Genomic DNA, 43,213 nt, shown 5'->3' with positions numbered 1-43,213 from the left:
CGGTAGTTCAGTTGGTTAGAATACCTGCCTGTCACGCAGGGGGTCGCGGGTTCGAGTCCCGTCCGTTCCGCCACTTATTAAGAGCCCTGAGCATTAGCTCAGGGCTTTTTCTTTTCCTGCAATTTAATTATTGCTACATCTGCAAAAATCCTCAGCATTTATCACTCTTTTTCTATAAAGAGCTGAAGGCCATAATCTTTTTAATTAACGAACATAGTGATTATAAAGAGGAATTCTATGGCTATCCCTGCATTCGGTTTGGGCACTTTCCGCCTGAAAGATGACGTGGTTATCGCTTCTGTTAAAACGGCGCTTGAGCTGGGCTACCGTGCTGTCGACACTGCGCAAATCTATGATAATGAAGCGGCTGTGGGGTAGGTAATTGCAGAAAGCGGCGTACCGCGTAACGAGTTGTACCTCACCACCAAGATCTGGATTGAAAATCTTAGCAAAGACAAACTAATCCCAAGCCTGAAAGAAAGCCTGAAGAAACTGCGTACAGATTATGTTGATCTGACGCTGATCCACTGGCCATCTCCGGGCGATGCGGTATCCGTTAAGGAGTTCATGCTGGCGCTGGGTCTGCATCTGGATGGCGAAGATAAAAAAGCGATCGTAGCACTGGACTGCAACGATCGTCTTGTCAGCCCGGAAGGACTGGCTCCTGCCTGGGATTAATTGCTCGATCCTTTGTACTCTTTAACCCTCTTTCACAGCTCCTTCGGGAGCTGTTTTTATATATTCACTTAAAAAGTCTATAAATGCCCGAATGCGTGTACTGACCGCACGATCGCTGTAATAAACGGCGCTGAAAGGCATTTTTACCGGCAGACGTTTATCGGCCAGCAGTTCCACCAGTTCTCCCCGCGCAATCTCTTTATCAATCATATAATCTGAAAGACATGCGATGCCGTTACCGCTCAGACAAAGCTGTTTTAACGTTTCCCCGCTGTTGGAAGAAATCCCGCACTCAACCTCATGGAGCTGTCCATCGCTACAGGCAATCGGCCAGGTATTGAGTGAAACGGGTTCGGAAAACCCCAGACACAGGTGCTGCTTTAGCTGTTCGATGGTCTCGGGCTTGCCAAAACGGGCAATATAGTCAGGGGACGCGATAATCTTGCGATAGCTGCTAAATAACGGGCGCGCACGCAGGCTCGAGTCAGTCAGGGTACCTGCTCGTATCGCGACATCCACTTTTCTTTCAATAAGATTGATGAACGTTTCTGAGGAGACAAGAGACAACGTCATCTCAGGATATCGCTCACGGAACGGTTTGATTAGCGGCATCAGGAAATGCAGCATCACCGGCGTTGCCGCATCGATACGCAGCAGACCGCGCGGAGTATTACGCGACTCCATGATTTCCGTTTCTGCGGCTGCCATCTCTTGCAGTATCTGCTGCACACGTCTGAAGTAACGCTCTCCTTCTTCAGTGAGACTTAGCTGCCGGGTCGTGCGATTAAGCAAACTTACGCCCAGTTTCATCTCCAGTTTTTTTACTGCCCGACTGATCGCAGAATTAGCCTGTCCGAGCTGTTCTGCTGCCCGGCTGAAACTGCCGCTTTCCACAACGGCCACAAAAATCGCAAGTTCATCGGATGTCGCTTTCATTTTTGCACCTGAAGCAAAATTATATTGAGATTTTGAATGTTTTTGTCATTAAAACATCCCGGCATACTGCGTGTCATCTGATTAATGATGTTATGGAGTTATTTATGCCTCTCGCTTTATTTGCACTCACAATTAGTGCCTTCGCTATTGGGACGACTGAGTTTGTGATTGTTGGCCTGGTACCGACTATCGCGCAACAGCTGGGGATCTCGTTACCTTCCGCCGGACTGCTGGTTTCAATTTACGCGCTGGGTGTGGCGATTGGCGCACCGGTGCTAACCGCTCTCACCGGACGTCTGCCGCGTAAACAGTTACTTGTAGCGCTGATGGTCCTGTTTACGGCAGGGAATTTGCTGGCATGGCAAGCTCCCGGGTATATGACACTCATTGTCGCCCGTTTGCTGACGGGACTAGCTCACGGTGTATTTTTCTCGATTGGCTCTACTATCGCGACCAGTTTGGTGCCAAAAGAGAAAGCGGCTTCCTCCATTGCCATTATGTTTGGCGGCTTAACGGTGGCGCTGGTAACGGGTGTGCCGCTGGGTACGTTTATCGGTCAGCACTTTGGCTGGCGTGAGACTTTCCTTGCAGTATCAATGTTAGGCGTGATTGCGCTGATCAGCAGTCAACTGCTGATCCCCGCCAACATTCCCGGTCGTGCAGCCGCCAGCATTCGCGACCAGGTGAAAGTGCTGACTCATCCCCGTCTGTTGCTGATTTACGCTGTTACGGCACTGGGCTACGGCGGCGTGTTGACAGCATTTACCTTCATGGCACCGATGATGCAGGATCTGGCGGGATTCTCTCCGGCAGCAGTAAGCTGGATCTTACTGGGTTACGGCGTATCAGTGGCTATCGGCAATATCTGGGGCGGTAAGCTGGCGGATAAGCATGGTGCGGTTCCTGCGTTGAAATTCATTTTCGCCGCGCTGTTTGTTCTGCTGATGGTTTTCCAACTGACGGCTTCCACGCAATACGCCGCGCTGGTTACCATTCTGGTGATGGGGATCTTTGCCTTTGGCAACGTACCAGGGTTGCAGGTCTACGTGGTACAGAAAGCGGAACAATTTACGCCTAATGCTGTTGATGTGGCGTCAGGGTTGAATATTGCGGCGTTTAACATTGGCATTGCACTGGGTTCAGTGATTGGTGGACAAACGGTCGAGCATTATGGTTTGGCGCAGACGCCGTGGATTGGCGCACTTATTGTCCTGGTTGCTTTCCTGCTAATGGGGTTCAGCGGTCGTCTTGATAAGCCCGCGCGTGTTGTTTTGGGGTAAATCATTGATGTAAGCGCCCACTTACAAAACAAACTGCAATTGTTCGTTGAAAGTGACTGCTAAAATCCCTATAACAGAAGAACCAGTCCGGCTGCGGACTGGTTGACGTTACAGAGGTTTGAAAGTCTAAAGTGCGAAAAAACACCTATGCCATGCGTTATGTTGCCGGACAACCCGCCGAGCGGATTTTACCGCCAGGGTCGTTTGCGCATATTGGCCAGGCATTACCCGCAGGCGTACCGTTGAGCAGTGAAGATCGCATTCGCGTGCTGGTATGGAATATTTTTAAACAGCAGCGAGCTGAATGGCAGTCGGTGTTGAAGAATTTTGGCAAAGACGCGCATCTGGTGTTATTGCAGGAAGCGCAAACCACGCCAGAACTGGTGCAGTTTGCGACCGCTAATTATCTTGCGGCCGATCAGGTTCCGGCCTTTGTGCTGCCTCAGCATCCCTCTGGCGTTATGACGCTTTCCTCCGCTCACCCAGTATACTGTTGCCCATTGCGCGAGCGTGAGCCTATTTTACGGCTGGCGAAATCGGCGCTGGTGACGGTGTACCCGTTGCCTGACACTCGGTTGTTAATGGTGGTGAATATCCACGCGGTTAACTTTAGCCTTGGCGTTGATGTCTATAGTAAGCAATTACTTCCCATTGGCGATCAGATTGCTCATCACAGCGGCCCGGTGATCATGGCTGGCGATTTTAATGCCTGGAGCCGTCGACGGATGAATGCGCTGTACCGCTTTGCGCGTGAAATGTCGCTGCGCCAGGTGCGCTTTACCGACGATCAGCGTCGCCGCGCGTTTGGTCGTCCTCTCGATTTTGTGTTCTATCGCGGTCTGAACGTGAGTGAAGCCTCAGTGCTGGTTACCCGCGCATCCGACCATAACCCGCTACTCGTTGAATTCAGTCCCGGCAAACCTGAACAATAATGGTGTGTCAGGTCTGCCGTAGGGCAGGCCTGTGATGGTTGCCCTTCATTTTTCACAACAACCGAAGGACAACACAATGACAACACGCTCTCATCATGACAACGTCGAAAAGCAGTTTGGCTCTCAGGCAAATGCCTATTTAACCAGTGCGGTGCATGCCTCTGGTCGTGACTTGCAACGTCTGGCAGAAAGGCTGTCGGCATTTCCGCTGGCCCGCGTACTGGATATGGGATGCGGAGCGGGGCACGCCAGCTTTGTGGCTGCGCAACACGTAAAGCAGGTCGTGGCTTATGATTTATCGTCACAGATGCTTGAAGTGGTCTCTGAAGCGGCAAAAGACAGAGGTCTGGAAAATATCCTCACACGGCAGGGGTATGCTGAAAGCCTGCCATTTGAAGATGACGTATTTGATGTAGTGATTAGCCGCTATTCCGCGCATCACTGGCATGATGTCGGGAGTGCGCTGCGGGAAGTGAATCGCGTTCTGAAGTCCGGCGGTGTGCTGATTGTGATGGATGTGATGTCGCCAGGCCATCCTGTACGTGATATCTGGTTGCAAACCGTGGAGGCGTTACGTGATACCTCGCACGTCCGCAACTATTCCAGCGGAGAGTGGCTGTCATTAATCAATAACGCCAATCTGATTGCCGATACCTTGTTAACCGATCGTCTGCCGCTGGAGTTCAGTTCGTGGGTGGCGCGGATGCGCACGCCTGCAGCGTTGAGTGACGCGATTCGTGTTTACCAACAGAGTGCTTCTGCCGAAGTGAAAACCTACTTTGCGTTGCAGGAAGATGGCTCGTTTACCAGCGACACGATCATGGTTGAGGCGCATAAAGCGGGATAAATAAAAAAGGCACTGGGGGGAAGCCAGTGCCTTTATTTCTACAATACTATCAGGAGTCCGGCATGCCGTTGTTTTTCACAAACAACGTTAGCTGATCGCCAGGCTGCAGATTGTCCGTATCGTTGTTCCAGCGCATCACATCCTTGATGTTAACCCCGTGACGCTTGGCAATGCTCGACAGTGAGTCGCCTTTACGCACACGATAGGTGATGCTATCGCTGTTATTAGCTAACCGTTGTGCGCTGGTACCCGCACCTACCGTCAGACTTTGGCCCACTTTCAGCGACGACCCACGCAGATTATTCCACTGCTGCAGATCCTTCGTGCTCACGCCAAGACGTGCAGCGACGCCGGAAAGCGTATCGCCAGAGCGAACTTTGTAGCTACGGCTGTTCAGCGGCGTGTTATCCGCAACCAGCGTTGACTGTACGGCCGCAATCTCGCCTGAAGCCAGAGACTCACGCAGCTTCTCTGCATGCTTCTTTGGCACCATCACATATTGCGGGCCGCTTGCACCCAACGTGGAGCCTTTCACGCCAGCATTGAAGGTCTTCAACTTGCTGACGGAGATACCCGCCATATCGGCAACCTGAGCCATTTCAACCGGGCTACTCAAGCGAACACGTGCCAACGCGCGGCTTTCGTCTGTTGTTGGCAGACGCACGCCATAGCGTTTGCTGTTTTTGAGTATATCGCTCAATGCCAGCATTTTAGGCACATACAGCTTTGTTTCCTGAGGCAATGGCAACGACCAAAAGTCAGTGGGTTTACCACGGGCTTTGTTCGTTTTAATCGCCTTCATGACACGTCCTTCACCGCTATTATAAGCAGCTACGGTCAGCAGCCAGTCGCCATCAAACATCTTGTTCAGACGCTGCATCATGTCCAGTGCGGCGGTGGTGGAAGCCACAACGTCGCGACGTGCATCATAATTGCGGGTCTGTTTTAAACCATAATTGCGCCCCGTGCTCGGAATGATCTGCCAAATACCTGCGGCATTGGCGCCAGACGTTGCGTGAGGATCAAAAGCGCTCTCCACTATGGGTAGTAGTACCAGTTCCATTGGCATGTTACGTTTCTTAACCTGCCCGGCTATCCAGTACATATACGGCTCTGCCCGTAAAGTTACATCGTGGAGATAGCTCTTATTGCGTAAATACTTCTGTTTCTGTTCGCGAATCCGGCTGTTTTCCGGAATTCCCATCTTTAGCTCGTCACCAATGAAAGCCCACAAATCTTGATCAGCAGCGATAGACGTTCCGTCGTCCATCCATCGCGCCTGACTTGTAAACTTTCCTGCTTCCCCTTGACCAGCTGCAGAAAGGCTCTGTGCGTGTTGTTGGACGTTACCAGTATTCTGGCACCCAACAAGCAGGACAGAGGCGAGTAATATCGCTTTTGCCTTCATGTGTGTGTCAATAGTTGCTTAAAAGACGACCGATCATAACGGCGAAGTTTTCAAAAGGCAACCCGGAATTGTCAGAACGTATCTTTCTTTGACCTTAACCAGGCAAAACGCTCTTCAGGTTGTTGCAATATTGTTTCTTTGTTTATTTCATTAATTAAATCAATATCTTCCGTTCTTAAGAAAAGATTATTTCGTCGCTCATTTTTCAGAATTACGGGTAGTGTCATTTGTTTTTTTACCCGTAACTCATTAACTTTACGATAATATTCATTAATAAACGAATCGTGAGGCAGAATGCTTAAGGAAAACTTCATGTTTGCTAATGTGTATTCATGTGCGCAACAAATTAACGTATCGTCAGGAAGTGAGTTTATTTTTTTAAGTGATTGATACATTTGAGATGCCGTTCCTTCGAACAGACGTCCGCAGCCGCCGGAAAAGAGCGTGTCGCCGCAAAATAAATAAGGGTGACTAAAGTAACAGATATGTCCTAAAGTGTGACCCGGCGTAGCAATTACCGTAAATTCATGCCCCAAAACCAGTGCAATATCGCCATCTTCAACTACGTGCGTCGTTCCCTTATCTTGCGTTTCAGCCGGTCCATACACCACTATTTGTGGGAAGTGTTGTAAAAGTTCTTTCACGCCGCCCACGTGATCCTGATGATGGTGGGTCAGCAGAATGGCATCAGGAACCCAGTTATGTTCTGCAATAGCTTTCAAAACGGGAGCTGCTTCGCCCGGGTCCACAATCAGACAATGCTTGTCATTATTCGACAGGACCCAGATGTAATTGTCCTGAAATGCAGGAATACTGTTAAGATTCATAGATTACCTCTCAATGCGTAACGGAAGGTTGTGATGAAACCGGCAAGGATCCCTCAAACTGTCGTAGCGCCCGTTAGCTGGAATGATTTGCCATGGGGCGAATACTATCGTGAGGCGCTGGAGTATCAGCTTAACCCGTGGTTCGCAAAAATGTACGGTTTTCATCTGCTTAAGATTGGTAATTTAAGCGCAGAAATCGATTCCGAAGCGTGCGCGGTTTCTCATCAGGTTAATGTTTCTTTGCAAGGGTCTCCCATGCAGGTGACGGCCGATCCTTTGCATCTACCTTTTGCCGATAAGTCTGTGGATGTCTGTTTATTGGCCCATACGCTACCGTGGTGTTCCGATCCCCATCGCTTATTGCGTGAGGCCGATCGCGTGCTTATTGATGACGGCTGGTTGATTCTGAGCGGTTTTAACCCGGTAAGCCTGATGGGATTGCGTAAACTGGTGCCCGTATTGCGTAAAACATCACCCTACAACAGCCGGATGTTTACGCTCATGCGGCAATTGGACTGGCTTTCATTGCTGAATTTTGAAGTGCTGCACTACAGCCGTTTTCACGTCCTGCCCTGGAATAAGAAGGGCGGAAAAATGTTAAGCGCCCATATTCCCGCGCTGGGATGTTTGCAACTGGTGGTTGCGCGTAAGCGAACCATTCCGCTCACGCTCAACCCGATGAAACAAAATAAAAGCAAAACACCTATCCGCCAGGCCGTCGGCGCGACCCGGCAATACCGCAAACCCGACGCTTAAGCCTCAGCCTGATACCCAATATCATCCTGAGTTGGACGCATGGCTGCGGCGCGCGCAAGCTCATCGCAGCGTTCGTTTTCCGGATGACCCGCATGGCCTTTCACCCACTCCCATTTGATTTGATGCGGCCCCAGCGCGGTATCCAGACGTTTCCATAGATCGACGTTCTTCACCTGCTTTTTATCTGCGGTTTTCCAGCCGCGCTTCTTCCAGTTGTGGATCCACTGCGTAATGCCCTGACGCACATACTGGCTGTCTGTGCTGAGTATCACTTCACACTGTTCTTTCAGGGCTTCCAGCGCAACGATTGCCGCCATTAGCTCCATGCGATTATTGGTGGTGAGGTTGTAGCCTTCGCTAAAGGTTTTTTCGCGCCCGCGATAGCGTAAAATCGCTCCGTAACCACCTGGCCCCGGATTTCCCAGGCAAGAACCGTCGGTGAAAATTTCTACCTGTTTAAGCATCTCTGGTAGACTTCCTGTTTTAGCAAATCGAAATCAAACGATAAGTCTGACATAAATGACCGTTATGAGCACTGGAATTACACGACAGGTAGTCCTCGATACCGAAACTACCGGTATGAACCAGATTGGTGCCCACTACGAAGGCCACAAGATCATTGAGATCGGTGCGGTTGAAGTGGTGAACCGCCGCCTGACCGGGAATAACTTCCACGTTTACCTGAAGCCGGATCGGCTGGTGGACCCGGAAGCATTTGGCGTGCATGGCATCGCTGACGAGTTCCTGCTCGATAAACCTACGTTTGCCGATGTAGCCGATGAGTTTCTCGACTACATTCGCGGCGCGGAGCTGGTCATCCATAACGCATCGTTTGATATTGGCTTTATGGATTACGAATTCGCTAAGCTCAAGCGGGATATTCCGAAGACCAACGAATTCTGCAAAATAACCGATAGCCTGGCGCTGGCGAGGAAAATGTTTCCTGGCAAGCGCAACAGCCTTGATGCATTGTGCTCACGCTATGAAATAGACAACAGTAAACGTACCTTGCACGGCGCATTGCTCGATGCTCAGATTCTGGCCGACGTTTATCTGATGATGACCGGTGGGCAGACAACGATGGCGTTCTCAATGGAAGGTGACAGCCAGCAGCAGAATGACACGGGGATCCAGCGCATTGTGCGACAGTCCAGCAAACTACGCGTTGTTTTCGCCACTGATGAAGAGTTAGCGGCCCATGAGTCGCGCCTTGACCTGGTGCAGAAGAAAGGCGGAAGTTGCCTCTGGCGGGCATAGTTTGTACGTTTTTCGTATGGAAATGACCATTCGGGTGATTTTTGCAGCAAACGATTAAAAATCGTGAGAAAAAGCGTTGACGAGGCGCGAGGCAATCCGTAATATTCGCTTCGTTCCCAAGCGGAACACAACGCGGAGTGGTAGTTCAGTTGGTTAGAATACCTGCCTGTCACGCAGGGGGTCGCGGGTTCGAGTCCCGTCCATTCCGCCAATATTCAGAAAGCCTGAGTCAGAAATGATTCAGGCTTTCGTCGTTTTAACCCAGAAAAATAAAAGCCTGCAACCATGTGTTATTGCAGGCTTCGCTGTTACTCGCTCAGCGTCTGCGCGATATCTTTTTGTACCTGTTGGCGCTGTGCTGGAGTCAGCACTTTGTTCAGATCAAAATAGTATTTCACGCGGTAATAACGCGCTTGCTGTTCGATATTGCTGAACGCGGAAAGCTGTTTTTTGACGGCAGCTTCATCCCATTTCCCGGACTTGATGACGTCAATCAACGCGCCGTCTTTCACATCCTTCACCGAAATCTGCCCGACATTGGTTTCAAGCTGCTGGTGCAGTTTTTTAATCTGCGCAACCTGGTCAGTGCTCAGCTTAAGATGCTGTACTATCGGATCCTGGGCAGGAGCCGGAACATTAGATGTGGTTGCTGCAAACGTGCTAAAAGACGCGCCAGCCACGGTAACTGCCAGCAAAGTCATGCGTACGGAGTTCTTCATTATTGCAATCCTGAGAAGGGAATTATCGACAATATTTGCCACTTGTCGGTTACGAGTAATTATCTCTGGCAGGATACGTTGCCAGAAGCGTGTCGCCACGCGAATTTGTTTTGCGGTTGGTTACGGAGTGAAACAATCCCGCCACGGAAAATGTTCCGCAGCGGGAGGGTTGGCGATATTTATAGTGTGAACGGGTCGGCATCCTGCCAGGCTGGAAACTTTTCGCGATACTCACGCAGCGCCGAGAGAGACAGTTCAGCGTCAATACGCGTGGCCTGATGCGGCTCGGCGGTGGCAATAATCTCACCCTGCGGATTAATCACCCGGCTGTCGCCGCGATAATGATGTCCGTTACCGTCAGTGCCCACGCGGTTACATCCTGCTACATAAGCCTGGTTCTCAATCGCTCGGGCGGTGAGCAAAACCTGCCAGTGCAGCGAACGCGGCGCCGGCCAGTTGGCAACATACAATGCCAGGTCGTAGTCGCCGCGGTTGCGCGACCACACCGGAAAACGCAGGTCATAACAGACCAACGGCAGAATACGCCAGCCGCGCCATTCAATAATCACCCGCGCGTCACCGGCCTGATAATACTGATGCTCATCCGCCATACGGAACAGATGGCGTTTGTCATAAAAATGGACATCACCTTCGGGGGCGACCAATAAAAAGCGGTTAACTGGGCCGCGTTCAGACTGGAGAGCCGCGCTACCCGCTATCAGGGCATTCGTCTGTTGCGCCTTAGCGCGCATCCAGCTTACGACCTCTTCCTGTGCCAGCGATTTGCCTGCCGCTTCCATGGCAAATCCGCTGGTAAACATCTCGGGCAACACAATGACATCACGTCCGTTGACGGTTTCCAGTTGGCGGTCGAAATGTCGCAGGTTGGCTGGGCCATCCATCCAGCTCAGTGGTTGTTGCAGCAGCGTAATTTTCAAACCAGGCACGATCGAGGCTCCTCGTTGAACAACATTTTGACACTGTAGCATGAGCTCTTACGAAAATGTGGCAATAAAAAGCCCCGCATTAAGCGGGGCTAAACGTTGTGCGTGTGTCGTTATGCGGCTTCGACTTTACGAACCTTCTCTGGCAGCTTTACCGGCTGAGTCGCCAGCTCCTCGGGTTCAAAGTCATCCACATTGATGCTGCGCAGACGACTCGCCTCGGCTTTCACCAGAATTGCAGCTTCGTCTTTATCAATCAGTCCTTTAGCCAACGCATTGTGCGCCAGTTCATCCAGACGGGTAAACGGCAGGTTTTTACCCAATTCTTTGCAGATCCGCTGGTGGATAGGGTCGGCTGCAATCACATCCAGCAGAGCCTCTTCCAGCAAACCAACCGGGTTATGCTCGCTCGGCGTCAGGTATTGACCGCGACCAAGGCGAGAACGGGTGGCGCTCGGAACCTGCAAAATCTTCGCAACCTTATGATCCAGCTTGTCAGACGGTGCATGGTAGTGGCGACCGGTAGGGAAGATAACCACACTCAGCAGGCCTGCGACCAGACGGTTCGGGAAGTTCTTCAGCAGATCGTCCATCGCCTGTTCCGCTTTGTACAACGCATCCTGAACGCCCCAGTGAACCAACGGCAGGTCCGCTTCATGACGGCCTTCGTCGTCATAACGCTTCAGCACCGCGGAGGCCAGATACAGCTGACTTAACACATCGCCCAGACGTGCGGAGATACGTTCACGACGCTTCAGACTACCGCCCAGTACAGCCATCGACACATCTGAAAGTAGGGCCAGGTTGGCGCTCAGACGGTTCAGGTGCTGGTAGTAACGTTTGGTCGCATCGCCAGTTGGCGTGCTGCTGGTTAAACCACGCGTCAGGCCAAGCCAGAAGCTACGCACTTTGTTACTGCCGACGTGACCGATGTGTTTGAACAGCAGCTTGTCGAACGCATTCACATCGTTACTCTGTGCCGCCGCCATTTCTTCCAAAACGTACGGATGGCAGCGAATCGCACCCTGACCGAAGATCATCATGCTACGGGTCAGAATGTTGGCACCTTCAACGGTAATAGCGATTGGCGCACCTTGATAAGCACGGGCGAGGAAGTTGCTTTCGCCAAGCATAATGCCTTTACCGCCAGTGATATCCATCGCATCGATGATTGACTGCTGTCCGCGGTGGGTGCAGTGATATTTCACGATGGCCGACAACACCGCCGGTTTTTCACCCAGCATAATGCCGTAGGTAATCAGTGATGCTGCAGCGTCCATCACGTAGGCGTTACCGGCAATACGTGCCAACGGCTCTTCAATACCTTCCATCTTGCCGATAGAGATTTTGAACTGGCGACGAATGTGCGCATACGCGCCGGTGGCCATCGCGACCGATTTCACGCCGCCCGTCGAGTTAGATGGCAGGGTAATACCACGTCCCACAGACAGGCATTCCACCAGCATGCGCCAGCCCTGACCGGCCATTTTCGGACCACCGATGATGTAATCAATTGGTACAAACACATCTTTGCCCAGTGTTGGACCGTTCTGGAACGGCACGTTCAGCGGGAAGTGACGACGCCCAATTTGTACACCTGGCGTTGAGGTTGGGATCAGCGCACAGGTAATGCCAAGATCTTCTTCGCCACCCAGCAGTTTTTCCGGGTCGGAGAGTTTAAATGCCAGACCCAGCACGGTAGCGATAGGCGCCAGCGTGATATAGCGTTTGTTCCAGGTCAGGCGCATACCCAGCACCTGCTGGCCCTGCCAGTCGCCCATACAAACCACGCCGGTATCAGGGATCGCGCCTGCGTCGGAGCCGGCTTCCGGGCTGGTCAGAGCAAAGCATGGGATCTCCTGACCGCGAGCCAGACGTGGCAGATAATGATTTTTCTGCTCTTCGGTGCCGTAATGTTGCAGCAGTTCGCCTGGGCCTAATGAGTTAGGCACGCCAACGGTGATCGCCAGGATCCCGGAAACGCCGGAGAGTTTCTGTAGAACGCGAGCCTGAGCATATGCTGAGAATTCCAGCCCGCCGTACTCTTTCTTAATGATCATCGCGAAGAAGCGGTGTTCTTTCAGATATGCCCACAGTTCCGGAGGCAGATCCGCGAGTTCGTGAGTGATCTGAAAGTCGTTCGCCATGCGGCACGCTTCTTCCACCGGGCCATCAATAAACGCTTGCTCTTCAGCAGTCAGATGCGGCTGAGGATAGTTATGCAGTTTTTTCCAGTCAGGCTTGCCCTGGAACAGGTCACCTTCCCACCAGGTCGTACCGGCATCAATCGCTTCTTTCTCAGTACGCGACATCGGCGGCATGACTTTACGGAAACCGCGGAACACCGGTGCAGAGATCATAGATTTGCGCATCGGCGTAAAGTTAAACGGTACGAGAATAATGGCCAGAGGAACCAGCAGCCAGACTGACCACAGGCCAGCCACGCCAAGCGCGGCCGTCCAGGCGAGCAAAATTAAGCTGCTGAGGAATAAGCTCACGCGGTGATAAAACAGAACGCTGAGCAGAACAACCGTAGCGATAATACTCAAAATCATCATAACGAAAAGCTCCCTTGCTTGTAGGAGGTCTGACCACTTGTGATGATATGGTTGTAGTGGATGTAAATTCTTTTAGCAATGTGTTTACAAAATAATTACAACAAAGCTCACATTGTTGCTGTTTTAACCGGCACAAAAAATCAAAAGCCGTAGCCATTCCTGTGGCTTGTACTTCTCGCTGGTAGCGCTATCCGGTACACTGCACCTTGTCATTTACATTCATGCTGAAGGATATCCTCATGTACCAGGATCTTATTCGTAACGAACTGAGCGAAGCGGCGGAAACGCTGGCTAATTTTCTTAAAGATGACGCCAATATTCACGCCATTCAGCGCGCGGCGGTCCTGTTGGCAGACAGCTTTAAAGCCGGCGGTAAGGTACTTTCTTGCGGTAACGGCGGTTCCCATTGCGACGCGATGCACTTTGCCGAAGAGCTGACCGGACGCTATCGTGAAAACCGTCCTGGTTACCCTGCTATCGCTATCTCTGACGTCAGCCATATCTCCTGCGTCAGCAACGATTTCGGTTACGATTATGTGTTCTCTCGCTACGTAGAAGCCGTGGGTCGTGAGGGAGATGTCCTGTTAGGCATCTCGACTTCAGGTAATTCCGGTAACGTAATTAAAGCGATTGCCGCAGCGCGTGAGAAAGGGATGAAAGTTATCACCCTGACCGGTAAAGATGGCGGCAAAATGGCGGGCAGCGCGGATATCGAAATTCGCGTGCCGCACTTTGGCTACGCTGATCGTATTCAGGAAATTCATATCAAAGTGATTCATATCCTGATCCAGTTGATCGAAAAAGAGATGGTTAAATAAGACTTCGCTGGGGGCTCGTCGCCCCCGCTGTTGTGGAGGTGATATATGTGCGAACTGCTCGGGATGAGCGCCAATGTGCCAACCGATATCTGCTTTAGCTTCACCGGGTTGGTTCAGCGCGGCGGAGGTACCGGTCCGCACAAAGACGGCTGGGGGATTACTTTTTATGAAGGTAAGGGCTGCCGTACGTTTAAAGATCCGCAACCCAGCTTTAATTCGCCTATCGCCAAACAGGTACAAGACTATCCCATCAAATCCTGTTCTGTGATTGCCCATATTCGTCAGGCGAACCGTGGCGAAGTGGCACTGGAAAATACCCATCCATTTACGCGAGAGCTGTGGGGACGTAACTGGACGTACGCTCATAACGGCCAGCTCAGCGGCTATAAATCGTTGGAAACCGGTAATTTCCGTCCGGTCGGGGAAACCGACAGCGAAAAAGCATTTTGCTGGCTACTGCATAAGCTGACTGAGCGCTATCCACGCACGCCTGGCAATATGACGGCAGTATTTAAGTATATCGCGGTGCTGGCAGGAGAACTGCGAGAGAAGGGGGTCTTCAACATGCTGCTGTCTGACGGGCGTTATGTGATGGCCTTCTGTTCGACCAACCTGTTTTGGATCACCCGGCGTGCGCCATTTGGTGTAGCGACGTTGCTGGATCAGGATGTGGAAATCGATTTTAGCTCAGAGACCACACCCAATGATGTGGTCACCGTGATTGCCACGCAGCCGTTAACCGGCAATGAAACCTGGCAAAAGATTATGCCAGGCGAGTGGGCATTATTTTGTCTCGGGGAGCGCGTAGTTTGATGCCAGCTGCGGCTGGACCACTTCGTGACTCAACGGCTTGCTGATAACGTAACGGCCATCTACGACGGAAACTGTCGGTGGCTTACGCGTTTGTTCGAAGTAATCGTATCCCGGTTTTAGCTGTGACCAGAACTCTTTGTAATACGAGAATTTATGGCGCTGCATGTTGGCGTCGGTCATACGGAACGGATAAATGCTGACCTGCACGCTGGACTGCCCAAACACCAGCGCACCGGTGACAAACTGGAAAATCTCATCAATGCCGTTATCGGTCATCGCGTAGCAGCCGACGGAAACGCAGGCACCGTGAATCATCAGGTATTTACCTTCATAACCGTGTGCGCGGTCGTAGGCGTTAGGGAAACCAATGTTAATCGCTTTGTAAAAGCGGCTATCCGGTTTCAGCTGTCCGCGCTGTACGCTGTAAAATCCTTCCGGACTTTTGAAATCACCCTGACGCTGTTTCGGCCCTAAGCCGCCGGAATAATTGCAGATCTTATAACTGTCGAGCAATTGATACTGTTCGCCCATCTTGACGTACAGATCCAACGTTCGCTCTTCTTTGAAGATCTGGATATAGACAGGGGAGCCCATTAATTGTTGCTTATATTCTTTGCTGACAGGCGTAGTCGGGCTGCTGCTGCTCAGCAAACCGGCAAACGAAACGCACGGCAATAAAAGCATCGCAAGAAAAAATGCGATTTTACGCATACTACTTATTCCTTGATAAAACGATTACACACGCCAGGACGGCAAAAAGAGTCCCCAAATCGGATAAATCTGGATCTGGAGCGCTCACATTATCACCCAGAGAGTTTTTCGCAAGTCTCTCGTGCTGCGTTTACACTTTAGATTTTCTTTATACGGAAAATTGTGCTTAAAGTCTGTCAGGCGTGGCGTATTTTGTGGGTTAGCGAACTTTATGGTACACCGAACCTCATGAGTTAAATGAGACGCTGCGCGAGCGTGTGTACGCGACGGACAATTTGTGCGTTATCTGTGTGATGCGCGCTTTGTGATGAATGGACACGCACTGACGTTGCAGAGGAGCTGACTTCTCATGTCGCAAAAATACTGTATACTTAAACAGTGTTGTGAGAGGTGAGTCATGCGCAAAATCATACATGTCGATATGGACTGCTTTTTCGCGGCGGTGGAAATGCGTGATAATCCCGCCCTGCGTGACATTCCCATTGCCATTGGCGGCAGTCGTGAACGCCGCGGGGTTATCAGCACAGCCAATTATCCGGCGCGTAAATTTGGCGTGCGCAGCGCAATGCCAACCGGAATGGCGTTAAAGCTGTGCCCGCATCTTACCCTGTTACCCGGTCGTTATGAGGCATACAAAGAAGCGTCATGCCAGATTCAGGCGATCTTCTCCCGCTATACCTCGTTGATTGAACCGCTTTCGCTGGATGAAGCCTATCTGGATGTCACCGACAGCGTTTACTGCCACGGCTCCGCGACGCTGATCGCCCAGGAGATCCGCCAGACGATCTTCAATGAACTACAGCTAACCGCCTCTGCGGGGATTGCGCCGGTTAAATTTCTGGCAAAAATCGCCTCCGATCTTAATAAACCCAACGGGCAATATGTGATAACCCCTGCTGATGTCCCTGAATTTCTCAAAACGTTACCGCTGGGGAAAATTCCTGGCGTCGGTAAAGTCTCCGCCGCTAAGCTGGAGTCGATGGGATTGCGTACCTGCGAAGATATTCAAAAATACGATCTGGCTACGCTGCTCAAACGTTTTGGTAAGTTTGGCCGCGTGTTGTGGGAGCGCAGTCAGGGAATTGACGAGCGGGACGTCAACAGCGACAGGCTGCGCAAATCCGTCGGCGTCGAGCGGACACTGGCGGAAGATATTCATCAGTGGTCAGAGTGTGAAGCGATTATTGAGCGGCTCTATCCCGAACTGGAACGGCGTCTGGCAAAGGTTAAGCCGGATCTCCTGATCGCCCGCCAGGGAATAAAACTCAAGTTTAATGATTTTCAGCAGACCACTCAGGAGCATGTCTGGCCGCGCTTAAATAAAGACGACTTAATTGCGACGGCACACAAAACCTGGGAAGCACGTCGGGGAGGGCGAGGTGTGAGGCTGGTGGGGTTACACGTCACGCTGCTGGATCCACAAATAGAAAGGCAGCTGTTATTGGGGTTGTGACATACATGTATTGCCGGATAAGCACAGCGCCATCCGGCATTTAACGCAGACTTACTTCGCCGGAATAGACTTCAGCAGTTCAGTCAGCAGCGTCCAGTAGTGGCCGACGCTTTCGATATGAACCTGCTCATCCGGGGAGTGCGGACCGGTGATGGTTGGCCCGATGGAAACCATGTCCATTTCCGGATACGGTTTTTTGAACAGGCCACATTCCAGACCAGCATGGATGATCTGAATGTTCGGCGTTTTATTGAACAGACGCTGATAGGTTTCACGAACCAGGTGCATAACCGGAGAGTTTGCATCCGGCTGCCAGCCTGGATACGCGCCTTTGGCTTCAGTTTTGGCGCCAGCCAGTTTACCCAGTGAATCCAGCATGCTCACCACGTAGTCTTTACCGCTGTCGATCAGCGAACGTACCAGGCAGTGGATCTGGACATTATCGTCAGTCATGGTTACCACACCGACGTTCAGGGAGGTTTCTACCACGCCTTTGGCGACGTCGGAGTTGCGGATCACACCGTTAGGGGTGGCGTTCAGCAGACGTACAAAGCTGTCGCGAGACTGCGCGGTTAGCGCGGCTTTGTCGTTAGTAACGGCATCCAGCAGCAGAGCCAGGTTTTTCTCTTTAGCTTCCAGCTCGTTTTTCAGGATTTCCTGGTAGGTGCTGACCAGCGCTTTTAACGCATCAACTTTATCTGCAGCCACGGCGAGGGTAGCGAAGGCTTCACGCGGAATCGCATTGCGCAGCGTACCGCCGTTGAAATCAACCAGACGCAGATCCAACTCTTCAGCGTGACCCGCCAGGAAGCGTACCAGCAGCTTGTTCGCGTTGCCGAGACCCACGTGGATTTCACCGCCGGAGTGGCCACCTTTCAGACCTTTTAACGTCAGCTTAAAGCTCTGGAAGCCAGCCGGGATTGCTTCACGGAACAGCGGCAGGTTAGAGGTAAAGTCGATCCCACCTGCGCAACCCATATAGATCTCACCTTCTTCTTCTGAGTCGGTGTTGATCAGGATATCCGCCTGCAGCCAGTTAGCCTGCAGACCAAATGCGCCATCCATACCTGCTTCTTCGGTCATGGTCAGCAGGACTTCCAGCGGACCGTGTACCACATTGTCATCAGCCAGAACGGCCAGCGCGGACGCCATACCGATACCGTTATCCGCACCCAGCGTGGTGCCACGGGCTTTTACCCATTCGCCATCAATATAAGGCTGGATAGGATCTTTGGTGAAGTCGTGCACGGTGTCGTTGTTTTTCTGCGGGACCATATCCAGGTGCGCCTGCAGAACGACCGGCTTGCGGTTTTCCATTCCTGCGGTAGCGGGTTTGCGAATCAGGATATTACCGACTTGATCGCGCTCGACGTGGAAACCTTTCTCTTGGGTCCAGCTCAGAATGTGTTCAGCGAGCTGCTCTTCATGGTAGGACGGATGAGGAATAGAACAGATTTTGGCAAAAATATCCCACAGCGGTTGCGGGAATAACTGAGACAGTTCAGACACGTTGAGTCTCCTTGGCGATGTCCTGCAAAACTTGCTTGCAGGCCACAGGGTTAGCAGAATTAAAAACACCACAAGTCAGGCTTGCGCGATGCGATTGAGAATACCACTTTCTCCGCCGACGGCTAGCATAAAGCATGCAAAAAGAGGCGCGGATTCCGCGAAACACTGGTTTTTAGTGCGTCAGATCTCTATAATCTCGCGCAACCTATTTCCCCCTCGAACACTTTTTAAGCCGTAGATAAACAGGCTGGGACACTTCACATGAGCGAAAAATACGTCGTCACCTGGGACATGTTGCAGATCCATGCACGTAAACTGGCAAGCCGCCTGATGCCTTCTGAACAATGGAAAGGCATTATTGCCGTTAGCCGTGGTGGTCTGGTGCCGGGCGCATTGCTGGCGCGTGAATTGGGTATTCGTCATGTCGATACCGTATGCATCTCCAGCTACGATCACGACAACCAGCGCGAACTGAAAGTGCTGAAGCGTGCCGAAGGCGACGGTGAAGGTTTTATCGTAATTGATGACCTGGTTGATACCGGTGGTACCGCCGTTGCGATCCGCGAAATGTATCCTAAAGCGCATTTCGTCACGATCTTCGCTAAGCCGGCCGGTCGTCCGCTGGTGAATGATTATGTTGTTGATATCCCTCAGGATACCTGGATTGAGCAGCCGTGGGATATGGGCGTTGTGTTTGTCCCGCCGATCTCTGGTCGCTAATCAATAACGTTTTCGACGCCTGGCAATGCCGGGCGTTGTTCTTTTTTTGCGGTGTCAGGTTACACTATGCCTTAGTGAGTATTCATGGAGGCTGCAATCATGTCACAGGCTAACCTCAGCGAAGTCCTGTTTAAACCCCGCTTCAAACACCCTGAAACGTCAACGCTGGTTCGTCGTTTTAATCGCGGCGCGCAGCCGTCCGTACAATCGGCTCTTGATGGCAAAACAGTTCCGCACTGGTATCGCATGGTGAATCGCCTGATGTGGATCTGGCGTGGCGTCGATCCGCGTGAAATTCTCGAAGTGCAGGCCCGCATCGTCATGAGTGAAGCCGAACGTACGGATAAAGAACTCTACGACACGGTCATCGGGTATCGCGGCGGGAACTGGATCTACGAGTGGGCGAAGCAGGCGATGGACTGGCAACAGAAAGCGTCTATGGAAGCGGATCCGCAGGTGAGCGGACGCCACTGGCTACATGCCTCCACGTTGTACAACATTGCCGCTTATCCCCACTTAAAAGGCGATGAGCTGGCAGAGCAGGCGCAGGCTCTGGCCAACCGTGCCTATGAAGAGGCCGCACAGCGTCTGCCGGGTACGCTGCGTGAGATGGAATTTGCCGTTACCGGCGGCGCGCCAATCACTGGCTTCCTGCATATGCCAAAAGGCGACGGTCCGTTCCCGACGGTGCTGATGTGCGGTGGCCTCGACTCTATGCAAACGGATTACTACAGTCTGTATGAGCGCTACTTTGCCCCGCGCGGTATCGCCATGCTGACGCTGGATATGCCGTCGGTCGGGTTCTCGTCAAAATGGAAACTGACCCAGGATTCCAGCCTGCTGCACCAGCACGTATTAAAAGCGTTGCCAAACGTTCCCTGGGTGGATCACACCCGCGTGGCGGCCTTCGGTTTTCGCTTTGGCGCTAACGTGGCGGTACGCCTGGCGTATCTGGAATCATCGCGTCTGAAAGTGGTGGCCTGTTTGGGGCCAGTGGTTCACGCGCTGCTTAGCGACCCGCAGCGCCAGGCAAGCGTTCCGGAAATGTATCTTGACGTTCTGGCAAGTCGTCTGGGGATGCATGACGCCTCCGATGAAGCGCTGCGTGTAGAGCTTAATCGCTATTCATTAAAAGTGCAGGGTCTGCTGGGCAGACGTTGTCCGACGCCAATGTTGTCGGGGTTCTGGAAAAACGATCCATTTAGCCCGGAAGAGGAGTCGCGTTTAATCACATCTTCATCTTCTGACGGTAAGTTGCTGGAGATTCCATTCAACCCGGTGTATCGCAATTTTGACAAAGGGCTGCAGGAAATAACCGGTTGGATCAATCAGAGATTGTGTTAAAAGTTTGCTAAATTTTATCGATTTGGTAAAACAGGTGCTTCACCTAAGGAGATCGTAATGACGTTACCGAGTGGGCATCCGAAAAGTAGATTGATCAAGAAATTCACCGCGCTGGGTCCGTATATCCGCGAAGGACAGTGCGAAGATAATCGATTTTTCTTCGATTGTCTGGCTGTTTGCGTCAACGTGAAACCCGCCCCCGAGAAACGCGAGTTCTGGGGCTGGTGGATGGAACTGGAAGCGCAGGAAAAACGCTTTACCTACAGCTATCATTTTGGTTTGTTTGATAAAGATGGTAACTGGACTGCGGTGCCAGTGAAAGAGACCGAAGTGGTCGAGCGACTGGAATACACCTTGCGTGAGTTTCATGAAAAATTACATGGATTGTTAACGTCGCTGAATCTGGCGTTGGAGCCTGCTGATGATTTTAAGGATGAACCCGTTAAATTAACGGCATAACGAACAGCAAAATGCCGGATGGCGGCGCAACCCCATCCGGCATTTTTTATGCTAGACCCTAAATAATTCGCGTTGCAGGAAGGCCAACGCACATGCAGCTTGAAGTATGAAGGGTATAATCAAAACTGGTAGGTCATACCGACGGCAACGATATTATCGTCATTGATACCCAGCTTATTATCGCTATCAAGCTGGTTGATTTTATAATCAACAAACGCAGACATATTTTTGTTGAAATAGTACGTTGCACCCACGTCGATATAATTCACCAGGTCCTCATTCCCAACGCCTTCAATATCTTTACCTTTCGACAGCACATAACCCAGTGACGGACGCAGACCAAAGTCAAATTGGTACTGAACAACCGCCTCGAAGTTTTGTGTTTTATTGGCAAAGCCGCCGGAAATTGGCGTCATATTGCGTGTTTCGGAGTACATGGTCGCAATATAGATATCGTTAGCATCATATTTTAAGCCGGTCGCCCAGGCTTCTGCCTTATCGCCCGTACCGCGCGATTGCAGATTCTGCTGGTTGGTACGATCGGAGTTGGTATACGCTCCGCTTACCGCGAAATCACTTCCGCCAAAGTCATAGGTCACGGAAGTACCAAAACCGTCTCCGTTCTGTTTTTTCACATCGCGGTCCTGGTTTTTACCCTGATACTGCAAGGTGAGATCCAGGCCATCCACAACACCGAAGAAGTCAGTGTTGCGGTAGGTCGCCAGGCCGCTGGCGCGTTTGGTCATAAAGTTATCGGTTTGCGCAGAGGAGTCGCCGCCGAATTCCGGGAACATATCGGTCCATGCTTCCACGTCGTACAACGCGCCCAGGTTACGACCATAATCAAATGAGCCAAGATTTTTTAATTTCAGACCAGCAAAAGCCAAACGCGTTTTTTGCTGGTTGGAGTCACTTTCGGCTTTATTACCGGCAAACTCCGCTTCCCAACGGCCATATCCCGTCAGTTCATCGTTAATTTGCGTTTCACCTTTAAAACCTAAACGGACATAGCTCTGGTCGCCGTCTTTGCTGTCATAATCCGTCATGTAATGCATGGCTTTTACTTTGCCATAGAGATCCAGTTTATTGCCGTTCTTGTTATACACTTCCGCTGCCTGTACGGATGCCGACGCAACAATTCCCATCACCACTAATGCCAGAGTGCTCTTTTTCATTTTCATTCCTGATTAAAAAGTACGCGCTAATATTTACTGGGTGTGATCCCCGCTAAAAGACAGGAAGGTTTTTAACGTCTGGCAATGAACGTTTTATGACAAAGTAAGAATAATTTTAAAAAAGGATGTTTTTTTGTTTCTGTAATAAAGGCGTCAAAATCAGCCGCTACGCTTGCTGATCCTGCGCAATAAAATTTCATGCTTTGTACGCTGGTTGTTGGCAACCGGGGCCAGTCCTGCTAAAACGTTCGTTTGATATCATTTTCCCCAATTTTGAATGGCAGAGAATCATGAGTGACAGCCAGACGCTGGTGGTAAAACTAGGCACCAGTGTGTTAACGGGCGGATCGCGCCGCCTGAACCGCGCCCATATCGTAGAACTGGTTCGCCAGTGCGCGCAGCTCCATGCCGCAGGGCATCGTATTGTTATCGTTACTTCGGGCGCGATTGCTGCCGGACGTGAGCATCTTGGTTACCCTGAGCTCCCGGCAACGATAGCTTCGAAACAGCTGTTGGCGGCGGTAGGGCAGAGCCGATTGATTCAACTGTGGGAACAGCTGTTCTCGATATACGGTATTCATATCGGGCAGATGCTGCTAACGCGTGCGGATATGGAAGACAGAGAGCGCTTCCTCAATGCCCGCGATACGCTGCGCGCGCTGCTCGATAACAACATCGTCCCGGTCATTAATGAGAACGATGCGGTGGCTACCGCCGAAATTAAAGTGGGTGACAACGACAACCTTTCGGCGCTGGCAGCGATTCTGGCCGGGGCCGATAAGCTGCTGTTGCTGACCGATCAGCAGGGACTGTTCACCGCCGATCCGCGTACTAATCCGCAGGCGGAGCTGATCAAAGACGTGCACGGTATTGATGATGCGCTGCGCGCTATTGCCGGGGACAGCGTCTCTGGCCTGGGAACCGGCGGCATGGGGACTAAACTACAGGCCGCCGATGTCGCGTGCCGCGCCGGGATCGACACCATTATTGCCGCAGGCAGCAAGCCAGGCGTGATTGGCGACGTGATGGAAGGCGTTTCCGTTGGGACGCGTTTTCATGCTCAGGCTTCTCCGTTGGAAAATCGTAAACGCTGGATTTTCGGCGCGCCGCCTGCCGGTGAAATTACCGTCGATGAAGGCGCAACAGGAGCTATTCTGGAGCGCGGCAGCTCGTTGCTGCCAAAAGGTATTAAAAGCGTGACAGGTAACTTCTCTCGTGGTGAAGTGATCCGCATCTGCAATCTGGAAGGGCGCGATATTGCCCACGGCGTAACCCGCTATAACAGCGACGCGCTGCGCCGTATTGCCGGACACCACTCACAACAGATTGATACCATCCTGGGCTATGAATACGGCCCGGTTGCTGTCCATCGTGATGACATGATTACCCGTTAAGGAACAGGCATATGCTGGAAAAAATGGGCATTGCTGCCAAAGCCGCGTCATACAAGTTGGCGCTGCTCTCCAGTCGCGAAAAAAATCGCGTACTGGAAACAATCGCTGATGAGCTGGAAGCACAAACCGAAAGCATCCTCAGCGCAAATGTACAAGATGTTGAGCAGGCGCGAGCCAACGGCCTGAGCGATGCGATGCTCGACCGCCTGACCCTGACGCCGGCGCGTCTGAAAGCGATTGCTGACGATGTGCGCCAGGTGTGTCATCTCGCCGATCCGGTCGGGCAGGTGATTGACGGCGGTCTGCTGGACAGCGGCCTGCGTCTGGAGCGTCGTCGTGTCCCGCTGGGTGTGATTGGCGTGATTTATGAAGCGCGTCCAAACGTCACCGTCGACGTGGCTTCCCTGTGCCTGAAAACCGGCAATGCGGCGATCCTGCGCGGAGGAAAAGAGACGTACCGGACGAATGCCGCAACCGTGGCGGTGATCCAAAAGGCGCTGGAAGCCTGCGGTTTACCCGCCGCAGCCGTGCAGTCGATAGACAACCCGGACCGCGCACTGGTCGCTGAAATGCTGCGTATGGATAAGTACATCGACATGCTGATCCCTCGCGGTGGCGCGGGTCTGCACAAGTTATGTCGTGAGCAGTCGACCATTCCGGTGATCACCGGTGGTATTGGCGTATGTCATATCTATGTAGATGACACGGCAGAGATCGCCCCTGCGCTGAAGATTATCGTCAACGCCAAAACCCAGCGTCCGAGCACCTGTAACACTGTAGAAACTCTGTTAGTGCATCAGGACATCGCGCCACGTTTTCTGCCTGCACTGAGCGAGCAGATGGCGCAAAGTGGCGTCACGCTGCATGCCGATGAGATGGCGCTGGCTACATTGCAGTCAGGGCCCGCTAACGTGGTCGCGGTGAAAGCCGAAGAGTATGACGACGAGTTTCTGTCGCTGGATTTGAATGTGAAAGTCGTTACTGACCTGGACGATGCCATCGCCCACATTCGCGAGCATGGGACCCAACATTCCGATGCGATCCTGACGCGCACGCTGCGTAACGCCGATCGTTTCGTGAATGAAGTAGACTCTTCTGCCGTGTACGTTAACGCTTCTACGCGTTTCACCGATGGCGGCCAGTTCGGATTGGGTGCGGAAGTAGCGGTAAGTACGCAAAAACTGCACGCGCGTGGTCCAATGGGGCTGGAAGCACTGACCACATATAAGTGGGTTGGCTTCGGCGACGACACGATCCGAGCGTAATTGAAACCGGGTGATGCACAAGCAGGCGTTGATGCGCAAGGTTAATGCATCTCCCGGTTAGTTTTATCTGTTGCTTCTGGTACGTGGTTGTTTTCCGTTCTGCAATTTATTAATCATCTTTGCTCTCCTTCGTCGCGTCAGAAGTCTGCATATCGCAGAATTTTCCGTGCCCACATGAATTTTCCTGGACCGCAATTCACGTCTTGTTCCTGATGGTAGTACACCGGTCACAGATTACTCCGCGTCTGCCAGACGGCTACTGGATTGGGGATGTAAAAATACAGTTCAATGCAACCCTTATTCTTTCTGGTCAGGCCAAGGACGTTTTTCGCTTCTTTTATAAAAGTCCAGCAGATGATGTCGAGCGTTATTATCGTTTGCAATGGATAGATGAGCCGGTCACCGAAAGGGCGGAGACTCGGGCTAATAAAGTGGCTGTTGTGACAGCGTCAGCAGGGAATTGGCGCGATTTTGGTAGTCGCGCCGCGTAAAGAGCGCTTTGAATACAGCCGTAATGGCGACGTTATCAGCAATACCGGCAATGTTTCATTTCGTGTGATCGACTATGGCGCTTGCAAAGATAAAGCCTACGAGCAGGGACGGGGTTGTCGTGAACGTTATTACATTATGCCGGGTACGCGAATAAAACTGCCGTTCACGCATCGGAATCTGGCACGGTAAGCGGTCATAACAGTGAAATGATGGTTAATAGCAGCCATCTGTACGGGGTAAATAAAAATACCGGGTTGTAAGGATGCACAAGACAACAAAAAATATTGTCGGCGGTAGAATTTGTTTCTTTCTTGCACTGATATCAGGAACTTCACATGCAGGTCCCGTAAAAGTGGGTAATTACGTTATTCCCAGCGCTTTTGCCCGTTCACTGGAGCAGAAAATGACAGTGTAAATAGACCCATTTTGCTCCATGCGTTTTTTGAGAACCCGGTCAAATTGACTCATTTCTGGGAGGAAATGGCAAAAATATGGCACAAGGCACTTTTGCTGAACATCGCGTGAAGTCGCGTAGATAATGGTGCGATAATAGGAACATAACAAACCACCAATATCCTTTGATAAATATACATATTTTCTTGTTTCATCTTTATAAATGCCCCCTTTTGTGCCCCCACCTTGTTTTTCATACGACTCGATGAGCCTTTCATCGAGTCGTTAATCTCATCAAATTCTTCACGTATCGTGGAAACCTTCTCAGATCTCAATCCCCTCACAGCCGTGATCGGCTAAGAACAATATTACTTACCTCCCTGTAAGAATACCGGCTCATCAGCCCGCACGCTTTCCTGGCATGAAGAATGTCTGTCGCAGTCAAATATGGTGCTTGCACCTGTGAGGAAAATCCACAGCGATCGATACGGACTAACTCATACTTCTCCACCAGAAAGTTAACAGCATTAGCCAGAGTGATACCGGCATCGATATGTTCCTGTATAACGGTTTCATCACAGAACGGCGTATCGTTCAGGGTCAGACCATAGTGTTTTTCCAGCAGGCGTGTAATTAGCATTTGCCAGACTGCAACGGGCGACAGACAGGGCTTCGCCGCCCGCGAAATTATAGCAGGTAGAGTTTTCATGCTTTCTCTCGTGAAATTCGTTATCGTTGGGTGGGGTAAACGGCGATGTATACGTAGCCACAACTACCAAGCGTATCGGCTTCGCAGGTGAGTCCGTTGTGGTAAAACGTGACGCAGTGCTGATAGCGGGGATTGAGCTCGCCGCTGTTTAGCATTAGTTCTAGTTGTTTGAGTATCAGCGGAAAGGCCTGATCCAAGTGCAGCGCGTCATCGTCGCTAAAAGCACCGTAAAATCCGGCCCGGTCAGCGAGAAAATGCAGGCGGTTGCCTTCTTGCACCAGACGAGTTCCAAAACAGGGTGTGATCGTACTCTTTAGTCCCCACTGTTGGCAGGCGGGATCCTCCGGCTTGGTACCAGATTCTGAGTGATTGTTCATTATTGTTCCTGAATAAAGGGAAAGATTAATTGAGAGTAACGCTTCGAAGAATGACATAGGGACCATTGCGGTCCTGACGGCGTTCAGCAAATACGGCCAGAACGCCGCATATGTTTTCCACCTCGCGGCCTGCATAATGGCAGATACTGCCTGACCATTTATATTTGCCCGTACTGAAGCGAAACAGCCGGGATCCAGGATGCTGCCGGTACAAAGTCATGGCCTGGCGTTTACTGATGATTTTCATATCCAGCCTCGCTCCGCGAACGACACAATGCCCTCTGAGCCGATGACCAGATGATCGAGCGTTTTCACATCAACCAGTGCTAACGCTTCTTGAAGCCTGCCCGTAATGTCGCGGTCGCACTGGCTGGCCTCCGGATCGCCTGATGGATGGTTATGCGCAAACACAACGGCCGCAGCATTAAATCGAAGCGCTGACTTCACTACCTCACGCGGGTGGACCTGGACATGGTTAACCGAACCGGCAAATAGTGCTTCGTTCTCCAGTAAACGGTGCTGGTTATCGAGATAGAGCACCATAAACACTTCCCGTTCTTGTCCTGCCAGCTGTAACCGAAGCCAGTCACGAGCAGCAGTACTTGAGGTAAAGGGTATGCCGGGTTGGCGCAGATATTTATCCAGCAGGTTGATAGCGCGGCGGATGGTCCGTTGGGCATAGGGTGTTAATCCGGATGTCGCAGGAAGCAGGCAACCCTGCCGAAGCATAACATTCAGCGGAAAGAGTTCACGCTGTGAAGACTCCGGGCATAATACGGTATTCATGTCAGGTATTCCTCAGTCGATTAGATACATAATGGCACTGCACTCTGGATGTTTTAGCGCGAAGTCTCGTAAGCGATAATAGTGCTCTGTCATCGCGTCACATTCGGTACAGCAGGCATGATGGCTGTATACCATCAGACAGGCCACTATCCCTGCGGCTTCAACAGTAAGTTCCGCGCCGTTGCCATTCATATTGTTGAACAATGTCCACTTCTCATCGTGCTCTGACTCAGGGGCCATAAAAGCGCCGCCGTTGCTGAGCGTCGAAAAGCGCCAGATACCGCCGTGATAATCGGTACACAGGCGGTCCATCCAGGCAAAAATTCTGGGCTCGAGGGTTATCCATTGCGGGATGGAGCCAAAGTGCTGTGGCCAGAAGCCGATGCGTAACTCGTCAGGTACCACTGAGGCAGTAATTGCTGTCTGCTCAGCGAACTGAAGGTTTTGTGTATCCATTAAACTATCTCCTTATGCCGGAACGGTTGTTTAACGCCCGAAAAACGCGAGCATGTTTTCTGCCATTACCCACAGGGCGCGATTGAGCTTCACATCGCCATCAATACCGGTAACGGCACGGGTGCGACTGCTTTTCCCCTGTGCGGTTCGTCCTGACAATCCCCCTTTCATCAGGTTCTCCTGTACGCGCTGGTAGACGGTCCACAGGTCATCACTGCAATCCTCCCGGCGACGTGAGGTCAGCAACTGCGATACCGTGACCGGCTGGTGGTCCTCACCAAAGCGATATTTCAGCGCGGCATTTGCCAGAGCGTGCTGTGCTGGTGGCGGAAGTAAAAGTGACGCCATGGCATCACGCTTTTCATCCACCCGCTCAAACACCCCGAGCACTTCGTAAGCCCCTTCAATCACCCTCTCGACGACATTGCCTTTATGCGGTACCCGCACCTCTCCGAATGACTGACCGCAGACCAGACCGTTAGTACAGACGCCACGAAACAGCCCCGGTAGCATCTGGTAGCTTGATGAGCCGTCATGGCTGTTGAGTAAAATGATTTCCGGTACCTGATGACCGTTTAGCTGCCCGGCGCGACGCAGGCGAAGCATGTGTTTGGTGTGCTCCCGCTTGCTCTGGTCCCGAACCTTTGTCTGGCTGGCAAAGAACGGCTGAAAACCCTCGCGCTGCAGGCTTTCGAGGATGGTGATGGTCGGAATGTAGGTGTAACGGTCTGAACGCGATTCATGTTTGTCACTCCCGAATACACTGGGAACACGACTCATCAGCTCTTCATGGGTCAGAGGACTGTCACGGCGTATCTGGTTTATACGGCCAAAGCGGCTGGCTAATCTCATGAGTAATTCCTTTAAAAGAGGCAAAAGAAAACGCCCTGCTCGTTTGAGCAGGGCGTTCAGACAGAAAAGAAAGGTGGAAAAGCGCGCGGTGTCAGCTGTCAAAATCAAACTGCCATGCGCCTTCGCTTGTCTGGACCACCACTTCCAGTACATTACAGGGAACCATCAGCCCCTTGCCGGTAAATTCATGGGATACAGCACCGCCAAATCCCAGACGTACCGGTTTCCACGGGCTGGCGAATTCTGCATCCTGGCAGTTTCCCCTGTTGACAATGAGTTGTTTAATCACAATCGAATCGACTTTTGATGTAACCCGAATCGATGAATAGTGACTGTAGCTTCCCGGGCTGAAGCTGACACTGACCGGTGAAGACGCGGCCAGCGAAGAAAATGACAGCAGACAGAGTGCTGCGACTGTAATGATTTTCTTCATGATATTTCCTTTAACCTGTAAGAGTGAGGCAGAACTACAGTGCAAATCCGGGTACACAGCCGTTGTCACCGAAGGCAGGAAGAACTGCAGCAGCCCCCGCTAAAGTGAAAGTGGCAGGTTTTACCCCGCTACCTGAAACCACAACACGTTTGCCGGTGCGTAATTTGTTCCAGGCCCACATCACATTGTCAGACCCCACATGAGACGCGCTCTCGCTGATATTCACTTCTTCAGCGCTATCAATTCTCATGGTAAGTGTCTGGCCGCTGTCCATCCTGACCTGATGGCCGTTCACGTCAGTGAAGATAATGGTCGCTGACTGTGAGCCGGAACTGTCGCAGGACAGATAAAGTTGTGATTGCCCTTTACCGAGGATGATGTATTCAGACGTTCCCTGCGCATAGCCACTTACCCAGCTATCACGGTTGCCAAACGCATGCGAGACAGAAGGCGTCAGCGCTGAAGCCAGTAAAAATGAAATAATCAGTTTATTTTTCATTGGAGTGTCCTGTCAGAAGCCAGCCATATTGCCCAGGGTGGTGATAATGAACAGCAGGCAGGCCATAAAGATAATGAGGGTGATGTACCAGCAGGTGAACTTACCGAACAGACGCAGAAATGTTTTCATGTGCGGTCCTTTGCAATAAGCCAGTAAAGCAGCCCCGCCAGTATCGGGTCGATTATCAGACCGAGAATGAACCAGCCCCAGAACGAACGTCCGTTAGCGGAAGCCACGATACCCAGCAACAGGGCCAGACCGCCCCATAACAGAATTAACGGCATATACTTTCCTTAATGCGTGACAATACCTGCGATACATCGCATTGATTTTGATGGTTAAAATTAACAAATCACATAATGCCCTGTGGATTATGTGGCTACCGGATTAATCATGTACAACGATGAATATCGATCAGCTCGATCGACAAAATCGATCGTAATGAAACAAGAAAACTTATCGAAACCGATAAGGCCATTCATCGAAAGCGAAGTGTCTAACCGAAGAAAAATCCCCACATGGAGCGTGCCGCACGGGCGACAGTGTGTGTTACAGACTGCAGCGCAATGCGAGCCACCTGTGGTAGCGGGGCCAGATCAATAATCTTATCAATCATTTCCACCACGGCATCGCCAAAGCTGCTGCTGGCGGTGCTGATGACGCTGGCGGTGTAATACCCATTATGCAGGTGGGGAACCAGCGGGCTGCGGGCCTGCTTTGGGAGGCGGGTAATCATCGCTTCCACCAGACGTGACAGGCGATAACGCCCCCGCACCGAGACCGGCAGAATATCCTGCTCAGCAATCCCTAACTGACGAGCCACAGCCCGCCGTTTCTGTGTAATATGTTCAGTCTGTAATGCGGAAGGCTGCGCCGACGACCAGTTCCACAACTCGGCGGGCTCAAGTTTGTCCACCTGGTTCAGTACCCACAGCACTGGCGGCACAGGTCCGCTGAACTGCGCGAACACGTCCCGATAAAACTGCTCTTCCACCGCATAAGCCCGGTCATCGGCCTTAAGTACCCACAGCACCATATCCAGCTGTGGCATGAGGTCCCGGTACAGCTCACGGTATTCACCGTCACGGGTAAAACTTTCACCCACGCCGGGTAAATCAACGAGCGTCAGGAAGTGATTACCGAAACGTAGCCGTACGCGCTGTGGCTGGCGGGTACAGGCCTCCACTGCATTGACTGCACAGACTTCACTGCGGAACAGCGCGTTACACAGCGAGGATTTACCGACGCCGGTTTTACCCACGATTCCAATCACCGGTTCATAAGTGACCAGACGGTTAAGTTCCTGGATTAGATGCTCGCGCAGCGCGTGCGGATAACGCCGAAGATGGCGACGGATAAGGGCATAGCCTGAAGGATGTTTCATATCGGCCTCTGAATGAAAAAAAACCATCCGGTGAGGATGGCCTGCTGGAGTTAAAAGGCAGGGAATTCAGTAAGGTGATATATAACTGAGATTTTTTTTAGTTTTTCTGATTCAGCTCAGCCCAGGTTTTTTCTATCAAATATTCAATGACATCAGCCCTGTTACGGTTAAAACGCTTCTCCAGTTTGACCAGCGTATTTTTAGTACCTGGAGAAATACGAATATTAACCGGTGCCTTATCGGCAACTTTCTTACGATGTTTCATATTTGCGTAACGCTTACGCAATGTATTAAGGTAAAGAGCTTTCGTGTCTTCTCGACCATCCCATAAGTAGTAAAGTAATGGTATAGCCTGAGACAGAAGAGACTCACTAAGATCCCACTTGTTTATGTTATTTAATAAGTTCGGGTGACCATTAAACTGTTTCCAGACCCATTTGACATCTTCCGGCCCAGCATCTGTAAACCAGGCGAAATCTTTTCGGCGTAGGTCTCTTATATGCGAGTAATCGATTTTTATTTCGTCGAGTGTACGTTGCAACTTGTCAGGTGAAAAGCTGAGCAGGTCAAGAATATATAATCCAGCCATAAAACACTTCTTTGGATTATCTGGCGTTCGGATTGGAAGTTCATTAACGGTAATTTTTGAGTTATTTTTATCACATACTATTTTTTTGTCATGATAACTGTTGCCAGCAAGAGATAAGATCTCATCACCAAGCTGTTGATCTCTGAATTTTTTTAAAAGATAAAGCCAGAAAAAGACACTGGATTTTTCATCATGAGAGAACCAGGATGCAATTGTTTCATCAACACAGTACTTTCTGTACATTCCCTGGTTTTCTAGAAAATTCCGAATGATCTCTGATTTATCATTTTCTGTTAATATTTGCTCAATAAGTCTGTTAATGGCTCCATTGAAACGGAGAAGTTCTCTCTCACTCCCTGATGCATACAAGCTGGCTAGATCAGTATATCCTACTGGCTATGCCTATGGTCATCACATGGTTGTTAGGTTTTTTTATAAGTGTATGCCTGATGTTCTCAGGCGTTGAGGGGATACGAATTTTTTTGGTAATTTTTGTCATCTATGTATGTGCATTCATTTTTTGCCTGTCAAACCTTGGTCTGTTGAGCCGCTGGGTGGAGGATATGGCTCCCAGCAAAAAAACTAAAAAAAACAAATTGTAATCTAAGAACATAGTGCCCGAAGAAGTTCTGGTGTCATAGGGTCAAAGAGTTTTACAACGCCTGATTTTAAGTGCAGTTCACATCGTGGAGTACAGCCAGGTAGTTCGTCAACAGGACTCTCGTCTGGCTTATTTCGCCGGAAGGGATTTGTCACTGGCATTACGGATCATTGATAGGAATTAAAACCAAAAAATGGACAAAACTTAACCGCACCAGCCCTCCGTCATGCCGGGCTGGTGCAGCTTTGGTGTTGGGGTTTGGGGAGCAACGGAACAGTAAACGCCGTTAAGCGGTCATTTTAAATAGCCAATAATTAACCGGCCAATTTACATCGCAGATTGCCATTCTTAGCCACCACTTTTACGATAGCCAAATTACCTATACTCATCTTGGCCGCGGCGTTGTTGAATAAATCAGGTTTCGGGCAAGGATCCCCGTAGCGAGTCGTGTTTTCAGGTAATACGAACGCTTTCTGGCATACCTGCCTTCGTCATTTTGTTCAGTGCATGCACCATGGTCATAGCCTCCGCTACCTGCCCATCATAATCACGCAGCGTCAGTGAACCGCCGAACAACTGTTTTATCCTGTACATCGCCGTTTCCGCTATTGAGCGACGATTGTAATCTGTTGTCCATCTCCACCGGGTATTGCTCCCCGTCAGACGCTGGTTTGCTACTGCACGATTACGGTCTGCATACTCCACTGGCCAGTAACCTGCTCCCTTTCGAGGTGGGATAAGGGCGCTGATTTTCTTACGCCGCAGTTCATCGTGACACAACCGCGTATCATAAGCGCCATCCGCTGCGGCTGACCTGATTTTTCTGTGTGTTTGCCGGATTAGCCCGGGAAAGGCCACTGCATCCGTGACATTGTTCAGAGAAAGGTCTGCGCAGATTATTTCATGTGTTTTGGCATCGACTGCAAGGTGCAGTTTTCGCCAGATACGGCGGCGTTCTTTGCCGTGTTTTTTGACTTTCCATTCACCTTCACCGAAGACTTTCAGCCCTGTGGAGTCAATCACCAGATGCGCTATCTCTCCTCGAGAGGATGTTTTAAAACTGACATTCACCGATTTTGCCCGCTTGCTGACACTGCTGTAATCCGGACTGCGCAACGGGCCCTCCATCAGGGTAAAAATGGAATCAAGAAAGCCCTGTGCGGCCCGCAGGCTCAGTCGGAATACGCGTTTAACCATGAGGACGGTCGTGATGGCAAGGTCAGAATAGCGCTGAGGCCTTCCCCGGGATGAAGGCGTTGCTGACTCATACCAAGTCTGAATAGCCTCATCGTCCAGCCAGAAAGTGAGGGAGCCACGGTTGATGAGGGTCTTGTTGTAGGTCTTCCAATTGGTGATTTTGAATTTTTGTTTTGCCACGGCATGTCGTCTGCGTTGTTGGGAGGATCTGAGCTCTGATCCTTCAACACAGCAAAAGTTCGATTTATTCAACAACGCCATCTGCCGGTTACGTCGCACTAAGTGGGCGTCCGATAATTGTAGGCATGTTACATGCTTGCGTATTCCACTGCTGCTATATAATCCTCTGAATATCATTTCATTAATATTTTTTAGAAGGCCAGTAATATCCTTGCGCGAGTGTGATGTTGTTCTTCATCAGATACTCAAGATGTGATGTGGTCTCTATTCCTTCAATAATCAAAAAATCAGGGCAGAACGAATATAACTCGTTCATATCTGATTTTTTTTCATAAGCATTCCAGAAAGAGTATTTATCTATCTTTAGGCCAATACCTTTCACTGGAACGATTTTTTCAGTTTTAATATCAACATCATCAACCCATACATTTACTCTGTAGGGTAGTGAACACCTGATTTGGTTCAATAATTGCGATTTCAAAATATGAGGAGTGTATTGAATTTCAATATTTAAGTTCACGGCCTGAATATATTTGTAAATTGAAAGAATGAAGTTGTCACTTATCAGTAAAGATAGCGGGGCGTTTATGAATAAATTTCTCACCAGTGTTGGGTTATGAAAACATTCCATATTGAAAAAATATAATTGCTCATAGAAAATATGGGCAAGCATTTCATTGGGAAGAGAGTTGAAATAGGTCTCAGCATTAACGAATAAGTCATGTGGACATGATAGTATTTCATATCCTTTCACTTTGTTATTAAATATGTTAACTATGGGCTCTAGTTTAAAATTGAAATATAAATTTTTTATCTTTATCAAAATAATCACCATTTAAATTTAACTCTAATGATATTTTTATTGAAAAATAAGGGGCAGGTATACTACGAAAGTATAATTATTTTTGATAAGACTAATAAAATAGATTTAGATTGTTCAAAAGATAATAGCTAAAATAACAGTGTAAGCATCCAGCGAGGATCGTATTGAGGGGAATGTGTTATTTAGTTGGCAGTGCTACGCGCCAGGGGAGCAGGTCATTTCTAGGCGGTGTCCTTTAATCACCTGAGCTATAGTAACTGCCTGTTTCCACAACATATTGAACTATGGCTCGTTACGGTCTTCCCGATGAAGCACGGACTCTTATCCAGCCCATATTACCTGCTGAACCAGCAACACCACGGACCGGACGCCCAGCCTAGACAGCGTATCGCCAGATGGCTGACACTGGATTATTTTTGGGAATAATCCGCCGCTTTATTGATAGCCATCTGTATCGCTTCCGTACTGAGGTATCCAGGAATAACTGTAACGTTATCAGGACTGGCACCGTTTGAAGGAAGAACAACCAGAGCAGGCGTTCCGCTGAAATTCAGCTGCCGGGCCAGCATGTTAATGCCGTCCAGTGTTCCCTGTACATCGCCAGCTTTACCAGCGTCAAATTTTACCACTTTCGCAGCTTCACTGATATCCGTATCGGTGAGTTGTCCCTCATTATGTCCGGTGGCATAAATCGCATTATGATATTTCATATACGCATCAGCCCCTTTCTGCTGCCAGACCTGCAGCCCGGTTTTCGCCGCACTCAGCGACGCAGGCCAGTGCAGACCAAATACCGGGAACTCCTTGAACACGAAGCGCACTCCCGGGTTGGCTTTTATCTCCTTCTCCAGCTCTGGCGCGAGCCGGGCACAGTAGATGCACTGGTAATCAAAGAACTCGACGACCGCCACTTCCGCACTGGCGGGACCATATGACGGCGTGCCTTTATCGTCCAGCAACGCCGCCTGATTCTGAATCACGGCGGTCATCATTGCCTGTTGCTGCTTTTCCTGCTTTTGAGCCTGCAGTCTCTGGCTGACCTCAATCAGTACAGCCGGATGAGCCGGCAGATAGTCTTTCGCAATTTCATCTGTGTGGGCTTCCTGCTCCGGCGTGGAGACCGTCGCTGATTTTCCTGCCTCTGCGGCATTTGCCATACCGGACAGCAGACATCCGGCCGTCAGCACCGCCAGTGTGGTGCGCTTTGCTGTTAACATCTTATGGTTCCTTATTTTCAGCAATGGTGGCTGCCTGTTTCCGTACCCACTCCAGTCTTGTCGTGACTACACGTTCACGCGCCGGCGGAATAAGCGATTCCACGGAGCGCCAGCGTACTGGGTCGGCAATTGTACTGACGGTCACGGTAGCAATTGCGGTCGGCTCCGCGTTGAACGTCCGATTTCATGATAAGGTTGAGCGTAAACTCGGTAAGCTCACGCAGAAAGTCCTCGCCGTCGAGTTGCACCAAAGTGTTGCTGAATGTCATGCTATTGTCAGCCATCGTTTGGCTCCATCTAAGATAATTGTCTAATTAACCATTACCTTACCGGATAAGCCGATGGCTCTCACCATCCTTCCTAATTTATACCACGTCCTAAGACTCTACCAATTGAACGATGTCTATGAATCACACACAGTACCATCCTATTTTCACTCGTAATGGTATGGCCGTATTAATCTTCATACATCAAGCCCCAGATTTTTTCACTCAGAGACGACAACTACCCTGACATGGGAGGTGGTTCAAATTTTCCCAGTCTCACAGTAAGTAACGGAGAAAATCTACGGCTAAAAAACGAGCAACGCCGCCATAACTGCCAACATAAGCAGAAGAATATTCACACAGCAGAGACTATGGCGAAAAAGAACATATCGGCGCTCTCGCTGGCGTCGCGAAAGCACCTTTATGTTATCTTCGCGGCCCGTTATTACTTCGGCTCCTGGCGGGATATCGCCAGCCAGTGCAGGTAACGTTCCGTGAACCATTTCCGGTGTGTTTCATCCATATTCCCGGTCACTGCATCAATATCCACAGTTCTTCCCTGTACTGCCATCTGTGCAAATGCGATGGCCAGAAATTCAAAATTATGCAGTGAATAAATATCGTCACCTTTATTCATTTTATTCACTCCGTCGGCCTGAAGGGATTAACCCCTTGGAGGTTCTTTTATCATTACCCGTGGAAATTAAATATTCGATTATATTGAAGTCTTCTATAATCGCTCCCGGCGTCACAGTCATCTCGGCGGCGTCAGTCCAGAGGTCTTTGAACAGGCCTCGTTGCGAGGACCTAATTTGTCTACTGTCATGGGATCAGTCTACTCGTTGATACAGTACTCTAAATACCTCCTTTATGGAAGTATATAATAATCAGTTTACTCAATTATATCAGGGCTTAATCTGAGGAAATGTCCACGATCCATCCAGTAATTTTTTGCGCGGTTCATATAGACGGACTGTATAATTCCATCTTGGCATCACAGGTATACAGTTAGGAGTGCTGTATGTACAATTACCGAATTGAATAGTTACTGAACCATCCTTATTTTTGGCGGCAGTAACACTGTTGACAGAATATGAATTAAGACTATTTTTCTTAAAGTAGCCTTCTGAATCATAAACACTTATTGACCAGAAACCATTGACAGGAACATTCTTCACTGTCAGAGTTTCAGTGTGCTTTCCATCGTTGTTTTTAGGGTGCCTGGGGATATACATAGCATTACTACTAGGGAGCCCTCCCCAGCCCACTGCCGCCCCTATTAGATGGTGAATAGGATTGACATTCTCTTTGCTACCAAACATTCGTTCTGAGTTGGTGATGGTTGTGCCAAGTACCTTTAGTGCATCACGTAATCTTGTTTGGGAGTTAGAGTCCCAATTCGGGATATTAAATTTCGCTTTTGTTTCTCCAATTATATTTTGTGACACCTTGATTTCATTTTGTAATTTATTGGCAGCTTTAACATCATCATTATTCTGAGGAGCAACCATGGTTCGTACGACGAGAGCCATATAACGAGTATCAATACCAATATCACCAGTTCCAACACCTTTCTTGAAGTAAGTTCTGGTTTTGATCTTTCTTGCATCAAAAACATCATCTGTATAATGTTCTTCATCAATAGACTGAGCCGTCATGTAACGGCCATTAGTCTCAGGGAGAGTCAATGTTACTGGCCCTACATCTAGATCAAAAATAGCTATTGAATAAAGGGTATCGCGGTTCATCCTTACAACTTTTTGCTCGGTAATGGGAGTTGGCTTGTACGCATGGTGAAACACTCCGAGCTTACCTTTGTGTACGTAATACGCCATGATTGTATCCGTTTCCGCACGGCTAAAGTTGTCGACGGATACAGGTGTGATATTGCTCTCGGCTTGCGCAATGACAACACCAGTGGTTGATGCAATACAAAAACCAATAATTAATCTAATGTATCTGTTCATGCTATTGCTCCGTTATGAAATAATATTGTTGTAAAGTCCATTATAATTAAGAGCCTATCTCAATAGAATTTTTTCCAGACAATGACGCTGCATGCAAAATGCAGCATTGCCTCGTAGTTCTCGACCATTTTCTCCCAACGCGTCAGTACGCGGCGAAACCGATTCATCCAGCTATGCGTCCTTTCTACAACCCAACGGTGAGAATTGAAGTCCGTGTTTTTAAGAGCCTCTGATTCCTCTTTCCTCGACTGGATGTGAGGTTCATAACGACGCGCCCTCAGACAATTTACCATTCATAGCCTTTGTCCATGCACAGAGGGAGCCAGTGCCCCTGCGCTACCATGGTGTTTTTGAAGTGCTCTTGTAGCAACTGTCTCTATCTGCTGCCTCTCCTCAGATGGTTTGCTCTGAGCGCACTGTTAGCGGTTGGTAAGCCGGTAATAGTAGTCGGAGTATCTCACCGTCAGTCCCGGAATCCCGGAAAGAGACGCTGCAGGCCCTGCGCGGAATTCCGGGACTGACGGTGTTTTCATAAGTCATAGCCCCCTGTATCAGGCAATAAAAGTCAAAAGCCCGGCCCGCGCCACGGCGGGATAAGCGGAAAATTCCGGTAAGAGTGTTAACGGGCAGTATATAGATCCGATTAATGCGGTTAAATCATATCTGAGATCTCTATTTTAACCATTAGAAGCATAAAATAAAAAACATGGCTTTTTAAGATAATTTTACAGATTGATGATCTACAAAATTATCTTAAAATAGATGATAAGATCGGTAATGCAATAACTACAGAATAATTGCAAATTAATTAAAGGGTGATATAGGTCACAAAAAACACCTCGGAATAAAAATATTCCGTCGTCAGAGGAAGGAAATAAGTGAGGAGAATGAAATCTGTCGACTAACTGCGAAAGGAATAACACCTGTCGTTTTCATTGAAATTATATTTCAGAATGTTGCAGGTGGATTATTCAGAAATCAAATAATACATATCAATAATATTAAATACAGATATTAGTATTATTCTGAGGCATTATATCAGTTCAGGTAAGGTATTTTTACCATGTCGTACCCAGCTCTGTTATCCGGCCTCGGGGCCGGATTTTTTTTGGTTCCACGTCATTACTCTATTTCTCCGTGACCAGTAATGACGTGGGTTTCCACATAAGCGACCGAAAGTCAGTATCAGTTACGCCACCTGTTTTTCAGGCCAAAATGGTTCCGCGAATGACAATCCGTCGCCGGCCTGATGTTGAAGCTGACCTTTTCGTATCATGGGGTTCTACGTCGCAATCGCCAAAATTTCCGTCAGGTTGCTGACGACCATAACCGAGCGGCATGAAACACACGCAAAACTGTCAGAATCCCCGCTTGAGTCTGGTAGACCAGAATGTAATGAGGTCTGACCACCACTTCCCGGGTGCCTTTGATCCGTCTTGGTTTGTACATGTCAGGATTGCCACAAGCCCATTCAGCTGTCGTTTCAAACTCATCATCCTAGCCTATTGTCGCCTGCGGGTTATCCTAGCTGATATAGTCCATGATATTTTCCCTGTCCATCAGGGCCATTGGTTTTATTCCAGGCGCATCGCGCTCCATTACGTAGGACACTCTTTCGGGCAGCAAAGCGTCGTCTGGCTTCCTCAACAGACACGGCCGCTCGAGGAACACCAATGGTTGCCTGAACCTGTCCCCAGAACCACGCATCGTATGCGACGGCTTCATGCGTCCGTTTTAGCACCACCGACCTGTCCGACCGGGTGTTACGATTCTGACCTTTCGGACTGTAGTTGGAAGCATCAATGTACAAACTGTACGATCCCAACGTCTTTCAAATAACTGACCAGCATTTCCAGCTTTTTGAATAACCGTATTCGGCGACTGCGCGGCCAGGGGCCGTTCATTCAATCCGAACTTCACGGTCAGAGCCCTGCCTCCGGATGTGCTCACGACGTGGGCGGCACGGACAGCACCAGCCTCAACAGGGTCTGAAGTTCAACCGTACGAGATAGTACGCCAAGTATATTTTTGAGCAGCATTGGCAAGTGAAGAATACGAGTGTGTTGTTTATTCTTTTCATTGAGGCCACTATCCGTGCAGTTTTCAGCATTTCTGGTTTTAATAAACTCGGTAATCAAATCAACGTAAACCTGACCAACAACACCACGAATTTATAGAGTAAAAATCATAATGTTACGTTCTTAGCGTACGTTTCCGTTCCATTCGGCTTCAAACCCCTTAGCCGGGCAATCCCGTAGCAAACCACTGTTGGCATCCCTGCATGCGAGGTTGGTGGAGAAAAGCGCAACGCTGTCAAAAAAATCCCTGTTGAGCGATAAGTTCGCTTAAGCTCTTAACCAGTGGGATGCGCTGTGCTACTACTGCGATGATGGTCTGGCATAGCCTGATAATAACGCTACTGAGTGCGGGCTGTGAGTGGTCTGCCTTGGCAAGAAAAACTACGTCTTCTTCGGTAGCGATCATGGTGGTGAGCGTGGAGCTCTGCTGTATAGTCTTATCGGAACATGCTGGCTGAATGACATTGTTCCGGAAGCCTACCTCAGATATATCCTGAGTGTGCTGCCGGAGTGGTTATCGAATAAAGTGGCAGAACTTCTGCCATGGAACGTAGATCTCACCAATAAATAGCCGTCAATACGGCACTCACTTTACGCTTACCAAAAAACGGAAGTAACCATATTTTCTCACCATGAACCTTAAATAGCGGCAGAATATTACAATAGCCAACGATTTAAAGATATTATCCATTTTTGATTGTTGATTTCCGGATGTGACGCTTTTGCATCGCATCCGGCATTTCACAGATACAAAGCCGGGAAAATCAAATTTTCCACCCCGCGCTCGCGCAATTTTTGCGCGAGGATCTCCACATCCTCCGGCGTGGCGCTCGGCCAGTCTTTTGCTTCGCCGTATACCCCGTGCGCATGAAAGGCATTCAGTCGCACCGGCACGTCACCTGAACGTGTGATAAACGCCGCCAGCGCATCGATATGCTGGAGATAATCCACCTGACCAGGAATAATCAGCAGGCGCAGTTCCGCAAGTTTCCCTTGCCCGGACAGAAAGGTAATGCTTTGTTTAATCAGCGTGTTATCGCGACCAGTCAACTGACGATGACATGCGCTATCCCAGGCTTTTAAATCGAGCATCACGCCGTCGCACACCGGTAGCAATCTTTGCCAGCCGGTTTCGCTCAGCATGCCGTTGCTGTCTACCATGCAGGTCAGGTGTTGCAACTGCGGATCGGTTTTGATCGCGCTAAACAGCGCCACAATAAACGGTAGCTGGGTCGTCGCTTCGCCGCCGCTGACCGTAATTCCCTCAATAAACAGTGCTGCCTTGCGAATAGACTGCAGCACCTCATCAATGCTCATGGTCTGCGCCATCGGCGTAGCCTGCTGTGGGCACATGTGCAGGCAGGTGTCACACTGCTGGCATACGTCGGACTGCCACCACACTTTTCCTGCACTCAGGCTGAGTGCCTCATGCGGGCAATGCAGGACACACTCCCCGCAGTCATTGCAGCGTCCCATCGTCCACGGATTGTGGCAATTTTTACAGCGCAGATTGCACCCCTGCAGAAACAGAGCCAGGCGACTGCCCGGCCCGTCGACGCAGGAGAAAGGGATAATCTTACTTACCGAAGCGCATCTGCTGTTCATGGCTAATCACGCGAGGTTGTCGTTCCAGAATGCGCGTATTGCGCGCGGCTTCTTCGCCCAGCCAGGTTGTGTTGGTGCGAGAACCTGCGGCGCGATATTTTTCCAGATCCGACAGGCGCACCATATAACCGGTGACGCGAACCAGATCGTTACCGCTCACGTTAGCGGTAAATTCACGCATCCCGGCTTTAAACGCGCCGAGGCATAATTGCACCAGCGCCTGGGGATTACGCTTGATGGTTTCATCCAGCGTGAGAATGTCGCTGATACCGGCGTGATAATACGCGTGATGCGGCGCAACGGTCTGCAGGTGAGTGATTGGGTCCGGTTCATCGCCGTAGGGCAGACGTGCGCCCGGCGTGGTGCCGATGTCAGAACTGATCCCCGACTGTGCATGCAGCATCGCGCGCTGATTCCAGCCATATTTCACTGGCGTGCTTTCTACAAATTCCGCCAGTTGGGCGCTAATGCGATAGCCAAGCTGATTGGCAAACTCATCTTTCCCGTAACGCGCGCATTGCCCTGCTTTTTCACACAGCAGATTTACCGCCTCCGCCAGGCCATACATACCGAACATAGGCACAAAACGTTTGGGATCAATCAACCCTTCCTGCACCAGGAAGCTATTCTCAAAGAAATGTGATTTTTCATAGAGGAATTCACATCGTGCATCAATGATGGCGATTTGCTGCTGGCAGTAGTGCGGTAGGGTGCACGTAAAGAAGTCATCGACAGAGGTGCTGCGCTCTGCGATGGCTTTCAGATTGAGCCTGACCAGCGTACTTCCGCCGCCAGCCAGCGGCAGTGAGTTGTAACAACTGACGACGCCGTAGTGGCTTTTTGTGAAAATTTTATCATTTTCAGGGCCGTTGGAAATGTGTGGTTTACTGCATTCACAGATATTTTTCGCCACGTTAAGCAGCAGATCGTCAGGGGTGATTTGCGGATCATAAATAAAAGTAAGATTAGGTGAAACCTGCTTTAACTCTGCATCTGCGCGTAAAATTGCGCGTGTAATCGGCGTGTCGGCTGGACCAATGTTGGCATGCATAAAAGCATCTGGCAGGGTGCGGTCGAGATAACGCCAAAAACGTTTTATTCGAATATCGATCTCATCTTGTGTTAGAATTCTAACATATGGTTGCAGTAGAGCATCGAGCTGACCGAGATAGACCGGCGTCGACGTTACTGACGGAACGTGATGGTACAGGATGGTGAGTAAGGATAACGCGTCATCAAGATCCTTTGCTCCTTCCAGCTCCAGCCATGATGAACCGTTGGCCAGAAAACGCGCGTAGTCGGGTAAAACATAACGCGGTTTGAACGGGGCATGGCCTTCGTACATATCGCAGATCACCCCGTCATCCAGCGCCTGGCGTGCTTCAGCAGGCAGTTGCGGGTAAGGCAGTGCGTTTTCAGCCTCCAGCGCCAGAAAGTGGCGTTTCTGCTCAGGGCTGAGCACCGGACTGGTCACGATTTGTTGGCAACGCTGTTGCAGCGCGAGTT

At 50.2% G+C, this 43,213-nt stretch carries 41 protein-coding genes, 1 tRNA gene and 9 pseudogenes; 19 read left to right on the top strand and 32 right to left on the bottom strand.

Annotation, left to right across the window (positions count from 1 at the left end; all coding sequences use genetic code 11):
• Positions 1 to 237: 237 nt before the first annotated feature.
• A pseudogene (locus tag OGY15_RS22685) lies at positions 238 to 579 on the top strand (aldo/keto reductase); the annotation flags it as partial.
• 120 nt (positions 580 to 699) lie between these two features.
• Here the strand turns inward: OGY15_RS22685 and yafC are convergent.
• Positions 700 to 1,614, bottom strand: a complete 915-nt coding sequence (yafC, locus tag OGY15_RS22680; protein WP_151224173.1) for a DNA-binding transcriptional regulator YafC — start codon at positions 1,612 to 1,614, stop codon at positions 700 to 702.
• Between the two features lie 104 nt (positions 1,615 to 1,718).
• On the opposite strand from yafC, the gene OGY15_RS22675 reads away from it, so the two are divergent.
• From OGY15_RS22675 to OGY15_RS22665, 3 genes are all read left to right on the top strand, one after another.
• Positions 1,719 to 2,894: an MFS transporter gene (locus tag OGY15_RS22675; RefSeq protein ID WP_286541203.1), complete on the top strand. Its 1,176-nt coding sequence runs from the start codon at positions 1,719 to 1,721 to the stop codon at positions 2,892 to 2,894.
• A gap of 131 nt (positions 2,895 to 3,025) precedes the next feature.
• The gene (locus OGY15_RS22670; protein ID WP_151218483.1) at positions 3,026 to 3,826 is read left to right on the top strand and encodes an endonuclease/exonuclease/phosphatase family protein; all 801 of its coding nucleotides are present in this window, start codon (positions 3,026 to 3,028) and stop codon (positions 3,824 to 3,826) included.
• A gap of 76 nt (positions 3,827 to 3,902) precedes the next feature.
• Positions 3,903 to 4,673 (top strand): class I SAM-dependent methyltransferase, encoded by a 771-nt coding sequence (locus tag OGY15_RS22665; RefSeq protein ID WP_286541202.1) that lies wholly within the window; start codon positions 3,903 to 3,905, stop codon positions 4,671 to 4,673.
• 49 nt (positions 4,674 to 4,722) lie between these two features.
• Here the strand turns inward: OGY15_RS22665 and mltD are convergent, their stop codons facing one another.
• Positions 4,723 to 6,081, bottom strand: coding sequence for a murein transglycosylase D (mltD, locus tag OGY15_RS22660; RefSeq protein ID WP_187252998.1), 1,359 nt, complete (start codon positions 6,079 to 6,081; stop codon positions 4,723 to 4,725).
• A 71-nt stretch (positions 6,082 to 6,152) separates the two neighbouring features.
• Positions 6,153 to 6,908 (bottom strand): hydroxyacylglutathione hydrolase, encoded by a 756-nt coding sequence (gene gloB / locus OGY15_RS22655; protein ID WP_286541201.1) that lies wholly within the window; start codon positions 6,906 to 6,908, stop codon positions 6,153 to 6,155.
• A gap of 33 nt (positions 6,909 to 6,941) precedes the next feature.
• On the opposite strand from gloB, the gene OGY15_RS22650 reads away from it, so the two are divergent.
• Positions 6,942 to 7,664: a class I SAM-dependent methyltransferase gene (locus tag OGY15_RS22650; RefSeq protein WP_151224177.1), complete on the top strand. Its 723-nt coding sequence runs from the start codon at positions 6,942 to 6,944 to the stop codon at positions 7,662 to 7,664.
• Here OGY15_RS22650 and rnhA read toward each other — a convergent pair.
• The gene (rnhA, locus tag OGY15_RS22645) at positions 7,661 to 8,128 is read right to left on the bottom strand and encodes a ribonuclease HI (RefSeq protein ID WP_286541200.1); all 468 of its coding nucleotides are present in this window, start codon (positions 8,126 to 8,128) and stop codon (positions 7,661 to 7,663) included. The genes OGY15_RS22650 and rnhA overlap by 4 nt on opposite strands.
• 64 nt (positions 8,129 to 8,192) lie before the next feature.
• On the opposite strand from rnhA, the gene dnaQ reads away from it, so the two are divergent.
• Positions 8,193 to 8,921, top strand: coding sequence for a DNA polymerase III subunit epsilon (dnaQ, locus tag OGY15_RS22640; protein WP_187252996.1), 729 nt, complete (start codon positions 8,193 to 8,195; stop codon positions 8,919 to 8,921).
• Positions 8,922 to 9,055: 134 nt separating this feature from the next.
• Positions 9,056 to 9,132 (top strand) — tRNA-Asp (locus OGY15_RS22635).
• A gap of 97 nt (positions 9,133 to 9,229) precedes the next feature.
• Here OGY15_RS22635 and OGY15_RS22630 read toward each other — a convergent pair.
• From OGY15_RS22630 to fadE, 3 genes are all read right to left on the bottom strand, one after another.
• A complete protein-coding gene (locus OGY15_RS22630; protein WP_151218488.1) occupies positions 9,230 to 9,640 on the bottom strand; it encodes a Spy/CpxP family protein refolding chaperone in 411 nt (136 codons plus the stop codon).
• A 179-nt stretch (positions 9,641 to 9,819) separates the two neighbouring features.
• Positions 9,820 to 10,587, bottom strand: coding sequence for an amidohydrolase (locus OGY15_RS22625; RefSeq protein ID WP_286541199.1), 768 nt, complete (start codon positions 10,585 to 10,587; stop codon positions 9,820 to 9,822).
• Positions 10,588 to 10,697: 110 nt separating this feature from the next.
• Complete coding sequence (gene fadE / locus OGY15_RS22620) at positions 10,698 to 13,142, bottom strand: acyl-CoA dehydrogenase FadE (RefSeq protein ID WP_286541198.1); 2,445 nt, start codon at positions 13,140 to 13,142, stop codon at positions 10,698 to 10,700.
• A 239-nt stretch (positions 13,143 to 13,381) separates the two neighbouring features.
• Here fadE and lpcA point away from each other — a divergent pair, with 239 nt between their 5' ends.
• Positions 13,382 to 13,960: a D-sedoheptulose 7-phosphate isomerase gene (lpcA, locus tag OGY15_RS22615; protein ID WP_016151815.1), complete on the top strand. Its 579-nt coding sequence runs from the start codon at positions 13,382 to 13,384 to the stop codon at positions 13,958 to 13,960.
• Positions 13,961 to 14,005: 45 nt separating this feature from the next.
• A complete protein-coding gene (locus tag OGY15_RS22610; protein ID WP_286541197.1) occupies positions 14,006 to 14,773 on the top strand; it encodes a class II glutamine amidotransferase in 768 nt (255 codons plus the stop codon).
• On the opposite strand, the gene dpaA is transcribed toward OGY15_RS22610, so the two are convergent.
• Positions 14,744 to 15,484, bottom strand: a complete 741-nt coding sequence (gene dpaA, locus OGY15_RS22605; RefSeq protein WP_003843847.1) for a peptidoglycan meso-diaminopimelic acid protein amidase — start codon at positions 15,482 to 15,484, stop codon at positions 14,744 to 14,746. The genes OGY15_RS22610 and dpaA overlap by 30 nt on opposite strands.
• A gap of 397 nt (positions 15,485 to 15,881) precedes the next feature.
• Between dpaA and dinB the strand changes: the two genes are divergently transcribed.
• Entirely contained in the window at positions 15,882 to 16,937 is a 1,056-nt protein-coding gene (gene dinB / locus OGY15_RS22600; protein ID WP_151218490.1) for a DNA polymerase IV, read from the top strand.
• A gap of 51 nt (positions 16,938 to 16,988) precedes the next feature.
• On the opposite strand, the gene pepD is transcribed toward dinB, so the two are convergent.
• A complete protein-coding gene (gene pepD / locus OGY15_RS22595; protein ID WP_286541196.1) occupies positions 16,989 to 18,446 on the bottom strand; it encodes a cytosol nonspecific dipeptidase in 1,458 nt (485 codons plus the stop codon).
• A gap of 261 nt (positions 18,447 to 18,707) precedes the next feature.
• On the opposite strand from pepD, the gene gpt reads away from it, so the two are divergent.
• The 3 genes from gpt (at position 18,708) to crl (ending at position 20,969) form a co-directional block, all read left to right on the top strand.
• The gene (gpt, locus tag OGY15_RS22590) at positions 18,708 to 19,166 is read left to right on the top strand and encodes a xanthine phosphoribosyltransferase (protein WP_003031380.1); all 459 of its coding nucleotides are present in this window, start codon (positions 18,708 to 18,710) and stop codon (positions 19,164 to 19,166) included.
• 99 nt (positions 19,167 to 19,265) lie between these two features.
• Complete coding sequence (gene frsA / locus OGY15_RS22585; RefSeq protein WP_286541195.1) at positions 19,266 to 20,510, top strand: esterase FrsA; 1,245 nt, start codon at positions 19,266 to 19,268, stop codon at positions 20,508 to 20,510.
• 57 nt (positions 20,511 to 20,567) lie between these two features.
• On the top strand, positions 20,568 to 20,969 hold the full coding sequence (gene crl / locus OGY15_RS22580) for a sigma factor-binding protein Crl (protein WP_151218493.1): 402 nt from the start codon (positions 20,568 to 20,570) through the stop codon (positions 20,967 to 20,969).
• Between the two features lie 119 nt (positions 20,970 to 21,088).
• Here crl and phoE read toward each other — a convergent pair whose 3' ends face one another.
• Positions 21,089 to 22,144: a phosphoporin PhoE gene (phoE, locus tag OGY15_RS22575; RefSeq protein ID WP_151218494.1), complete on the bottom strand. Its 1,056-nt coding sequence runs from the start codon at positions 22,142 to 22,144 to the stop codon at positions 21,089 to 21,091.
• A 290-nt stretch (positions 22,145 to 22,434) separates the two neighbouring features.
• Here phoE and proB point away from each other — a divergent pair, with 290 nt between their 5' ends.
• From proB to OGY15_RS22560, 3 genes and pseudogenes are all read left to right on the top strand, one after another.
• The gene (gene proB / locus OGY15_RS22570) at positions 22,435 to 23,538 is read left to right on the top strand and encodes a glutamate 5-kinase (RefSeq protein WP_005133587.1); all 1,104 of its coding nucleotides are present in this window, start codon (positions 22,435 to 22,437) and stop codon (positions 23,536 to 23,538) included.
• An 11-nt stretch (positions 23,539 to 23,549) separates the two neighbouring features.
• Positions 23,550 to 24,803, top strand: coding sequence for a glutamate-5-semialdehyde dehydrogenase (gene proA / locus OGY15_RS22565; protein WP_210904669.1), 1,254 nt, complete (start codon positions 23,550 to 23,552; stop codon positions 24,801 to 24,803).
• Positions 24,804 to 25,093: 290 nt separating this feature from the next.
• A pseudogene (locus OGY15_RS22560) lies at positions 25,094 to 25,494 on the top strand (EcpB family pilus assembly chaperone); the annotation flags it as partial.
• Positions 25,495 to 26,028: 534 nt separating this feature from the next.
• On the opposite strand, the gene OGY15_RS22555 reads toward OGY15_RS22560, so the two are convergent.
• From OGY15_RS22555 to OGY15_RS22490, 14 genes and pseudogenes are all read right to left on the bottom strand, one after another.
• The gene (locus tag OGY15_RS22555) at positions 26,029 to 26,397 is read right to left on the bottom strand and encodes a TA system toxin CbtA family protein (protein WP_286541194.1); all 369 of its coding nucleotides are present in this window, start codon (positions 26,395 to 26,397) and stop codon (positions 26,029 to 26,031) included.
• A 20-nt stretch (positions 26,398 to 26,417) separates the two neighbouring features.
• Positions 26,418 to 26,774, bottom strand: a complete 357-nt coding sequence (locus tag OGY15_RS22550) for a type IV toxin-antitoxin system YeeU family antitoxin (protein WP_286541193.1) — start codon at positions 26,772 to 26,774, stop codon at positions 26,418 to 26,420.
• A gap of 25 nt (positions 26,775 to 26,799) precedes the next feature.
• Complete coding sequence (locus OGY15_RS22545) at positions 26,800 to 27,021, bottom strand: DUF987 domain-containing protein (RefSeq protein WP_180242660.1); 222 nt, start codon at positions 27,019 to 27,021, stop codon at positions 26,800 to 26,802.
• Positions 27,018 to 27,560, bottom strand: coding sequence for a RadC family protein (radC, locus tag OGY15_RS22540; protein WP_286541192.1), 543 nt, complete (start codon positions 27,558 to 27,560; stop codon positions 27,018 to 27,020). The genes OGY15_RS22545 and radC overlap by 4 nt, the downstream gene beginning before the upstream one ends.
• Before the next feature lie 12 nt (positions 27,561 to 27,572).
• Entirely contained in the window at positions 27,573 to 28,016 is a 444-nt protein-coding gene (locus OGY15_RS22535; protein WP_286541191.1) for an antirestriction protein, read from the bottom strand.
• Positions 28,017 to 28,046: 30 nt separating this feature from the next.
• A complete protein-coding gene (locus OGY15_RS22530) occupies positions 28,047 to 28,868 on the bottom strand; it encodes a DUF932 domain-containing protein (protein ID WP_286541190.1) in 822 nt (273 codons plus the stop codon).
• Positions 28,869 to 28,959: 91 nt separating this feature from the next.
• On the bottom strand, positions 28,960 to 29,301 hold the full coding sequence (locus OGY15_RS22525) for a hypothetical protein (RefSeq protein ID WP_286541189.1): 342 nt from the start codon (positions 29,299 to 29,301) through the stop codon (positions 28,960 to 28,962).
• A gap of 34 nt (positions 29,302 to 29,335) precedes the next feature.
• The gene (locus OGY15_RS22520) at positions 29,336 to 29,800 is read right to left on the bottom strand and encodes a YfjT/YkfB family phage-associated protein (protein WP_286541187.1); all 465 of its coding nucleotides are present in this window, start codon (positions 29,798 to 29,800) and stop codon (positions 29,336 to 29,338) included.
• Positions 29,801 to 29,925: 125 nt separating this feature from the next.
• Positions 29,926 to 30,084 (bottom strand): hypothetical protein, encoded by a 159-nt coding sequence (locus OGY15_RS22515; RefSeq protein WP_001128372.1) that lies wholly within the window; start codon positions 30,082 to 30,084, stop codon positions 29,926 to 29,928.
• A 212-nt stretch (positions 30,085 to 30,296) separates the two neighbouring features.
• On the bottom strand, positions 30,297 to 31,184 hold the full coding sequence (locus OGY15_RS22510) for a GTPase family protein (protein ID WP_286541185.1): 888 nt from the start codon (positions 31,182 to 31,184) through the stop codon (positions 30,297 to 30,299).
• 97 nt (positions 31,185 to 31,281) lie between these two features.
• A complete protein-coding gene (locus OGY15_RS22505; protein WP_286541184.1) occupies positions 31,282 to 32,016 on the bottom strand; it encodes a hypothetical protein in 735 nt (244 codons plus the stop codon).
• A 360-nt stretch (positions 32,017 to 32,376) separates the two neighbouring features.
• Positions 32,377 to 32,532, bottom strand: a pseudogene (locus OGY15_RS22500) (IS66-like element accessory protein TnpA); the annotation flags it as partial.
• 295 nt (positions 32,533 to 32,827) lie between these two features.
• Positions 32,828 to 33,798 (bottom strand): annotated as a pseudogene (locus OGY15_RS22495) (IS5 family transposase).
• Between the two features lie 134 nt (positions 33,799 to 33,932).
• Complete coding sequence (locus tag OGY15_RS22490) at positions 33,933 to 34,574, bottom strand: EAL domain-containing protein (RefSeq protein WP_286541182.1); 642 nt, start codon at positions 34,572 to 34,574, stop codon at positions 33,933 to 33,935.
• A 284-nt stretch (positions 34,575 to 34,858) separates the two neighbouring features.
• On the opposite strand from OGY15_RS22490, the pseudogene OGY15_RS22485 reads away from it, so the two are divergent.
• Positions 34,859 to 34,948, top strand: a pseudogene (locus tag OGY15_RS22485) (IS5/IS1182 family transposase); the annotation flags it as partial.
• Positions 34,949 to 34,984: 36 nt separating this feature from the next.
• Here OGY15_RS22485 and OGY15_RS22480 read toward each other — a convergent pair.
• The 3 genes and pseudogenes from OGY15_RS22480 to OGY15_RS22470 form a co-directional block, all read right to left on the bottom strand.
• Positions 34,985 to 35,791, bottom strand: coding sequence for a DsbA family protein (locus OGY15_RS22480; protein WP_286541180.1), 807 nt, complete (start codon positions 35,789 to 35,791; stop codon positions 34,985 to 34,987).
• A 101-nt stretch (positions 35,792 to 35,892) separates the two neighbouring features.
• Positions 35,893 to 36,075, bottom strand: a pseudogene (locus OGY15_RS22475) (IS256 family transposase); the annotation flags it as partial.
• 427 nt (positions 36,076 to 36,502) lie between these two features.
• Complete coding sequence (locus OGY15_RS22470) at positions 36,503 to 36,694, bottom strand: glycogen synthase (protein WP_286541178.1); 192 nt, start codon at positions 36,692 to 36,694, stop codon at positions 36,503 to 36,505.
• Positions 36,695 to 36,764: 70 nt separating this feature from the next.
• Here OGY15_RS22470 and OGY15_RS22465 point away from each other — a divergent pair.
• Positions 36,765 to 36,941, top strand: a pseudogene (locus tag OGY15_RS22465) (IS3 family transposase); the annotation flags it as partial.
• A gap of 21 nt (positions 36,942 to 36,962) precedes the next feature.
• Here the strand turns inward: OGY15_RS22465 and OGY15_RS22460 are convergent.
• The 3 genes and pseudogenes from OGY15_RS22460 to OGY15_RS22450 all read right to left on the bottom strand — a co-directional run bounded on the left by OGY15_RS22460 (position 36,963) and on the right by OGY15_RS22450 (position 39,473).
• A complete protein-coding gene (locus OGY15_RS22460) occupies positions 36,963 to 38,024 on the bottom strand; it encodes a DUF1254 domain-containing protein (protein ID WP_286541176.1) in 1,062 nt (353 codons plus the stop codon).
• Between the two features lie 59 nt (positions 38,025 to 38,083).
• Positions 38,084 to 38,346: pseudogene (locus OGY15_RS22455) on the bottom strand (transposase); the annotation flags it as partial.
• A gap of 986 nt (positions 38,347 to 39,332) precedes the next feature.
• Positions 39,333 to 39,473 carry a type II toxin-antitoxin system RelE/ParE family toxin gene (locus OGY15_RS22450; protein WP_502872336.1) on the bottom strand — a complete coding sequence of 47 codons (141 nt, stop codon included), beginning with the start codon at positions 39,471 to 39,473 and terminating at the stop codon, positions 39,333 to 39,335.
• Between the two features lie 792 nt (positions 39,474 to 40,265).
• On the opposite strand from OGY15_RS22450, the pseudogene OGY15_RS22445 reads away from it, so the two are divergent.
• Positions 40,266 to 40,673: pseudogene (locus OGY15_RS22445) on the top strand (IS66 family transposase); the annotation flags it as partial.
• A 170-nt stretch (positions 40,674 to 40,843) separates the two neighbouring features.
• Here the strand turns inward: OGY15_RS22445 and OGY15_RS22440 are convergent.
• Positions 40,844 to 41,707, bottom strand: a complete 864-nt coding sequence (locus tag OGY15_RS22440; protein ID WP_286540379.1) for a YjjW family glycine radical enzyme activase — start codon at positions 41,705 to 41,707, stop codon at positions 40,844 to 40,846.
• The gene (locus OGY15_RS22435; protein ID WP_286541173.1) at positions 41,679 to 43,205 is read right to left on the bottom strand and encodes a YjjI family glycine radical enzyme; all 1,527 of its coding nucleotides are present in this window, start codon (positions 43,203 to 43,205) and stop codon (positions 41,679 to 41,681) included. Before OGY15_RS22435 ends, OGY15_RS22440 begins: the two co-directional genes overlap by 29 nt.
• Between the last annotated feature and the right edge of the window lie 8 nt (positions 43,206 to 43,213).

Source organism: Citrobacter sp. Cu231 (assembly GCF_030332265.1).
Classification (GTDB): Bacteria; Pseudomonadota; Gammaproteobacteria; order Enterobacterales; family Enterobacteriaceae; genus Citrobacter; species Citrobacter meridianamericanus.
The sequence above is the reverse complement of the archived record's forward strand: the minus strand, read 5'-3'. Positions and strand labels throughout refer to the sequence as shown.

Coding starts and splice junctions, on each gene's coding strand:
- yafC (WP_151224173.1), bottom strand. CDS start 1,614: ATGAAAGCGACATCCGATGAACTTGCGATTTTTGTGGCCGTTGTGGAA.
- OGY15_RS22675 (WP_286541203.1), top strand. CDS start 1,719: ATGCCTCTCGCTTTATTTGCACTCACAATTAGTGCCTTCGCTATTGGG.
- OGY15_RS22665 (WP_286541202.1), top strand. CDS start 3,903: ATGACAACACGCTCTCATCATGACAACGTCGAAAAGCAGTTTGGCTCT.
- mltD (WP_187252998.1), bottom strand. CDS start 6,081: ATGAAGGCAAAAGCGATATTACTCGCCTCTGTCCTGCTTGTTGGGTGC.
- gloB (WP_286541201.1), bottom strand. CDS start 6,908: ATGAATCTTAACAGTATTCCTGCATTTCAGGACAATTACATCTGGGTC.
- OGY15_RS22650 (WP_151224177.1), top strand. CDS start 6,942: ATGAAACCGGCAAGGATCCCTCAAACTGTCGTAGCGCCCGTTAGCTGG.
- rnhA (WP_286541200.1), bottom strand. CDS start 8,128: ATGCTTAAACAGGTAGAAATTTTCACCGACGGTTCTTGCCTGGGAAAT.
- dnaQ (WP_187252996.1), top strand. CDS start 8,193: ATGAGCACTGGAATTACACGACAGGTAGTCCTCGATACCGAAACTACC.
- OGY15_RS22630 (WP_151218488.1), bottom strand. CDS start 9,640: ATGAAGAACTCCGTACGCATGACTTTGCTGGCAGTTACCGTGGCTGGC.
- fadE (WP_286541198.1), bottom strand. CDS start 13,142: ATGATGATTTTGAGTATTATCGCTACGGTTGTTCTGCTCAGCGTTCTG.
- lpcA (WP_016151815.1), top strand. CDS start 13,382: ATGTACCAGGATCTTATTCGTAACGAACTGAGCGAAGCGGCGGAAACG.
- OGY15_RS22610 (WP_286541197.1), top strand. CDS start 14,006: ATGTGCGAACTGCTCGGGATGAGCGCCAATGTGCCAACCGATATCTGC.
- dpaA (WP_003843847.1), bottom strand. CDS start 15,484: ATGCGTAAAATCGCATTTTTTCTTGCGATGCTTTTATTGCCGTGCGTT.
- dinB (WP_151218490.1), top strand. CDS start 15,882: ATGCGCAAAATCATACATGTCGATATGGACTGCTTTTTCGCGGCGGTG.
- gpt (WP_003031380.1), top strand. CDS start 18,708: ATGAGCGAAAAATACGTCGTCACCTGGGACATGTTGCAGATCCATGCA.
- frsA (WP_286541195.1), top strand. CDS start 19,266: ATGTCACAGGCTAACCTCAGCGAAGTCCTGTTTAAACCCCGCTTCAAA.
- crl (WP_151218493.1), top strand. CDS start 20,568: ATGACGTTACCGAGTGGGCATCCGAAAAGTAGATTGATCAAGAAATTC.
- phoE (WP_151218494.1), bottom strand. CDS start 22,144: ATGAAAAAGAGCACTCTGGCATTAGTGGTGATGGGAATTGTTGCGTCG.
- proB (WP_005133587.1), top strand. CDS start 22,435: ATGAGTGACAGCCAGACGCTGGTGGTAAAACTAGGCACCAGTGTGTTA.
- proA (WP_210904669.1), top strand. CDS start 23,550: ATGCTGGAAAAAATGGGCATTGCTGCCAAAGCCGCGTCATACAAGTTG.
- OGY15_RS22555 (WP_286541194.1), bottom strand. CDS start 26,397: ATGAAAACTCTACCTGCTATAATTTCGCGGGCGGCGAAGCCCTGTCTG.
- OGY15_RS22550 (WP_286541193.1), bottom strand. CDS start 26,774: ATGAACAATCACTCAGAATCTGGTACCAAGCCGGAGGATCCCGCCTGC.
- OGY15_RS22545 (WP_180242660.1), bottom strand. CDS start 27,021: ATGAAAATCATCAGTAAACGCCAGGCCATGACTTTGTACCGGCAGCAT.
- radC (WP_286541192.1), bottom strand. CDS start 27,560: ATGAATACCGTATTATGCCCGGAGTCTTCACAGCGTGAACTCTTTCCG.
- OGY15_RS22535 (WP_286541191.1), bottom strand. CDS start 28,016: ATGGATACACAAAACCTTCAGTTCGCTGAGCAGACAGCAATTACTGCC.
- OGY15_RS22530 (WP_286541190.1), bottom strand. CDS start 28,868: ATGAGATTAGCCAGCCGCTTTGGCCGTATAAACCAGATACGCCGTGAC.
- OGY15_RS22525 (WP_286541189.1), bottom strand. CDS start 29,301: ATGAAGAAAATCATTACAGTCGCAGCACTCTGTCTGCTGTCATTTTCT.
- OGY15_RS22520 (WP_286541187.1), bottom strand. CDS start 29,800: ATGAAAAATAAACTGATTATTTCATTTTTACTGGCTTCAGCGCTGACG.
- OGY15_RS22515 (WP_001128372.1), bottom strand. CDS start 30,084: ATGCCGTTAATTCTGTTATGGGGCGGTCTGGCCCTGTTGCTGGGTATC.
- OGY15_RS22510 (WP_286541185.1), bottom strand. CDS start 31,184: ATGAAACATCCTTCAGGCTATGCCCTTATCCGTCGCCATCTTCGGCGT.
- OGY15_RS22505 (WP_286541184.1), bottom strand. CDS start 32,016: ATGTACAGAAAGTACTGTGTTGATGAAACAATTGCATCCTGGTTCTCT.
- OGY15_RS22480 (WP_286541180.1), bottom strand. CDS start 35,791: ATGTTAACAGCAAAGCGCACCACACTGGCGGTGCTGACGGCCGGATGT.
- OGY15_RS22470 (WP_286541178.1), bottom strand. CDS start 36,694: ATGAATAAAGGTGACGATATTTATTCACTGCATAATTTTGAATTTCTG.
- OGY15_RS22460 (WP_286541176.1), bottom strand. CDS start 38,024: ATGAACAGATACATTAGATTAATTATTGGTTTTTGTATTGCATCAACC.
- OGY15_RS22450 (WP_502872336.1), bottom strand. CDS start 39,473: ATGTACAAACCAAGACGGATCAAAGGCACCCGGGAAGTGGTGGTCAGA.
- OGY15_RS22440 (WP_286540379.1), bottom strand. CDS start 41,707: ATGAACAGCAGATGCGCTTCGGTAAGTAAGATTATCCCTTTCTCCTGC.